The organism is Corynebacterium sp. HMSC068G04, assembly GCF_001814885.1.
Lineage (GTDB): Bacteria > Actinomycetota > Actinomycetes > Mycobacteriales > Mycobacteriaceae > Corynebacterium > Corynebacterium hiratae.
In genome coordinates, this window is sequence record NZ_KV818340.1 from 1 (window position 1) to 46801 (window position 46801).

The window sequence follows — 46801 nt, forward strand, 5'->3', positions numbered from 1 at the left end:
ACGGCTCTCCGCCCAACTTTGCAACAGCACCTATCATATATAGTACATGCCAGCTAAAGGCTTTCATCTTTACACAGCGTTGGATTTGTACTCGCGCAAGGTTGTGGGATGGACTGTCCAACACCGACAGGAAAAGACCATCGCTACACGCCTGATTGAACAAGTCATTGCTGACCAGGAGCTCAACGGTCACAGCGTTGAAGTCGTACACACCGACAACGGCAAAGTCATGACCTCACACATGATGAAGGACATGCTGGATGAACACGGCGTGCAGCTGTCATTAATTCGGCCGAATGTTTCGAATGACAATCCATTTGAAGAGTCATCACATCGCACAATCAAGCATCACCGCTATGCGTTAGAAACCTATGATGATATCCAGCATGCGCAGAAAGTCATCGGCAGGATTATCGACGAATACAATAACCGTGACCGCCACAGCGGGCTGAATGGATACACACCTAGTGAAGTGTATTCAGGCACGTGGCGTGACATCCTTGAACATCGCCGAGCAAAGGAAACCGTCTACTACGCGACGCACCCGCACCGCAGACCCAGACCCCGGAAATCCGTCTACAAGCCACCACCTAAAACGGTAGAAATCAACAACGGCAAACCCCTAGCGCCCGAGACATCGAGCGCGTAAAGTAACAACCACGTCAAACAGGGGGATGTTCACAACTCAAAGGCAGGCGCCGATCGAGGGCAAAGGGACCAAAGTAAGAGGACCAAACTAGAGGGACCATCAAGCGAGCCTCTCCACATCCCCGGTTGGCGGGTTACTTATACGCCGAGAAGCCCGTAATCTTCTTGCCCATGATGAGGGATTGCACGGTATCGGTGCCCTCGTAGGTGTGCATGGCCTCGATGTCGGCGAAGTGGCGCGCGATGTCGTTTTCCAGCAGGATGCCAACTCCGCCGAGCATGTCGCGAGCATCGGCAGCAATGCGGCGAGCCGCACGCGTGTTGTGGAGCTTTGCCGCCGAGGCCTGCTCTGGGGCCAAGGTGCCCGCGGTTTCTCGCTGAGAAACCTCACGGCACGTCAGCATCATCTGACTAAGATCCAAGACCATGTTGGCCAAGCGCTGCTGAATAATCTGAGCCTTGGCCAGCTCACGGCCAAACTGGACACGCTCCAGCACATAAGAACGAGCAATCTCGTAGCAGGCCACCGCCGAACCGAGTGCCATCCAGGACACGCCAATGCGCGTCGCGGTGAGCACGCGGGAGACGTCCTTGAAGCTGCGGCAGCCCGGAAGCTGGTTGGCGGCAGGAATGCGGCAATCGGTCAACGTGATGTGTGCCTGGTGAATCGCACGCAGAGAGAGCTTGCCCTCGATGACGGTGGCGGAGTAGCCGGGGGTTTCCTGCGGGACGATGAAGCCGCTAACGTTACCGTCTTCCATACGGGCGTAGATGATGGTGATGCCGCCAGAGGCGCCATTGCCAATCCACTTCTTTTCGCCGTTGAGGACCCACTCGTCACCATCGCGAACCGCGGTAGTTTCCAAAGCGATGGAGTCCGATCCGTGTGCGGGCTCGGTCAGGCCGAATGCGCCAAGCAGCGAGCAGCTAGCCATCTGTGGCAAGTACGAAGCCTTCTGTTCCTCCGAGCCCAACATGGCAATGGAGCGCATAGCCAACCCCGCCTGGACCGCAATAACGGTACCCATCGAGGCATCCGCGCGCGTGATTTCCATGAGCGTAAGGCCAGCACCAAGCGTGGACATCTGCTCGTGACCTTCCACAGCCAGGCCATCAGTCATCACATCCAAGGAACCCAAACGCTCCACCAAGTCCAGCGGATACTCAGATGCCTGCCAGTGCTTGTTGATCACCGGGTCGGAGTACTCGCGGAACTGAGCGGCACGTTTCCAGCCAGCAGCATCGGCCTCAGAGAGGTCGTCGAAGACGCCGAGGAAGTCAGTGGTGCGCTCAAAGAGATTGTGGGACATGGTTGCTTCTCCAGGTAATACGAATGACGATTAGCCACAATTGTGACGTGTATCTCGACACCTGTCAAGCAGTTGCCCTGTACACTAACCACCATTAGCTAGAACAGGAGGACGCCCCACCGTGGCCAACCAGAAACGTCGCGACCAAATCGCCGCCGCCGCACTCGACCTCTTTGACCAACGCGGCTATCACGCCACCGGCATGGAGGACATCGCCAAAGCCGTCGGCATGCGCGCCTCCAGCCTGTACAACCACTACTCCTCCAAACAAGAGCTTCTCGCCGAAGTCACCATCACCGCCATGGAGGACCTCCTGCGCGCCAACGCCGCCTGCCTCGCCGGGCTGAGCGATCCCCGCGACAAGCTCGTCGCCACCATGAAAGCCCACGTCATCTACCACGCCACCCACGCCCGGCGCGTCCGCGTGGTCAACAACGAGCTCACCAACCTCGAAGAGCCTCACAAATCCGTCGTCCTGCAACTGCGCCGCGACTATGTCGCACGGTGGATGGCCGTGGTCAACGAGGGAGACTTTCACGCGGAGAACCTCAAAATCGCCTGCTGGGCGCTCATCGATATGGGCATCGGCGTGGCCCAATGGTTCAGCCCCGACGGGGATTACACCGCCGAGGCTTTAGGTGACATGTACGGCCAGTTCGCCCTGCGCCAACTTACCTAGGGTGCACAACCAATCTGCTGCTCTTCCTCACGCCCATCCGGGTACTGCACGCGCACGCGGGAGTAGACCTCGGCGTGGTAGCCGCAGGCCACGCGCTTATCGACGACCACCTTGACCCGATCCTCGCTAAACTCGCCCTCCGCGCAGTTGGGATCACAGTTGTTCTCGATAGCCACGCCGTCTGCCTCCGCGGCATCCGCACCCCAGTGCTGCCATTCAAGCTGGTTGACCAAGTAGTTATTATCCGCACAGGCCAGCGAGATGCGGTCCGGGCCCTCCAGGCCCGTGACGGAGACACAGTCCAAAATGGCCGTGGCATCGATGGTGGTTTCCACGTCTGGGCCTACGAGTCCAACCACGCGCACCAACTGGCCGGTGGCGGGCAGGACGGAGAAGGAGACGCGGTCGGAATCGCGAATCACGGTGACCAGCTGGTCCTCGCCTTCGCCCTCAACGGTGCCGACCTCATTGCCATCCGCCTCCGCCAGCATGTCATAGGCAATCTTCTGCTGCTCGCTACTCAGTCCCGGCTGGAGCAGCAGCTCCAGCGCGCCTAGCGCGCGATTCGGGGCGGAATCCGCCAGCTTCTCCAGCCCGGCGCGGTCGGTAGCAACGACGAGCTCCTCCGGGTTGATGGAGGGCTGCGGGTCGAAGCCCGGCACCTCGCCTTGCGAGGAGACCTCCACGGCACCGCCAGCATCCACCGCATATTCGGTGATTGCCGTGGCATCGCCGAGGGTATCGACACGCTTCATGTATTCCTTCGCGGTCACGCCCTTATCCACGGCATCGGGCTGGGTTGCGGCTGCCTCGCCGGCCTGGGTCAGAATCTCTGCCGCCGAGGCCACCGGCTCCGAATAATTGAGCAGCGGGAAGGCACCGCCGATGAGCGCGAGCACCGCGACGGACGCCGCCGCAATGGTCCACGTGGGGCGGCCCTTCGTGATCTTTGCGAGGGTGTCTTCGGAGCGGGTGAGGGAGGCGTCGTCAAGCGCAGTGTCGGGAACGGGGTTGGCGGCGCGGAGTTTGTCGAGAGAGTTAGACATCGGTTTCTCCTGTGAGTTCGGAAAGGTGGGTGCGTGCGCGGTGCAGGCGAACGCGCACGTTGTTGCGGGAAATGCCGAGGACCTCGGCGATATCGGGATGGTCGAGCCCCTCCCAGGCATGGAGAGTGAGAATTTCGCGCTCGGCGTGCGAGAGCTGCATCAGCGCGCGCGTGATGTCGAGGTTGGCATCGACTGCGTCATAGCCGGCGTAGGACTCCAGCTCGTGATCATCGAGGTTCTCCGTCTCCCGGCGGGTGCGGTAGAACTCGCGCATCACGTTGCGGGCGATGCCATACAGCCACGGCAGCGGCGTGCCGCGCAACGAGTCGAAGCCGGCCCACGCCCGCTCGAAAACGTCGGCCGCCAGCTCTTCGGCATGGCTCGGTGGGACGCGGCGGCGCAGGTAGGCCAGCACCGCCGGATAATGCTCGCGGAACAGGCGGGAGAACTCCCGCTTGCGCGAACCAGGCAAGGTAAGGACAGACACTAATTAACTCCAGATTCCTATTGGGCTCACTGAGTATGTTGCACCAGACGCCCAAGCGTTACAGCGGACTGATCAAATGGTTTACTAAAGGGGATGGAACCTCTCGAGCTCTCCGCCCTGACGGGCACGCAGTCGCGCACCTACGGCACGCGCAAGATCACTAAACACATGATCTCAGCACCTGTGCACGTGGCCATTGCACTGTGGGACGAGCGCTGGGATTCTGCGCAGGACGGGACTATCGACGGCTGGGTCATTGCCGTCAACACCACGAAGACGCGCTTTGTGCGCAAGGGCCAGATCATAAAGGGCGACATCGTTGAGGTGGCCGTCCGCGAGTTGGAGAAGGCCACGAAGAATATTCGGGGGCGCAAGTGGATCGTCACCGGCCGCCGGCAGGCGGCGCTGCGGGCTGCGTTGGAGGAGCGCGGTTACACCGTGACGGGGAGTTTTGCGGAGGAGAATAGGGCGTCGAAAAGCGCCAGCTCCGTGCGGCGCAAGCAGGCCGGCATCACCGCGCGCCGCGCGAAGAAGGAGGGCGAGGCGCCGCGCAAGAAGCAGGTCGTAAAGGTAGAAACGCCGAAAGCGCACTGGTGGCCGAACTTCTCGACGGCCTCCTCCTGGCCGGAGGGCGCTACCGTGCGCATCGCTACGGATGCCTCCTCGGACACGGTATTCAAGGGCTCCATGTGCTTCGTGGCCAGCAATGGCGACTACCGGTTGCGCACGCGCAAGACGACGGCGAGCACCGATGAGCTTGAGCTCGAATCCTTGACGCTCGCACTGAAGTACCTGCTCAAGGTTGGCGCAACCAAGGCGATCATCGAGTCGGACTCCGTCGCCGCCTTGGAGGCGGTGGAGCAGATTCGGACGAAGGGCTCAAAGGCGGTGCGCTCCCGCGGCATGTGGCGGGGGCTATCCTCGGGCTCGCGCTCGCGCTTCCAGCAGGCATGGCACGACGTGGAGGGGATCTGCGAGGTAACCATCCGTCGGGTGATGGGGCATGCGGGTGACCCGCTGAACCGGGCGGCGGACCAGATTGCGTACATGGGCCTGCGCGCAATTGCGCATCCGATGAAGCAATCGCGGGCGACGCTGAAAGAGGGCATCGCGAAGACGCTGGCTAAGCTCTAATTCGGGGTTCGGCGCACTGGTGGCCTAGGGTAAATCGCATGAGCAATCCCTTTGACTCCAATCCTTTTGAGGAGCCGGCCAAGCCTTTCAGCGGCCGTGGAGCGAACCCCTTCGCGGAGCCCGCGCGTGAGGCGTATGCGGCGCCTTCTGCGACTCCGCCTGTGACGCCTTTCGCGGATCCTTTTGCTGAGCCTTTTGCCGAGTCTGAGCACGCATACGCCCCGGCCCCGCTGCAGGACTATTCCCTCGAGCAGCACTCAACGGGCGGCAAGATTCACCGCTTTTCCGTCTTCAAGGGCCTGCTCAGCCTGTTCTCATTCTTGGTCGGCTTCACCGCGATTACCGATGGCGACGTAGCCTTCGGCCTCGGCTTCGCTTTGCCCGGCGCGTGGTACTTCATCAAAACGCTGCAGCAGAAAGCCAACCCGACCACGCCGCAGAAGCGCCACTGGTTTGTCATCTGGTTGGTTGCCCTCGTGCTCATCTTCTTCGGCGCCTAGCAACCACCCGCCTCCACACGATGCGCAGCAGCGAATGCGGAGTCGCCACCACCTCGCGCAGGTAGTTCCACGGGCGGTCTTTCCGCGGGGTGCCAACGCCGTGCATGCGGACCCGAATCCCTAGGTGCCAGGCCCACAGGCGGGTGCGCAGCACGTGGAAGTCATTGGTCACAACGCGAAAATAGCTATAGTCCGGGCACAGCGCATGCGCGCGCTCGAGGTTCTCGTTGGTGCTCGTAGCGAGTGGTTCGAGGCGAATCCGCTCCGGATTAACGCCCCGCTCGATGAGGTAGCGCGCCATCGGCTCCGCTTCCCCGTAACCGGATACGATGATCGGCTCCTCCGGCAGCACGCGCGCCATCACCACCGCGCGGTCCAAGCGGCTGCGCAGCAGCGAGCCCGGCTCGCCGCCCTCCACGCGCGCGCCCAACACCAGAAGCGGAAACTGCATGCCCGCTAGCTTAGCGTGCATACTGGTCAGCATGAGTATGTGCGTAGTCGGCTCTTAAGATCAATCTCCCCGGTCGACTTCCCGCTTTATTCGCCGAGGAGCTGGGAACGCAGGTTCTCGTCCTTCTTCTCTACCTCGGCGGCCATGTTCTCCTGGTAGGCCGCCATCTTCTCCACGAGGGCTGGGTCGCCCGCGGAGAGGATGCGCACGGCGAGCAAGCCGGCGTTCTTGGCACCACCGATGGATACGGTGGCCACCGGAACGCCACCCGGCATCTGCACGATGGAAAGCAGCGAATCGAGACCATCGAGATCCTTCAGCGCGCGCGGGATGCCGATGACCGGCAGCGGCGTGGCTGCGGCAACCATGCCCGGCAGGTGGGCCGCACCACCGGCACAAGCGATGATGGCTTTGAGCCCGCGTTCGTGGGCGGACTTGGCATAAGCCAGCATCTTTTCTGGGGTGCGGTGCGCACTGACGACGCCCACCTCAAAGGGCACGCCGAACTCGGCGAGCACCTCTGCGGCGGGCTTGACGGTGGGCCAATCGGAATCAGAGCCCATGATCAGGCCGACTAGTGGTTCCATAAAAACTCTCCTTATTAAATAGGTTTCAAGCTCGCTGCGGGCTTAAGTCCACTGCGCGTGGACGAGGAAGTGGGCGGCATCGTGGGCGATGCCGCGGGTTTCCTCCACGTCCTCACCAACGACGTTGACATGGCCGATCTTGCGGCCCGGCTGGTGGTCCTTGCCGTAGAGGTGGATCTTCGCCTCTGGGTAGCGCTCCATCACTTCGCGGACGCGCTGCGACATGGGCATCTGCGGATCTTCTTCGGCACCCAGCACATTGGCCATCACCGTGACCGGGGCCAGGGCTGCGGTAGAGCCCAGCGGCAGGTCCAGCACGGCGCGCAGGTGCTGCTCGAACTGCGAGGTCACGCAACCATCCTGGGTCCAGTGGCCGGTATTGTGCGGGCGCATGGCCAGCTCGTTGACGGCGATATCCTCCTCAACAACCGCACCCGGCGCACCGGAGGCGGAAGCAATGATGGAGCCGGCGTCTTGCTGCGTGGCGAAGGCAAAGAGCTCCACTGCAAGCACGCCAGTCACGCCGAGCTCGGTAGCTACCTTGATGCCTACCTGAATGGCGCGCTCTGCCAACTCCGGGGACAGGTTCGGGGCGGGTGCGAACGCTTCGGCGCAAATGCCATCGCGCTGCACGGACTCGGTGACCGGCCAAGCCTTCACTTCGCCGGAGGGGCGGCGGGCGACGAGCACGGACAGCTCGCGGGTAAGGGCCACTTTTTCCTCAGCCATCAGCGGGGTGCCTGCCGCGAGAAGTTCTTCTACCAGCGGCTCCAGCTCCTCCGCAGAGGGGAACCACACGCCATGGCCGTCGTAGCCGCCGCGGCGGGCTTTGAGACACACGTGACCGTCGACAAGCGCGGCAAAATCCCGCGCATCCTCCACCGAGTCGATAGCAGCAAAGCGTGGCACCGGGGCGCCCAGCTCGGCCAGCTTCTGGCGCATGAGCAGCTTGTCCTGCGCGTAGAGGAGGGCGGAAGGCTGGGGCTGAACGTTGAGACCGTCGGCGATGAGCGCCTGGACGTGCTCCGTGGGGACGTGCTCGTGCTCAAAAGTAATTGCGTCCGCGCCTTCCGAAGCGGCGGTGAGCACGTCGAGATCGTGGTAGTCGCCCAAAACGACGTCCGGGATCACCTGGGCGGCGGACTTGTCTGGCGCGGAGGCCAGCACGCGCAGGTGGATGTCGAGCTCAGCCGCGGCCGGCTGCATCATGCGCGCAAGCTGGCCATCTCCAAAAACAGTAACGGTTGGTTTGTGTTGTTCACTCACTCCTTCAATACTAGCCTTGGGGCCATGATCGTCCGGCATACCATCTTTCAGAACTCCCTCATGACCGCCCTGTTGGACGGTATTTACGACGGCGAAATGACCATTGGTGAGCTTTTGGGTAAGGGCAATTTCGGCATCGGCACCTTCGATGCGCTGGACGGGGAGATGATCATCCTCGACGGCATCTGCTACCAGCTGCGCGGTGATGGCACCGCAACCGTCGCCGACCTTGACCAGGGCACCCCTTTCGCCGTTGCGACGAATTTCGTACCCCGCATTAAGGTGGCCGCGCCCAAGGGGCTCAAGCGCGAGGAGCTGTCGGCCTTCATCGATGAGGTGGAGCCTTCCGCCAACTACATGTACGCGGTGCGTATCACTGGGCGCTTCAGCAACGTGGTTACCCGCACGGTGGTCAAACAGAGCAAGCCTTATCCGCCGATGGCTCAGGCAGTAGGCGGCGATAAGGAGCTGTGCTTTAACGACGTTGAAGGCGTCATCGGCGGTTTCCGCACACCGGTGTTTGAGAAGGGTATTTCAGTCCCCGGATGCCACGTACACTTTATCGACGCCGAGCGCACCTCCGGCGGACATGTACTGGACTACACGGTAGATGAGGCCACCATTGAGCTCTGCCCTGGCACGGACCTCGACCTGCGCCTGCCACTGACCCACGAATTCCGCTCCGCCAACCTGGCACCTGATGACTTAGACCAGCAGCTGCACACGACGGAGATTAAGGACTAGCCCCAGACTGGTTGCTCGTTGAGGATGTCTTCGACTCGTTTGGCTTTGGGGATGGATGGGAAATACATCGGCTTCTCATAGCCGTGGAGTGCCAGCGAAATCCCGCCGCGGCGGCGACGCGCGCCGCGGATATCGGTGAGCGGGATCGAATCAACGCGCTTGCCCTCGCGGGCGATGACACGCAGATTGGTCACGATGAAGCGCTTGCGGCGGGCCTTGACAAGGGGCACGATGAAGCGCCAGGCAGCAAGCATGGCCCATATAGCTACTAAACCATTGCGAATCGACAGGTCAATACCGTTATAGTCACACCAGCCGATGGCAATCCAGCACACACCCGTGACGACGACGAGCTCTAAAAAAGGAAAGAGCAGTGTCCGAAACGGGGCGGTCATGTCCGCGCGCACAACCTCGCCGCGGCCCATCTGCATGAGGTTCATGGGGCACATGGTACCTACATTCCCACTCGTTCCACGGTCTTCCCCCGCTACCCGAGCGTGAGGGGTGACAGCCTCCTAGTCTCGGCAGTCCGGCGGCCCGGCGATCCGGCGCGGCATCGCACATGGCTTTTCCTAAAAGGCATCAGTCGAAGGGCGTCTTTGCCCCTGAAAACACCATCTGTCGGCCTACAAAAGGCGTCTTTGGGAGTAAAGACGCCTTTTGACTAATGCCTTCTGACAGACGCCTTGCGAAAAGCGCCATACGGGAATCTCGATATCGGGCCTGCCACCACGTCAGACGCGGAAATTTCTAGACCTCACGACTAGTGCACGACACAAAACCCTTGACAGCGGGAAAGGCCGGCAGTAGGTTGAGAAACACCTGTGCAATCGATTGCACTAGATGCCACAGGAGGGAGGATTTCATGCCTGGAGCCACATTAAAAGATATTGCCGCTGCGGCCGGGGTTTCAGTTTCCACCGCCTCGCGTTCCCTTGCCGGAAATCCTGCTATCTCCGAGAAAACACGGGCGAAGGTAATGAGCATTGCGCAACAGCTCAATTATTTGCCCAACGCTCAGGCACGAGCCTTGAGAAACTCTCGGTCCGACGCCATAGGGCTCATCATCCCTAACTTGGACAATGCCTATTTTGCTGCCATGGCCGCTGCAGTGGAAGAAGAAGCGAACAAGCGCAAACTCTCGACCATAATTACCAGTTGCGGAGAAGACCCAGAGCGCCTCATCAAAGCTCTCGACACCCTCTCCCAACGCCAGGTAGACGGAATCATCAGTGTCCCGCTCGAAGGTGCAGAAGATGCACTGCAGCGCGCGGCGGAATCTCGCCCACTGATACTCATCGATCGTTCTCTTAAAAACCTCCCAGCCGTGGTCTCAAACCCAATTACCGGGATACATGCGGCCGTGGCCCAGCTCAAGAGCAAGGGACATACGTCAATTGGGTATCTCTCTGGCCCCCAAGAAACGTCCACCGGACGCGAGCGCCTCAACGCATTCAAGGATGCAACAACCGGAATGGATATCCACATCCATCACGGCAGCTTCCGCCACCGATCTGGATACAAGGGCGCCATCGCGCTTCTTCAAGAAGGCGTCACAGCCATAGTCGCAGGCGATTCCATGATGACCGCAGGCGCGCTAGAAGCTTGCCATAACGCTGGCAAAAGAATTGGTGAAGAAATCGCACTAGTTGGCTTCGATGACTTCATCTTTTTACGTTTCCAACCAGCGCCAATCTCTGTCATAGACCAGAACGTTACGCGCATGGGAGAGGAAGCTACCGCTCGCTTGGTTGACGCAATTGATAACAAGCGGCAGCCCGAATCGACGGTCATCGATACCCGCTATATCCCACGAATGTCCACCGCCTACCGATTCCCTGGAGAACTCACATGAGTGAAACCGTCCTAAAACTTGAAGGCGTAACCAAGTCCTTCGGCCCCGTTGATGTCATTAAAGGGGTCGACCTCAGCGTTCGGAGAGGCCAAGTTCAAGCCCTTTTGGGCGAAAACGGCGCCGGTAAGTCCACGCTCATCAAAATGATTGCGGGCGTACACGAACCGGACTCTGGCCGCATACTAGTAGATGACAAAGAAGTTAGAATCCCCGATACTAAGGCCTCCGAGGCCCTCGGTATCGCCACTATTCACCAAGAACTCAACTTGGTGCCGACGATGTCAGTGGCTGAAAACATTGTGCTCGGTCGCACTCCGCAACGCTACGGACTTGTCAACCGCAAGCATCTCAAGGCTCAAGCGCAAGCAGCCCTACACCTCATCGGACTTGATGTTGACTTGGATACTCCGGTGGGTGAGTTGGGCGTCGCCAAGCAGCAGCTGGTTGAGATCGCCAAAGCCCTTTCCATGAATGCGCGCATCCTTATCTTGGATGAACCCACAGCCGCGTTGACCGGCAAAGAAGTCGATGCACTCTTCACAGTTCTCGAAGGACTCAAAGCAAAAGGCGTGGCGATGGTGTTTATCAGCCACCACCTGGATGAACTGGCACGGATCGCGGAGACCATTTGCGTACTGCGCGATGGTGCCTTCATCGCCGAGGTCCCTTCCGATACAGATGAGGATGAACTGGTCCGGCTGATGGTCGGTCGCAGTATCGAAAACCAGTACCCGCGCGACACTCCGCCCGAGCGCGGCGGGGTCTTGCTTGAAGTTGCAGGCCTGACTACACAAGGTTCGTTTCAGGACATCTCCTTCGAGGTCCACTCCGGCGAAGTTGTCGGTCTCGCCGGACTTGTCGGCGCTGGCCGCACGGAGATCATTCGTGCCATTGCTGGCGCAGACACCTACGATTCAGGATCCATTCGTGTGAATGGCCAAGAACTTCGAGGTGGCGACATCGGCGCCGCAATTCGCGCCGGAGTGGGACATATCCCCGAGGACCGGAAAGCACAGGCGCTAGTCCTGGATGCTTCGGTAGCAGACAATCTCGGTTTCGCGACGCTCTACCCCACCGCTAGAGCTGGGATTGCGGACCGTTCTGGCCAACATCGGCGTGCGGGCGAAGTGGCAGAAAAACTTCGTATACGTATGTCCGGGCTTGACCAGGCTATCCGCAATCTCTCCGGCGGAAACCAGCAAAAGGCAGTCTTCGGCCGGTGGGTCCTCGCCAACTCAAAAGTTCTCTTACTCGATGAGCCAACCCGCGGCGTCGACGTAGGCGCCAAGGTCGAAATCTACAACATCATTAACGAGGTTACGGCTGCCGGCGGCGCGGTCCTCATGGCTTCCTCTGATCTACCAGAGGTACTTGGAATGTCTGACCGGATCCTCGTCATGTCGGGGGGCCAACTTGCCGGGCAACTGCCAAAAGACTCCACTCAAGACGAGGTCATGACCCTCGCCGTAGCCAACGTAACTTCAGCAACTTCCGCTGCCGCTACTAACTCCGCTAGCCACGACCCCAAGGATTAATTATGACCAAGAATCGTGTAACCAACTGGGCTCTGAACAATGGCGCTCTCGTCGGCCTCATCGCGCTGTGCATAGCGCTTTTCATCGCCACCCCGTATTTTTTAACCGTAACGAATCTACTTAATGTAGGCATCCAGGCAGCTACCGTGGCCATCCTGGCTTTCGGCATGACCTTCGTCATTGTTACCGCGGGAATCGACCTTTCTGTCGGTTCTGTAGCCGCTCTTGGCGCTATGGTGTCGGCCTATATGTTCTCCACTGCTGGGCTTCCGGGCTGGCTGACTCTCCTCATTGGTCTCGGTGTGGGTGCCTTGGCGGGCGCTATCTGTGGAATGGCCACTGCGTGGGGAAAGATTCCCTCCTTCATTGCAACACTGGCAATGATGTCTATTGCGCGTGGCCTAACCCTCGTCATCTCGCAAGGCTCTCCCATTGAGACCGCGCCTTCGGTCAACTTCTTTGGCAGCGACGTAGCCGGCCTCCCAGTGCCCATCATCATGATGGTGATTGCCGGGCTCCTCTGCTGGTTCATCCTCGAGCGCACTGTGCTCGGCCGTTCCATGTACGCGATCGGAGGAAATCTCGAAGCAGCTCGCCTCTCCGGTCTCCCAGTCAAGCGCATCCAGATCGCAGTTTTCGCGCTTTCTGGGTTCTTCGCAGCGTGGGCGGGCATGGTTATGGCGGGCCGACTCGAATCTGCACAACCGCAAGCAGGCACCGGTTATGAGCTGGATGCCATCGCCGCAGTCGTCATCGGTGGTGCCTCGCTGTCTGGTGGACAAGGCAAAGCAACGGGAACTCTGGTTGGCGCTATTTTGCTGGCGGTCATCCGAAACGGCCTCAACCTCCTCAATGTTTCCTCCTTCTGGCAGCAGATTGTCATCGGTTTAGTCATCGCGTTGGCCGTGGGCTTCGACGTCTTCCGCAATAAGACGGCTAACTAAAAGGAGTGCCTCATGAAAAAGATCATTTCTGCAGTTCTCGTTGCCGTTCTTGCTTTGGGTTTGGTCTCATGCAACCGCTCTGAGGAAGACCGTCAGCGCATAACTCTTGCGCTATCAACCCAGACAAACCCCTTCTTCGTTGAGCTACGCCATGGCGCACAGGACAAGGCCAAAGAACTCGGAGTCCCCCTCGATATCCAAGACGCCTCGGATGATCCTGCTCAGCAAGTCAATCAACTCGGCAACGCTACGTCGATGGGCGCGAAAGTGGTGGTTGTTAACCCCACAGACTCCGATGCTGTAGCTCCAGCAGTACGCGGAATCAAGAACAATGGTGTCCCTGTGGTCGGTGTAGACCGCGACGTTAACGGCGTAGATTTGGATTCCATGGTTGCCTCCGACAATGTCGCCGGCGGTGCCCAAGCAGCAGATCAACTGGCCAAATCCATCGGCGAAGAAGGTGACATCCTCATCCTGCAGGGCACCGCAGGTACGTCGGCCTCGCGCGAACGTGGCAAGGGCTTCGAGTCACAGATTGCCAAGTACCCGGGCATCAAGGTGGTTGCTAAACAGTCAGCAAATTTTGATCGTACAGAGGGACTCAATGTAGCCACCAACCTTTTGCAAGCCAACCCGAACATCAAGGCCATCTTTGCGGAGAACGATGAAATGGCCCTTGGCGCCGTCGAAGCCCTGGGATCGCGCGCTGGTTCCGAGGTCAAGATCGTGGCCTTTGACGGTACTTTCGACGGACTTAAGGCTGTCAAGGACGGCAAGCTGGAAGCTACTATCGCTCAGCAACCAGCCGAGCTCGGTGCCCGCGCCATCGAGCAAGCCGCACAACTCCTGCATGGTGAAAAGGCACAGAAATCTGTCCCCGTAGAAGTCATCACCGTTACCCGCGACAACGTAGAGGAATTCCAATGAGCAAGTTAACTGTCGTCGGTTCTATCAATGCCGATCTCATCGTCCACGCAGAGCGCCACCCTCAGCCCGGTGAGACCCTGCTGGGTTCTGGCGGTGAAATCCTAGCCGGGGGCAAGGGCGCAAACCAGGCAGTGGCCGCGGCCCAACTTGGTGCGCATGTCGCTTTCGTTGGCGCCGTAGGGTCTGATCCCTATGCGGAACCCGCTATGCATTACATGCGGACCTCGGGTATCGATCTCAGTGCAGTAGAGCAGGTAGACACCAATACCGGCCTCGCTGTCATCACTGTTTCCGCCGACGGCGAGAACACCATCGTCATTTCCCCCGGCGCTAACGCTCAAGTCGACTCAGATTTTGTCGCCGCTCGCGCCTCCACCATCGCCGATGCCGACATTGTTCTCCTACAAGGTGAAATCCCTGCTTCCGGTTTTCAAGCCGCAGTAGAACACAGCAATGGACGCGTCGTGGTTAACCTCGCCCCTGTTGTCCAAGTCGACCGTGAAAGCCTGCTGCAAGCCAATCCGCTTCTTGCCAATGAGCACGAGGCTGGTCTCATTTTAGAGCAGCTCGGTCTTCCCTCCGATGGCACCCCTCACGAGCTTGCTCACCGACTTATTGAGGCTGGCTTCCGCTCCGTAGTCTTAACCCTTGGCGCGCGTGGAGCGTACGTAGCCACCCCAGAAGGCGGCACGGATATACCTACCCCACGCGTGACCACCATAGATACCACCGGTGCTGGCGACGCCTTCGCCGGCGCGTTGTGCTCCCGACTCTTGCAGGGCGACTCACTCATCGATGCGGCATCATTCGCCGCCCGCGTCGGAGCATTCGCTACAACCGGCAATGGAGCACAACCTTCTTACCCAACTACTTCCTCACGCTTACCGGAGGTGGACAATGCGTAAGTCTGGAATCCTCAACCCAGCCCTCGCCAGCGCCGTCGCTCGTCTTGGGCACACCGATACCTTCGTCATCGCGGATTGCGGGCTTCCCATACCGCAGGATGTGACAGTTATTGATTTGACGTTGACCTTTGGCATCCCATCCTTCGGCGATACGCTTTCTGCGCTACTCACCGAAGTGGTAGTCGAAGCAGCCACCATTGCGGACGCCACTCCGCCAGAGGTTCGGACGCTGCTCCCCAGCATCCCGCTGACGGAAGTCGCACACGAGGAACTCAAACGTCAAGTTGCCAACGCCTCTTTCGTGGTGCGTACTGGGTCAACGACGCCGTTTTCCAACGTCATCTTCCGTTCCGGCGTGCCCTTCTAAAAGACCTTGTGATTCTTGCCCAAAAGCAGGCGATCCCAACTCGCTACTGGCCAGCGGGGCGCAGGTGGATGACATCGCCGGCGGAGTAGTACTCGCCGCCGACGTTAATGCGTCCGTCATCTGCCACACCCTCGACGGTGCCGATGACGTCGCCGGTCGGAGCTTCGAGCCGAACCTCCTGCCCAATCGAAGAACACACCTTGCGGTAATCAGTCATGAGCTGCGGATCCTGCTGCTCCCACTGCGTGATGCGGTGGCGCAGGTTCTTCAGCACGGTGATGGCCAGCTCGGTACGGTCGGTCTCAAGGCCTTCGAGCGCGAGCGATGTCGCGGCCTCGATGGGCAGTTCCTCCCTCGTCAACGTCACGTTGATGCCCATGCCCACGACCACGCGGGCTGAGGGCGGATTAGCGGCCTCGGTCTTCGGGGCGATTTCGGCCTTATTCACTTCAGCCTTGTTGATTTCAGCCTTGTTAATCTCCGCTTTGTTGATTTCAGCCTTATTGATCTCTGCCTTGTTGACTTCTGCCTTGGAGACCTCCGTCTTCGGGGCAGACTTGAAGGCCTCACCCACCGGACCGGCCTCCGCGAGGATGCCGCAGAGCTTCTTGCCGTCGATCTGCACGTCATTCGGCCACTTGAGTACCGCTCCCTCGACGGTATCCGTCACGGCCAAACCTGCGGCTAGAGGCAGGGTGCCCAAGTGATCGAGCGAATCCGGAAGGATGAGCACGGAGAAAATGAGCTGGGATCCAGCCGGGCTCACCCACTGACGGCCCAATCGGCCTTTGCCGGACACCTGCTCGTTGGCGAGCAGCACGGTGCCATCGGCAACCTTCTCCGCCTCCATGAGATCGGTATTGGTCGAGCCAGTGGACTCGGTGTAATCGATGACGGAAAAATCACCGTCGAGAGCTTCGCGGATGCGGTCAAGATTTAGAGCTGTCATACTGCCACCCCTACCCGCCGTTAGTACTCGACCACGCGCACTGTGTCCGCAGCGGGTGCTAGTGTATGTGCATGGCAAAGGTCACTTTTGAGAACGTCGGCATCACCTATCCCCGCGCCGAGAACCCCACGGTCAAAGACCTCAATCTCGAGATCGCGGATGGCGAGTTTCTAGTCCTCGTCGGCCCGTCCGGCTGCGGTAAGTCCACCACCCTGCGTGCCCTCGCAGGACTTGAGCCGGTCTCCAGCGGCCGCATCCTCATCGATGGTAAAGACGTCACGGGGCTCGAGCCCGGCGAGCGCGATATCGCCATGGTCTTCCAGAACTACGCCCTCTACCCGCACCTCACCGTGGCCCAGAACATGGGCTTCGCCCTCAAGCTGGCCAAGATGCCCAAGGCTGAAATCAAAGCCAAGGTAGAGGAAGCCGCGAAGACTCTAGGGTTAACGGAGTACCTGGAGCGTAAGCCGAAGGATCTATCCGGTGGCCAGCGCCAGCGCGTCGCCATGGGCCGCGCCATCGTGCGCGAGCCCAAGGCATTCCTCATGGATGAGCCGCTATCTAACCTGGATGCCAAGCTGCGCGTGCAAACCCGTGCGGAGCTGGCCAGCCTCCAGCAGCGCCTCGGCACCACCACCGTCTACGTCACCCACGACCAGGTGGAGGCCATGACCATGGGAGACCGCGTCGCCGTGCTCAAGGACGGTGTCCTGCAGCAGGTTGCACCGCCGCGCGAGCTGTACGACTCCCCCGCTAACGAATTCGTCGCCGGCTTCATCGGCTCCCCCGCGATGAACATCTTTGACTACAACGGTGGCCGCGTTGGCGTTCGCCCAGAGAAGATGTTCATCAACAAGGGACCGGTGGGCTTCCAAGGCACCGTGGAATTCGTAGAAGAGCTAGGCTCCGAGTCCTTCGTCTACGTCATGGTGGGTGAGCAGCGCTTCGTTGCCCGCGCGAGCGATAACGTTCCACAGCGCGGGGACAACGTCGTCCTCACCTTCAACCCCCGGGAGGCGCACCGCTTCGATCCTGAAACCGGACAGCGCATCGAGGTTTAAGAAGAATCAGGGGTAGTTTTACCCCCATTTTGAGTGAATTAAACGTCAAAACCACGTGCATTGTGGGGGTGATCCCCTATTTTGAAGTCACCAGAAGTTTTCCGAAAGGTGAATACTCCATGAAGAAGCCGTTTCTCCCTAGCTCGCTGCGCTCTGTCCGCCGCGGCGTAGTCGTTACCACCGCTGCCCTTGCTCTGACCTTGGCGGGTTGCTCGTCGAGCGACGAGGGATCGTCGTCAAGCACTGGCTCCGATGCCGCCTCGACGGATGGTGACGGCCGCGGCCCCATCACCTTTGCCATGGGCAAGAACGATACCGACAAGATCACGCCCATCATCGAGGCATGGAACGCCGAGCACCCAGATGAGAAGGTCGAGCTCAAGGAGCTCGCCGGCGAGGCCGACGCACAGCGCGAGACCCTCGTGCAGTCCCTGCAGGCGGGCAACTCTGACTACGATGTCATGGCGCTGGACGTGGTCTGGACCGCGGACTTCGCCGCTAACCAGTGGCTGGCACCGTTGACCGGTGACCTCGAGGTGGATACCTCCGGACTGCTGGAGCCCACCGTGGAATCCGCCACCTACAACGACACCCTCTACGCGCTGCCGCAGAACACCAACGGCCAGCTGCTCTTCCGCAACACCGAGTTGGCGGACAAGGCTCCGGAGAAGTTCGACGACATCGCTTCTGCTTGTGAGGCCATCAAGGATGATGCTTCCTGCCTGACCACCCAGCTCAAGCAGTACGAGGGTCTCACCGTGAACACCGCCGGCTTCATCGAGGGCTGGGGCGGCTCCATCCTGGATGACGAGGGCAACGTCGCCGTTGACTCGGACGAGGCGAAGGAAGGCCTGCAGGCGCTTGTCGACGCCTACGAGGACGGCACCATCTCCAAGGACTCCACCGCCACAACGGAGGAGGAGACCAACCTTGCTTTCACTGAGGGCAAGACCGCTTTTGCCATCAACTGGCCGTACATGTACACCAACGCCGAAGAGGCTGGCGTGAAGTTTGAGGTCCAGCCGCTGGTGGGCAAGGACGGCGTCGGGGTGTCTACCCTCGGTGGCTACAACAACGGCATCAATATCAACTCCGAGCACAAGGCTACGGCCCTGGACTTCATGAAGTTCATCATCAACGAGGAGAACCAGAAGTCCTTCGCCGAGGCTTCCTTCCCGCCGGTGCTGGCTTCCATCTACGACGATGACTCCCTCGTCGAAGAGTTCCCGTACCTGCCGGCTCTGAAGGAATCCCTGGAGAACGCCGCACCGCGTCCGGTCTCCCCGTTCTACACCGCCATCTCCAAGGCGGTTCAGGATAACGCCTACGCGGCGCTCACCGCAGGCAAGTCCGTCGATGACGCCACGAAGGATATGAAGGCAGCCATCGAAGCCGCTTCGCAGGGTTAATTTCCCAGCGTGCATGGGGGCGCGAGTAAGTCCACGTGACTTGCCCGCGCCTCCTTCTGCGATCCGGGCTCTTTTCGCCCAGAGGAAGTCCGGGCTACCCGCTATGATTTCCCCAACCCCCGTTAAACCCCTTCTCCCCCTATGAGTTAGAAAGGCAGGCACCGCATGGCTGGAGCACCGCCTACCGTGCAGCCCCGCAGACAGTACCTGCGTGTGGCCGCACTCATCGCACCGGCACTGATAGCGCTGGCTGTGGTCATCGGCTACCCCATTGTGCGCGCTGTGATGTTGTCCTTCCAGGGCAACAAACGGCTTAACCCCACCACGGGAGTGTTCGAGGAAGGCTCCTTCGCCGGTCTTGAAAACTACCTGTACTGGATTACCAATCGCTGCATGTCTGCCACTGGCCAGGCCACCGCGTGCCCTGATGGTGTCATTGCCACCGATTTCTGGCCGGCTGTGAAGATCACTCTCTTTTTCACCGTGGTCACGGTTGCCCTGGAGACCATCCTGGGCATGTTCATGGCGCTGGTGATGAACGGCGAGTACCGCGGTCGCGGCCTCGTGCGCGCGGCGGTGCTTGTCCCCTGGGCCATTCCCACCGCAGTCACTGCGAAGCTGTGGCAGTTCATGTTCGCCCCGGATGGCATCGTCAACGCGCTCGTCGGCACGCGCATCGCGTGGACCACAGACCCGTTTTATGCCCGTCTCGCGGTGATTATCGCCGATGTGTGGAAGACCGCCCCCTTCATGGCGTTGCTCGTTTTGGCTGGTTTGCAGATGATTCCGCGCGATGTCTACGACGCCGCCCGCGTCGACGGCGCATCGCGCATCCAAACCTTCTTCACCATCACCCTGCCGCTGGTACGCCCGGCGCTCATGGTGGCGATCCTCTTCCGCACGCTGGATGCACTACGCATGTACGACCTGCCGGTCATCATGATCTCTGCTTCCTCTAACTCCCCGACGGCAACCATTTCCCAGCTCGTCGTGGAGGACATGCGCCAGGGGCATTTCAACTCGGCCTCCGCACTGTCCACGCTCATCTTCCTGCTTATCTTCACCGTCGCGTTCATCTTGGTGCGCTTCCTCGGCGCTGATGTCTCCGGTACTGCCCGCCAGAAGAAGGAGAAGAAGTCATGAAAAAGATCGGCCATTACCTAGGCATCCTCTTCATCATGTTCTGGGGGCTCGCACCCTTCTATTGGATGGTCGTCACCGCCCTGCGGCACAAGTCCCATACCTTCGACACCACCCCGTGGCCCACGCACGTAACCCTGGATAACTTCCGGGACGCCCTAGCCACGGACAAGGGCAATGACTTCCTCAATGCGCTGGGGAACTCTTTGATCATTTCCTTGGTCACGACCGCGGTGGCGGTCCTCATCGGCGTGTTTACCGCCTATGCCTTGGCGCGCTATGACTTCCCGGGCAAGGGCATTGTCACCGGCATCATTCTGGCCGCCTCGATGTTCCCGGCCATCGCGCTGGTAACCCCGCTATTCCAGCTATTCGGCAACCTCGAATGGATCGGTACCTACCGCGCGATGATCATCCCGAATATCTCCTTCGCGCTGCCCCTGACGGTCTACACGCTGCTGAGCTTCTTCCGCCAGCTGCCCTGGGAATTGGAGGAGGCCGCTCGCGTGGACGGTGCCTCCCGCGGTCAGGCCTTCCGCCTCGTACTTTTGCCCTTGGCTGCACCGGCACTGTTTACCACGGCCATCATCGCCTTCATCACGACGTGGAACGAGTTCATGCTGGCTAAGCAGCTCTCCACCACCGCTACCGAGCCGGTGACCGTGGCCATCGCGCGCTTCTCCGGCCCCTCAGCCTTCGAGTACCCCTACGCCGCCACCATGGCTGCGGGCGCGCTGGTGACGGTTCCGCTGATCATCATGGTGCTCATCTTCCAGCACCGCATCGTCGCCGGCCTCACCGCCGGAGGTGTTAAGGCCTAATGCGCCGCGCACTGCTGTGGGACACCGCGCTGGGATTCGTTGGCTTCTTCGCCTTCCTGGCGCTGGTGCAGGCAGTTCTGAATCTTTTTCACCCCTCCCCCGCCATCTGGCCGGGGCTCCTCGCGGGCGCACTATGCCTGACGGAGTATCTGCTGTGGCGGGCTAAACGGAAGGATCTCCGATGAGCTGGCACGACAACGCCATTTTCTACCAGGCCCTCGTGGGCTCGTACAAGGACACCACCGGCGAAGGCGTGGGCACGCTGCGCGGGGTTATTGAGAAGCTCGACTACCTCAAGTGGCTCGGCGTCGACTGCCTGTGGCTTTCCCCGTTCTATGCTTCCCCGCTGCGCGATGACGGCTATGACATCGCCGATTACTACTCCATCCACCCTGACTACGGCACGATGGAGGACTTCGACGAGCTCGTCGCCGAGCTCCACGCGCGCGGCATGCGCCTCATGACGGATCTCGCGTTTAACCACACCTCTACCGATCACCCGTGGTTCCAAGCCTCCCGAACCGATCCGGAAGGGCCCTATGGGGACTATTATGTGTGGGGCGATGATCCCCTGCGCTACCCCGAGATCCGCATCATCTTCACCGATACGGAGACCTCGAATTGGGCCTGGGACCCAGAGCGCAAGCAGTTTTACTTCCACCGCTTCTACTCCCACCAGCCGGACCTGAACTACGACAACCCGAAAGTCCACGAGGAAATTTTCAAGATCCTCTCCTTCTGGTTGGACAAGGGGGTGGATGGCTTCCGCCTCGATGCCATCGCCTACCTCTACGAACGCGATGGACTGGGCGGCGAGTCTCTGCCGGAGACGGTCGAATTTGTGGAGAAGGTCCGCGCCTTCATCAACGAGAACTACCCCGAGGCCATCATGATCGCGGAGGCCAACCAGCCACCGGTGGAAACCATGGAGTTCTACGGCACGGGCAACCGCTTCCACATGGTCTTCAACTTCCCAGTGATGCCGCGGCTTTACCAGGCGCTGGCGCTGGGTGATGCCACACCGGTCTACGACATCATGGCGGAGCTTCCGGAACTGCCCGAAGGCTGCCAGTGGGGAACCTTCCTGCGCAACCACGACGAGCTGACCCTAGAGATGGTCAACGCGGACCAGCGCGCGATCATGTACGAGCACTACCTGCCCGATGATCAGATGCGCGCCCACGTGGGCATCGCGCGGCGCCTTGCCCCGCTGCTGGGCAATGATTACCGCAAGATTGAGCTTTTTTATTCACTACTCATGACCCTGCCGGGCGCTCCCTTTCTGTACTACGGCGATGAGATTGGGATGAACGATGCCCCCGAGCTGCCTGACCGCGATGCTGTGCGCACGCCCATGCAGTGGGAGCCGGGCGAGGGTGCAGGCTTCACTACGTCCGCCCACCCGCGCCGGCCCATCGTCGGCGGCGTAGGGGTTTCGGTAGAGGAGCAGCTTGCCGACGATGACTCGCTCCTCCACCGCCTGCGCGGGCTGATCCAGCAGCGTAAGGCACATCCGGAGCTCGGTACCGCGCCCTTTGAGGCCGTAGAGACCGGCTATGCGGGCGTGCTGGGATTCCAGCGCGGTGAGTTGTTGTGCCTGCACAACTTCACGGATCAGACCGTCGACTTAGGCCCTGTGGAGCTGGGCCCCTATGGCTACGCTTGGCTGCCTGTAGAGGCCTAAAAGACACTTCGTAACTCACCTCACATTTCCCGCTAGGTTAACTAAAAGTTAACTCGCCGTGAACGAAAGCTAGCTTTTGGAGGATTTTACCTATATAGTTGGTTCAACCCCATGATGCGGACAGCCGCATCATTACGACAAGAAATAGAGAGGTGAGCCAAATGAATACCCTGACCGGATTCCTTTCCGCCATCACTAACGAATTCAAGAGTGCCACCGGAATCAACCTTGACACGGTGCACCCGGCGCCACTGGTGTCGCACATCGCTGAAGATCTGCTCAAGCACGGTCTCATCCCAGCCACCCACACGGACATCGAAGAGTCCTACGCCACACTTACGGGCACCTTCCCCAAGGAAGAGGATCTCGTAGATGCCGAACTCTTCCTCTACAGCCTCGGTTGGCTGGCAGACACCCCCGAATAAAACCACATAACCTAAGCCTCGCCCCCTTTTACGGGGCGAGGCTTTTTCATTGAGTCACCTTTCGACGCCCCTCACTACACACCCACTACACTGACCCACATGCACCCGACGCGCCGTATGCGAGGATTCCCTCACCTTTTACACCACCATTCACCTGCACAAACGTGAACTGTGAGAGAAATCACCCGCGTGCCGCTATACATTCCTATACAAAACTTCTCTACACTGTCGAAACATGACTATTTCCTCACATTTGTCGGAGCTTGACTCCCTGAGCGCCGACACCACCGCAGGCAAGATCGCTGAACTGAAGAGGCGTCGCGAAGCAGCGGCGCAGCCCATGGGCGAACAGGCCCACGAAAAGGTCCGCGCCCAGGGCCGCCTCACCGCCCGGGATCGCTTGGACTACCTCCTCGATGAAGGTTCCTTCGTCGAGACTGACATGCTCGCCGTGCACCGCACCACGGACTTCGGTATGGGCAAGAAGCGCCCGGTCACTGACGGCATCGTCACCGGCTGGGGCACCATCGACGGCCGCGAGGTCTGCATCTTCTCCCAGGACGGAACCGTCTTCGGAGGCGCCCTCGGCGAGGTCTACGGCGAGAAGATGATCAAGATCATGGAGCTGTCCATCACTACCGGTCGTCCACTCATCGGCCTGTACGAAGGTGCCGGCGCCCGAATCCAGGACGGTGCCGTCTCCCTGGACTGGATTGCCAAGACCTTCTACCAAAACGTCAAGGCCTCCGGCGTCGTCCCGCAGATCTCCGTCATCATGGGCGCCTGCGCCGGCGGCAACGCCTACTCCCCTGCGCTGACCGACTTCGTCGTGATGGTGGATGAGAAGTCCAAGATGTTCGTCACCGGGCCCGACGTCATCAAGACCGTCACCGGCGAGGAGATCTCCCAAGAGGAACTCGGCGGCGCCGGAGTCCACATGCACAAGTCGGGCACCTCGCACTACACCGCTTCTAGCGACGAGGAAGCACTGGATTGGGTCCACGACCTGCTGACCTACCTGCCTTCCAATAACCGCCAGCTGACACCGGCTGAGCCCTACGAGGAGCTGGGCGAAGAGACTGCCAATGACCTCCTGCTGGATGAAATCATCCCGGACTCCCCGAACCAGCCCTATGACGTCAAGGAAGTCATCGAAACCCTCACCGATGACGGCGATTACCTGGAGATCCAGGCTGATCGCGCCGATAACGTGGTGACCGCCTTCGGCCGCATCGAGGGCCAGACCGTGGGCTTTGTGGCCAACCAACCGCAGGTTTTCGCCGGCTGCCTCGACATTGATTCCTCCGAGAAGGCCGCCCGCTTCGTGCGCACCTGCGATGCCTTTAACATCCCGATCATCATGCTGGTCGACGTTCCCGGCTTCCTCCCCGGCGCCGATCAGGAACACGATGGCATCCTGCGCCGCGGCGCCAAGCTTCTCTACGCCTACGCCGAGGCCACGGTTCCGAAGATCACCGTCACCCTGCGCAAGGCCTACGGTGGTGCCTACTGCGTGATGGGTTCCAAGGGCCTCGGCGCGGACGTCAACCTGGCGTGGCCCACCGCCCAGATCGCCGTCATGGGCGCAGCCGGCGCCGTCGGCTTCATCTACCGCAAGGAGATCAAGGCAGCCCACGAAAAGGGCCTCGACGTGGCTGAGCTGACCAAGTCCTTCGAGCGCGAGTATGAAGACCACATGCTCAACCCGTATAAGGCAGCGGAGCGCGGGCTTATCGACGCCGTCATTCTCCCCTCCGAAACCCGCAGTGCAATTGCCAAAAACTTGCGCTTCTTCGCCGACAAGAACGTCGCGCGCCCGGCGCGTAAGCACGGCAACATCCCACTCTAACGCGCACTCGGATCGGCACAGATTAGTACAGAAGACGCACTGTATTACACTAGTGTCCCATGACTGACTTGAAGACGACCGCTGGCAAGATCGAGGACCTCAGCGCCAAGCTCACCGAGTCCCGTGCGCCGCAGGGAGAGGTCCCTGCGGCTCGCAGCGCCATCGAGGCGCTCTTCGATGCCGGATCCTTCGTAGAGACCGACGCGCTTGCTCGCCACCGCTCCACCGAGTTCGGCCGCGAGCACGTCCGGCCCTACACCGACGGTGTCGTCACCGGTTTCGGCACCGTGGACGGCCGCAAGGTCTGCGCTTATGCGCAGGACGCCTCGCTGTTCGACGGCACCATGGGCGAGGTCTACGGCGAAAAGGTCACCAAGCTCTACGACCTCGCCATTAAGACCGGCGTGCCCATCGTCGCACTCGTCGCCAGCGACAAGCCCCGCGCCCAGGAAGGCATTGTCTCCTCCGCCATGCAGGCCCGCATCCTTGCCCGCGCCACCACCGCTTCCGGCCTCATCCCGCAGGTCACAGCGGTCTACGCGGACTCGAAGGAGGCCTCGCTCGTGGCTGCGTTGTCCGATGTCGTTATCGCTCCGGACGGTGACCTGCAGGCGGATGGGGAGCACGAGGTGAGCGTCGCCAAGCGCGTGCTCTCCTACCTGCCCTCGAATAACCGTGCCGCCGCTCCCCGCACCGAGGCCACCATCGTTGCGGGCTCTGTGGAGGAGAACATCACCGACGCCGACCATGTCCTCGATACCCTCGTGGGCGATGACGGCGCCGTCGATCTCGCCGACGTGGTCACCGCCACCTGTGAGGATGTCTTTGAACTCGGCGCCCAGGTGCGCGGTGTCTTCACTGGTTTCGGTCGCGTCGAGGGACGCACGGTGGGCATCATCGCCAACCGCGACACCCTCGATGCGGAAGCTGCCGCTAAGGCCGCGCGTTTCATCCGACTGTGCGATGCCTTCAATACTCCCATCATCGAGTTCGTCGATACTCCGGCACTGGACGTGGAGAAGGCGGCGCTGGCCAAGCTGGTGCACGCCTACTCCGCGGCGAGCGTGGGCAAGATCAGCGTCATCGTCCGCCGCGCGCACGGTACCGGATACATCGCCTTCGGCTCCAAGGAGCTCGGCGCGGATCTGTCCTATGCGTGGCCGACGGCCGAGATCGCCGTGGCCGATGCCCCCGCACTGGCCTCCGAGCTAGAGCTGAGCGAGGAGGAGGCCGCCGCCTACCTGACCCCGTACCAGGCCGCTGAGCGCGGTCTCGTCGATTCCGTTATTACCCCGGCAGCCACGCGTGGCTCCCTCATTGAGGGCCTGCGCCTGCTGGATCGCAAGATTATTCCGACCCTGCCGAAGAAGCACGGCAATATCGTTTTGTAGAGGTGTCCAATGACCGCTTCCCTGTTTACCGTTCTGCGCGGCAACCCCACCGACGCTGAGGTGGCGGCCCTATCCACGGTGCTCAGCCAGCTCGACTCTGAGGCGCGCGCCAAGGCCGCCGATACCCGCTCTGAGCGCGACCTGTGGGGACAGCCGGGTGACGTATTCAACCCGTCCGCCTTCCGCAACGTCCGCTACTACTAAGCGCATGCGCCTGGTTCTGGCCTCCCAGTCCCCCTCCCGCCTGTCCATCCTGCGGGGTGCGGGCGTGGAACCCGTCATCGCCCCGGCTCACGTGGACGAGCGCGCCATCGAGGAGCGCCTGGCGGGTGCTGAGCCCGCCGAGATCGTCTGCGCCTTGGCTGCTGCGAAGGCGGAGGCCATTGCTGCCGACTATCCCGAGGACGTCGTGGTGGGTGGGGATTCCATGCTGCTTCTCGACGGCTCCCTCCAAGGCAAACCCCACACCCCCGAGGCCACCGTGGAGCGCTGGCACGCGCAGGCCGGCCGCGCTGCGGAGCTCATCACCGGTCACTGCGTGCTCTACGGCGAGGAGCGCTTCGTTGAAGCCTCGCGCACGACGGTGCACTTTGCCCAGGCCTCGGACGCCGATATCGAGGCCTACGCCCGCACCGGCGAGCCGCTGGAATGCGCCGGCGCCTTTACCTTGGAAGCCCTCGGCGGCTGGTTCATCGACCGCATTGAGGGCGATCCTTCCTCCGTCATCGGGCTTTCGCTGCCGGTGCTGCGCCGCGCGCTGTATTCCTTTGGGCTCAACGTTTCCGGCTTCTGGGTTTAATCAAACCTATTGACTGGATTTTTAATCACCGATATTATGTGATTCACATTTCACTGCATGCGAGAGAAGGCGGAATTAGATCCTGCAATCTACAGGTTTTAAATCGCTTCAGGAACTCGCACAGAGCTTAAGTAAGGAATTTGGAGTACACCATGTCCTCATTGCTGCATCAGTAATTTCTATTTGACACACCGCTGCTTTCGACGGGTCAATATTTCACCGCCGAGAGAATTGTCTACCTCGAAAACCCGACGCTGGGTTCATGCTGCGCGCATGAGTTTCCAGTCGCGGTTGTCAAAACATAGAGAGAACCGATGCAAGATCACAATACTACTGGTGGAAATTTTTGGACTATTGTACGCAAGAGTCATCCCGATTACTTACGGTGGTTCTTCGCCGACACAACAAGCGCTTTGGGTTCATCCCTCATTGCCATCCCTGTTTCACTTGCGAGCTTCCACCTCACTGGAAGTCTAAGCCAAGCAGGTCTCATCGGAGCAGCAAGCTCAGCTGGCTCCTTGATCATGACCATCCCAGCCGGAATGATCATTGATCGCTTCGATAAGAAGAATCTGCTTCTCCTTTACGGCCTGAGTCAGATTGCTATCTGGTCTTCCTTTTCCCTCCTCCTCTGCCTGGGTAAATTCACCTTCATCTCCTTATTCTTCTTCAGCTTATTTGCTGGGATGATTACAGGCACCTTCGGAGGGCTAACCAATGCCATTCTGAGATTCATCATCCCAGAGAATCTACTTGTCCAAGCACAAGGCCGTAACCAAACTCGAGACAACATTATCTGGATGGTGGGATTACCCTTGGGAGGCCTCCTTTACGGACTGGCGCCGGTTATTCCTTTTATAACGCAAGCCCTGTCAGGGCTTGGTCCCGTATATGCTTCAAGGAGCATCAATGCAAACCTAGGTGAAACAATCAGTGACCAGAAGTATTCATTTACAGAGTTCTGGTCCGATAGCAAATATTCTTTGGCTTGGATTTGGAAATATCCGGTGCTCCGGGCAATTTTCAGCATCGATTTATGCTCGAATTTTGCCAATTTTTTCCTCATCGCGTCCATAGATCTATGGTTGGCCTATCTTAAAGTTGATGGCTGGATAATCGGCTTAACTTCAACCATGTTTACCCTAGGCATGATTGTTGGAGGATTTTTTCAGGACCACCTCATCAAGCGATTACCTGGAAGAAACATAATCCGAGCAACCATGCTCTGGGAATTAATGTGGTACATATTTCTTCTCGTGTTTTCCCATTATTGGCTGCTGATCGCAATCGCAGCATTTTTCATCGTCATTCCCTCGATCGCATGTAACTCGTACTCTGGTGGACTACTTGCGTTATCTGCACCCCCTGAAAAGATAGGTAAGTGCTCGGCGGGAGCACGCCTGATGATGGGATTACTACCAATTATCGCCTCCGCCAGCGCAGGCGTTCTTCTTTCTGCAATTGGTTTTCAGGCAAGCATGGCACTATGTGTTATGTGCTCGGTTATCTCTTGCTTGATAGTGGCGGGTTCAGTCTTACGCGCACTACCTAAAGCAGCCGAGTTCAATTCCCTCCCAGTTCTCGAGTAACCCTTATGACGTATACGAACGCTTCAAAGCCTTCGCGGCGCCAGTCGGACCTCAGCCTTAGCCTCGACTAGTCGTATCCAAGCTCGCCCCCTCTGGTGGCCTCACTGCCACATGGCTAGAGTGGGGCGGCATGGAAATGAAAGACATGCTCGCTCCCCCACCCATCAATCTGCCCGCCGATCCGGGTGCTGACAGCACCGCTGATCTCACCGCGGGAATTGTCGCCCACCCAGATTCCCCGCTGCTCTGGGCGCTGCTGGCGGAGCAAGAACTAGACAAGAACAAGGGCGCTGAGCCCACCGCATTCATCACCGCCTACGCCTATGCGCGCACCGGCTACCACCGCAGCCTCGACCGCCTGCGCGGCAATGGGTGGAAGGGCTGGGGCCCAGTCCCCTTCTCCCATGAGCCCAACCAAGGCGTACTGCGCGCGATTGCCGCACTGGGCCATGCTGCGAAGGCCATCGGTGAGGACGCAGAATATGACCGCATCCGCCAGATGCTCTCCGATGCCGACCCCGAGTGCGTCGCTACGCTACTGGATTAAGCACATGGTTCTAGTCACCTGGTTCTACTCAAAAGGTTTAGTTGGAGGCAAGTAAACCACCTAGGAGGCCACAGATGGTTTGTTTGGGGGCACATGAACCATCTGACCTGAACCATATGACTGAAACCAACTGTGGTGGCTACCGGAATTCTCAGACAGGCAGCCCCTCCTCCATGTAAAAATCCCGCGGACCTCACATTTGAGGCCGCGGGATTAGCGTGTCTGCGAAAAGCGCAGCTCGTGAGACTACCTATTCCTTATCGCTATCGCTATCCGCCTGAGAGACAAGGTCTCCGGTGTTCTGCGCGGTGCGGATGTTCGCCACGAAGAACTCCAAGATCAAGCGGAACTGAATGACGTAGAAAAGGAACGCGATTCCGCCACCGATGACAGCGCCAAGGAACGTCAAGAATCCGATGAGAAAGCTGTCAGCGAAAGCAAAGAAGGAGAAGAGGATCATTCCCGCCCATGCTGCCCCTGCCACGATGACGAGCAGCAGGTAGATGAAGGAGGAGAACTTCAGGGTGACGAAGTCATTGAAGGAGAAGTCAAACAACGCCTTGAAGAAGCCAGCGCCCTTGGAGGGGCTGCCGCCCTGTGAATTCTGCTGTGGGTAGTCCTGCTGCGGGGAGGCGGCAAAGGGCGAGTTGTTTTGCTGACCAAAGCCCTGCTGATCCTGCGTGCCGAAAACCTGCTGCTCTTGGGCGCCGAAACCTTGCTGGCCCTGTGCCCCAAAGCCTTGGTTCTGTTGGGGGTAACCACCAAAGCCGGAGTTGGAGTGGGAAGCCGGGGTTCCAAAGCCCTCTCCCGACTGCTGCCCAAAGCCATGGTCTTGGTGCGACTCCGACGGGGTGCCATAGCCATAACCCTGGTTAGAAAACCCCTGACTGCCATAACCTTGGTTGTCGCCATACCCTTGGTTGTCGTAGCCCTGATTACCGTAGTTCTGGCCGCCATAGCTCTGGTTCGAGTTCACGGAGTCCGCAGAGTGATCAGCGCCAGCGTTGTGATCAGCGCCAGCGTTGTGATCGGCCCCAGAGTTATGCTCGGCGCTCGAGTTCTGCGCCGCACCCGCGTCGCTGTCGGCATTGTAGGAGCCGTAGGAAGCGCCAAAGGTACCGTGAGAGGCTTGGGAATCCTGCCCACCGAAGGTTTCGGAAGCAGGGACAGAGGAACCAGAAGCGTGCTCGGTGCCAGACTCCGTGCTGTTCTTCGCCGAATCGTACGCCGAGTCCGCGGCGGAATCGGAGGACGCATTAAAGCCCGAACCGGACGCGTCAAAGACGCGATTCTCAGCATCCGGCTGCGCACCCTGGGGAGCGGAATAACCGAATCCAGACGAGTCGGCGGAGCCCTCGGAGTAGTCGCCGTATCCTGCCTGGCCACCCCAGCCGAAACCGGAGTTCGATGCCTGGCTACCCCACGCGGACGCAGCGTCATCGTTGCCTGACTGGGAGTTATCGTAACCGCCGAAGCTGCCGTAACCGTTGTTCCCGGCGTTCTCACCGCTGGAACCGTTGACGTGGTTATCGCTGTTGTCGCCGTTCTCACCAAACTGGTTGGGGTTCGTCATTTTTCGTTAGACCTTTCGGAGAATCATCGAAATTCGCAGCGCGCTACAGCACTACACTGGCGTAATTTTTACCCCTCCGAACGTACCTGAGATCTCGCTCACCGGCAGCGCGGCTTGGGGAACACGCCCCAGAAAACGACAGTTCCCCCGCCGCAGGCGGGGGAACAATCACAAGCTTGTGCTCAAAGACTAGTGCGCAGCAACGCGCTTAGGCGTGCTTGGCCTCCACGCGCTTGATGGCCTCAGCAGCCACCTTCTCCTGGATGCCCATGTCCAGCTCAGAGGTGAAGCCCACGCAGGAGCAGTTGATTTCACCAAGGACGTAGGTGTCCTCGCCGTTCTCGCCGTCAGCCAGCATGAAGTCCGCGGTCCAGATCAGCGGGATATTGTCGCCACCGAGCTTCTCAGCGATGACCGGGCGGACCTCAGCGAACATGTCGACGAGCTCCTGCCACTCCTCCGGCTTCTGGTAGGTGTACTTGGCACCGGAGAACAGGGTGGCGGAGAAGGCGTCGCCGCCCTCAGCCGGCTTCTTGTGCACCACGAAGACCGGGTCCGGGCCCACCAGAAGAATGCGGATCTCGCCCTCAACAATGCGCGGCATGAAGCGCATGTCCACGAGCATGCCGTTGTCACCCACGATGTACTGGTCGCAGAAGTCCATGAACTCGCCGAGCTCGCGCTCCTCAGTGTGGTTGTCCACAGCCTCGGTGCACTTGATCTTGGTGTCGAGCGGCAGTGCGGTGCCCGGCTCGACGGACTCGGCCAGTTTCTCGTCGGCAAGGCGCACGCGCCAGATGCCGGAGCCGGTGGAGCCACGGTTCTGCTTGAGCACGCGCTCGCCGTAGGACAGCGAGGTCGGGAAGGTCTTGTGGAAGGACTCGACGTCGTAGTAAGCGGCGGTGTCAGCCGGAACCAGGTCCGTGTCATTGAGCTTGACCAGGGCGTCCTTGGCACCATAGGCCATCATCTCGTACGGGGTGGACATGCCGACCAGTCCGGCCTCGGACAGCTTGGTGAGCAGATCGAAGTAGCCCTTCTCACCGCCCGGGATGTTGCCCGGGTTCACGCGGGAGATGTAGGCATCGAAGTTCTCCGATACGTACTCGAAGAGCTTCTCGGACCACTCAGGGCGGTAGAACACGACCTCTGCGTGCCAGCCTGCATCCTTGATGCAGTCGACGATCGGCATGGTGTCTTTACGGTGTCCGTTGATCTGCTTATCGGATCCGCCCTCAACCTCGAAGACGACGATTGCTTTGTGCACAGTGATTCCCTTCCACTAGGGGGTTAGTGAGTGTCACTTCTTAAAATAGCCCAGGTTGGACCCTCGCGCTCACCTAGAAAAGCACCCCCGAAAAGGCATAAAAAGCAAGCGTACCGCACTTTTTGGCCGCTGACCTGCACACTTGTTATAACCAGTGAACGTGCAGCAGCGCTAACTGCAGAAGAAATGTATCCAACACCACAAATACGCCTCCCCCGTGACCACATGTCCGCCCAGCACGCTAGAGTTGAACCGAACGTTCCCCCTCAACGAGAAAGGCAGGTGGACCGTGGCCGAATTCGACCCGAATCCCCCTTTCCAGGAATACGCGCACCCTGAGCGCCTCGTGTCCGCACCGTGGCTGTCCGCGCGACTGGGCATCAACGGCCTCCACGTCATCGAGGTTGATGAGGACTCACTCCTCTACGACATCGGCCACATCCCCACCGCGATCCGCATCAACGTCCAAACTGAGCTGCTCGACAGCACAGCGAGGGACATTATCAGCGCAGAGGACTTCACCGCACTCCTCCGCTCCAAGGGTATTGAGCGCGACGATACCGTCGTCCTCTACGGCGACAAGTCCAACTGGTGGGCCGCTTTCGCGCTGTGGGTCTTCGAGCTCTACGGTCACGAGGACGTGCGGCTTCTCGACGGTGGACGGGACGCCTGGATGTCCGAAGAACGCGACACCTCCTTCATGGTCCCCGAGCCTTCTGCTTCCTCCTATCCGGAGGTTTCCCGCGAGGAATCCTCGCGCATTTTCGTCGACGAGCTGCGTGACTCCTCCGCCACGGTGGTTGACACCCGCAGCCCAGAGGAGTTCTGTGGCGAGGCCGCCCACAAGACCGGGGCCGGTGAGTCCGCCTACGGCACCACAATGACCCACGGCCACATTCCCGGCGCCATCAACCTCGAGTGGGACCGCGCGATTTACCCGAACGGCTGCTTCCGCGCGCTGAGCGAGTTGAAGGTCAACTACGGCGAGCTCGAGCCAGCAACGGAGACCGTCCTTTACTCCCACGTCGGAGCCCAGGCTGCGCACACCTGGTTCGTCCTCAAGTACCTGCTCGGATTCGAGGCACCCCGTGTCTACGACGGCTCGTGGGCAGAATGGGGCAACATGGTTCGCATGCCCGTTGAGCGCTAGCAACACGCCGATATAAGCCCGCATCCGCGCTGGTGCGGGTTTATTTTTTGACACGAAACCAAGATGTGAAGGTATCCTCATGTTTTGGTGTGCAAGAATAGTACGCAGTCCTATCACAAATCATGGAGGAGGGTTCCTGCCGTGGCAGTTGAAACCAAGAACATCACCAAGGTCCTCGTGGCCAACCGCGGTGAGATTGCGGTCCGTGTTATCCGCGCGGCTCGCGACGCCAACATTGCATCCGTAGCGGTCTACGCCGAGCCCGATGCCGATGCCCCATTCGTCACGCTTGCCGACGAAGCCTTTGCACTCGGCGGCCAGACTTCCGCGGAGTCATACCTCGACTTCGGCAAGATTCTCGACGCCGCCTCCAAATCCGGCGCCGACGCTATCCACCCCGGCTACGGCTTCCTCTCCGAGAACGCCGAGTTTGCTCAGGCCGTCATCGACGCCGGCCTGATCTGGATCGGCCCATCCCCGGAATCCATCGCGGAACTGGGTGACAAGGTCACCGCCCGCCACATCGCCGAGCGCGCTGACGCTCCTATGGCACCGGGCACCAAGGATCCCGTCGCCAGCGCAGAAGAAGTCGAAGCCTTCGCCGATGAGCACGGCCTCCCCGTTGCCATCAAGGCCGCCTTCGGCGGCGGTGGCCGCGGCATGAAGGTCGCGCACACCCGCGAGGAGATCAAGGACCTCTTCGAATCCGCCACCCGCGAGGCCGTTACCGCTTTCGGCCGCGGAGAGTGCTTCGTCGAGCGCTACCTGGATAAGGCCCGCCACGTCGAGGCCCAGGTCCTCGCCGACCAGCACGGCAACGTCGTCGTCATGGGCACCCGTGACTGCTCCCTGCAGCGCCGCTTCCAGAAGCTCGTCGAGGAGGCCCCTGCCCCCTTCCTTACCGATGAGCAGCGCGCCTCCATCCACGAGTCGGCCAAGCGCATCTGCCGCGAGGCCGGCTACTACGGTGCCGGCACCGTGGAATACCTCGTCGGTTCTGACGGACTCATCTCCTTCCTCGAGGTCAACACCCGCCTCCAGGTGGAGCACCCCGTTACCGAGGAGACCACCGGCTTCGACCTGGTGCGCGAGCAGTTCCGCATTGCTGAGGGGCGTGAGCTCTCCATCTCCGAGGATCCCGCCCCGCGCGGCCACGCCATCGAGTTCCGCATCAACGGCGAGGACGCCGCCGCGGGCTTCATGCCGGCTCCTGGAACCGTCGTCACCTACTCCGAGCCTTCCGGTCCGGGTGTGCGCATGGACTCCGGCGTGCGCGAAGGTTCCGTTATTGGCGGCCAGTTCGACTCTATGCTGGCCAAGCTCATCGTCTGGGGTCCGGATCGTGCCACCGCCATCGCGCGCGCACGCCGCGCCCTGGCCGAGTACCGCATCGAGGGCTTGCCGACGGTTATCCCCTTCCACCAGGCCATCCTCACCGATCCCGCCTTCACCGCCGAGGACGGCAACTTCACGGTCTACACCAAGTGGATCGAGGAAGAGTGGGTTAACGAGCTCCCCGCATACGTCGACCCCGCCGAAGCGCCCGAGGACGAAGAGCAGGAGGCGGCCCAGAAGTTCGTCGTCGAGGTGGGCGGCCGCCGTATCGAGGTGGCCCTGCCGGGCAACCTGCTCTTGGGCGGTGGTAGCAAGCGCAAGAAGTCGAAGAAGCGTCGTGGCAAGGGGGCGTCGGCAAGCGTGTCCGGTGACACCGTGACCGCACCGATGCAGGGCAGCGTCATCAAGGTCGCCGTCGAGGAAGGCCAGGAAGTGGAAGAGGGCGAGGTCGTCGTCGTCCTCGAGGCCATGAAGATGGAAAACCCCGTCAAGGCCCACAAGTCCGGCACCGTGACCGACCTCAAGGTATCCACCGGCACGCAGATCAACAAGGGCGAGCCGATTCTGGAGATCAAGTAGTTCGCTAACGCTTCCCTGCCGACAGAGAGCAGTACAAAACTGCTAGAAACCTTGCCTCGATTAGCACAGTTAATTACTCTATGACGTGATACCCCGGTGGAGCTCTGCTCTGGGTCACTGACCTGCTGAGTACTACTTACCGGGGTGCTGACTTGTCGCTCCGGGGGGATGCAGCAGTGGCGCATCAGGATAGCCAGTGGATTACGCAATGGCTCTCAACACCGCGCTGGGAGCCATTTCTTCATGCTGCTCATCAAGACGGCGAAGCCGCATTAGCACTATATGAATGGAACATCAGCGTCGCGATGGCATTTCTCCACGACGCCTCACACGCCGAAGTTCTGCTCAGAAACTCTTATAACACTGTTTTGGAACGGTGGTGGCTGGGGGACCAGCATTGGCTTATAGATCCCAAGTCACCAGTGAATGCACCTCTCCACCGAATGCGCGACGGAGTACAAATAGATTCGAACGATAAGAACCGGCAATCAATAGCGGAAGCTCTGCGACGCAATCATACGAAGCATGTCAGTCCAGGAGCTTTAGTCGCCGAGCTCCCCTTTGGATTCTGGCGCCACTTAACAGACGCAGCTCATGAGCAATTGTTGTGGATTCCTGCGCTGCACAAGGCATTTGAGCCGCACACACGCCGCAAGGAAGTCGAACAACATCTAGCGCGAATCAATCGCGTCAGAAACCGCGCGGCCCACAATGAGCCATTCATAAGCTCACGACGTCGCAGGGAGGCTATTCACGCCTTCCGCTCGATCTTGAAAGTCGAGGAGTTACTGAACCCGCGAGTTACACGCCACACCACCGCCACGAGTACTCTTCTCTGGACCATAGAGAATCCACCAACGCCCCTCGAGCCACTCTGTGAGTAGCTAAATTCAGAGATCAAGTAGCCTCGAAAGGCATGAGCGTTAACGATTCCGAGTTCGGCGTACGGTTGGCCAAGGAGCACGACCGTACCTACCTCTCCCGTCTCCTTTTCCTCGCCGATGTCCTCGGTGACGAGGACGCCCATATCGGGGATTTCCACACACCTGACGTGGGAATGTACGTCGATGAATGGTCCCCGCACGTCGACGGCGGCGTCATCGCAGTCTCCAGCCACCGCGTTCCCGTCGGTGGTGCGTGGCTGCGCTACTACACCACCGAAGCGAAGGGCGCAGCCTACACCGGCAACCCCGAGGCCGATCCTTTCGATGAGTCCCAATGGGCCACCGACCTCGACCCGGAGGATATCCCCGAGCTCTTCATTGCTGTGGAGTCCCGCTACAGGGGCCTCGGCGCTGGGCGACGTCTCCTGCGCAACGCCTGCGACCTCGCCGAGGCGCAGCAAGCCCCGGCGATTTCGCTGTGGATTGAGCCGGAGAACACCGGCGCCCGCAAGCTGTATGAATCCGAGGGCTTTGTCGACATCGACGTCCCGGGCCGCCCGGATGCTCACGTGATGCTCAAGCGCTTCTAGCACCGCAAGCCAACAAAAGGTGTCAACTATACTCGACACCTTCGTCGGCGCGCCGACGGCAGCGCCAAGAGCGACGTTGCTCACCCGCCTATAACCTAGGTCGGGTCACAACGACCGTTTCCGTAGAACGCTGCACGTATCTTCGCGAAACGGATTACCTTCTTCGCACCCCTCGCAACGCACAACGTCTGCATGCCTCCATCGACGTGCTGGAGACATCTGCCAAAAGGCGTCTGGTAAAAGGCATCTGCCAAAAGGCGTTTTCACGGTTAAAAACGCCTTTCACTCAGGGCAGATGGCGTTTTTAGACCCAAAGATGCCTTCTACCAGATGCCTTTTGCGAGACACTCTCCTGACTTAGGCCAATGCAGTGCGGAAAAATCCCACCCCACCGCAGAAACCACCGGTGAGCAGCGCCAAGAATGACGCTGCTCACCCATCCACGACCTAAGTCGACTTTTAGTTGATAACGGCGATGAGGTCGCCGCCCTCCACCTTAGTGGCGGCGCCGATGGCGACGCGCTCGATGGTGCCATCCTTGGTGGCGGAGATGGAGGCTTCCATCTTCATGGCCTCGATGACGGCGATCTGGTCGCCGGCCTTGACCTCGTCACCCGGCTTGGCCGTCGGGTTCACCACGCCGGCAAACGGCGCGGCCACGTGGCCATCGTTGGATGGGTCGGCCTTCTCCACGGTGGCAACGGTGGACTCCACGTTGTTGTCGCGCACCTTGAGCGGGCGGATCTGGCCGTTGACATTGAGCACGACGTTGCGGATGCCCTTCTCGTCCGGCTCGCCCATCGCGTCAAGACGCAAGGTAATGGGCTTGAGATCTGCACGGTCGTTGGAGCCCTCCGGGAAGTGGTGAACAATGTAGTCCTTACCTTCTTCCAGACCGTAGAAGAAGACGGTGTCCGTCAGCGCCTCGGTGTTGCCGTAGGTGCGGCGGAACTCGTTGAACTCCTCGAACTGCTTCGGGAAGAGCAGGCGGTTGAGGGAAGCACGGCGCTCAGTGGAATCATCCGAACTCAGGTGCTTCTTCTCCTCTTCGGGGACGGGCTTGACGGTGACGTCGCCAGGCGCGCGGCCTTCCAGGACCTTGTCGCGCAGCGGCGGCCAACCACCCGGAGGCGTACCGAGCTCACCGCGCAGGAAGGCGATGACGGAATCCGGGATGTCGTACTTGGTGGGGTTGGCCTCGAAGTCAGCCGGGTCTACGCCAGCGCCCACAAGGTGCAGGGCGAGGTCACCGACCACCTTGGAGGACGGGGTCACCTTGGTCGGGCGGCCGAGCATCTCATTCACCGCAGCGTAGGTGTCCTCGATGATCTCGAAGCGGTCCTCCAAGCCCAGAGCGGTAGCCTGCGCGCGAAGGTTGGACAGCTGGCCACCTGGAATCTCGTGGCGGTAGACGCGGCCGGTCGGTCCAGGAATACCCTTCTCGAAGGGCTGGTAGAGCTGGCGGACGGCCTCCCAGTACGGCTCAAGGTCGGAGACGGCCTTGAGGGAGATGCCGGTATCACGAGAGGAGTTCGAGAACGCCGCGATGATGGCGGACAGCGAAGGCTGGGAGGTGGTGCCCGCCAGCGGTGCGGAAGCACCGTCGACGATGTCGGCACCAGAAAGCGCTGCCGCGTAGTAGGTAGCCAACTGGCCACCGGCGGTGTCGTGCGTGTGCACGTGAACCGGCAGGTCGAACTCCTTGCGCAGAGCCATAACCAGCTTCGATGCGGACTCCGGACGCAGCAGGCCCGCCATGTCCTTAATGGCCAGGACGTGGGCGCCGGTGTTGACGATCTCTTCGGCCAGCTTGAGGTAGTAATCCAGCGTGTAGAGCTTCTCATCCGGGGAGCACATATCACCGGAGTAAGCCATGGCGACCTCGGCCACGGTGGTGTTGGTCTCCAGGACAGCGTCGATAGCCGGGCGCATCTGGCTGACGTCGTTCAGCGCATCAAAGATGCGGAAGACATCCACGCCCGACTTGGCAGCCTCCTGCACGAAGCCGGTGCACACATCGTTGGAGTACGGCGAGTAGCCCACGGTGTTACGGCCGCGCAGCAGCATCTGGATGTTCTGGTTCGGCATAGCCTCGCGCAGCAGGTCCAGGCGGACCCACGGGTCCTCCTTGAGGAAGCGCATGGCCACGTCGTAGGTGGCGCCACCCCATGCCTCCACGGAGTAGAGTTCCGGGGTCATGCGGGCCACGGCTTCCGCCGCGGTGACCAGAGCGGTACCGCGCACGCGGGTGGCCAGCAGGGACTGGTGAGCATCGCGGAAGGTGGTATCGGTGACCGCCAGAGCATCCTGCTTGCGGATCTTCTCCGCCCACTTCTTCGGGCCCAGCTCCAGCAAGTCGTCACGGGAACCGCGCGGCAGCTCGGAGTTAAAGTCCAGATCCGGCAGCTTATCGAAGGGGCGCAGGGTGGTCGGGCGCTCGCCGTTCGGTTTGTTGACGGTCACGTCCGCGATGTAGTCGATGATGCGGCCAGATTCGTCCACGGCCGGCGGGGCCTTCAGCAGGTCCGGGTGCTCCGGAATGAAGCTGGTGTCCACGCGGGTGTTGACGAAGTCCGGCTCACGCAGCAGAGCGCGCAGGAAGCCGATGTTGGTGGCCACGCCGGCCACGGTGAACTCGTTGAGCGCGCGCTGCGCACGTGCCACGGCTTGTTCAAAGTTGACACCGCGGCAGGTCATCTTCACCAGCAGGGAGTCGAAGTTCGGCGAGATCTCCGCACCGACGGCCGTTGCACCGTCGAGACGCACGCCCGCGCCGCCCGGCGAGCGGTACTGGGTCAGCGTGCCGGTATCCGGGCGGAAGCCGTTGGAGGGGTCCTCAGTGGTGATACGGCACTGCAGCGCCGCGCCGGTGATGTGGATATCCTCCTGCTTGAGGCCCAGCTCCTCCAGGGAGAGGCCCGCGGCAATCTGCATCTGGGACTTCACGATGTCAACGCCCGTGACCTCCTCAGTCACGGTGTGCTCGACCTGCACGCGCGGATTCATCTCGATGAAGACGTGGTTGCCCTTCTCATCGACGAGGAACTCGACGGTACCGGCGCCTTCGTAGTTGATATGCTCGCAGAACTTCACGGCGTCCGCGCAGATGCGGTCACGCAGCTCCGGGTCCAGCATCGGTGCCGGGGCAATCTCCACGACCTTCTGGTGGCGGCGCTGCACGGAGCAGTCGCGCTCATACAGGTGCATGACGTTGCCCTGGGAGTCAGCCAGAATCTGCACCTCGATGTGCTGCGGGCGAATCACCGCGGTCTCAAGGTAGACGTGGCCATCACCGAAGGCGGCCTCTGCCTCGCGGGATGCCTCCGCGCACTTGGTCTTCAGCTCAGCCTCGTTCTCGATGAAGCGCATGCCGCGGCCACCGCCGCCGGCCACGGCCTTCACGAAGACTGGGAACTCAAAGTCCTTGGCGTATTCCGCCAGTTCGTCGACGTCCGTCGAGGGCTTCGAGTCCTTCAAAGTCGGCAGCCCTGCTTCCTCGGCCGCAGCCACTGCGGCGGCCTTATCACCGGTCAGGTCCAAGGTCTCCGCGGTGGGACCGATGAATTTAATGCCGTTATCACGGCACGCGCGGGCCAAATCAGCACGCTCCGAAAGGAAGCCATAACCCGGGTAAATGGCATCCGCACCGGACTTCTTGGCGGCGCGAATAACCTCATCGATATCGAGATAAGCCTTAACCGGCTGACCCTCAGTACCAATACGCACGGCCTCGTCCGCGAAGGCACGGTGGAAGGAGTTGCGGTCTTCCTTGGGATAAACTGCAACGGTCTTGGAACCGACCTCAAAGGCGGCGCGGAAGGCACGCACGGCAATCTCACCGCGGTTGGCCACCAAGATCTTAGAGAAGGACTTGTGGGCGGTATCAGACACTAGGAGTGATCCTTTCAGATAGGAACAATACGAAGACAAGGATAGTGTCCGAGGCGACAACGCGGGCGAGAATCGACATATAGGTCAACAGATTTCAATTAGGTTCTCGCCAGAATTCTAGGCACACCCCTAGATGGCTCGCCCCCCTTCATGCGCAGCTACCCTTCCCCCTTTAAACATGCAGCGGCCAAATAGGAAAGGATTTACTTCGCTTTTAAAAAAATATAAACCTATTGACATGTTCCACCCCCTGTTTCTATCCTTCAATCAGGTTCATAACAACCAACTTCATCTTTCATCCCAAAGGCCTCACGGTGAAGATAGAAACGAGCACATGAACTCAGTCACCATATCTAGGGTCCACAAGTATTTGGGCGAGGGCGCCCAGCGCACGCATGTTCTCAAAGGCACAAGCCTAGAGGTTGATGAAGGTGAGTTTCTCGGGATTTCAGGAAAGAGCGGCTCCGGTAAAACCACTCTCCTGCGCGCGATCGCGGGGCTTCTCCCCACTGATGAGGGCTCAATCTCGGTCTTCGATACCTGTGTATCCACCGCTGATCCCAAGGAACTACTTGCCTTGCGCCGCAACACAATCGGCTTCGTCCACCAAGACGACCTATTAATGAATGAACTCACCGCGCTCGAAAATGTCATGCTTGTGCTTGCCGCAGCGGGTGTCGATGAGACGACGGCGCACGATAAGGCTTCCGAGGCATTAGCCCAAGTAGGACTTGCAGGACTCGCTCAACGATTTCCCGCAGAGATGTCGCGCGGCCAGTGCCAAAGAGTAGGAATCGCCCGAGCGCTCTCCGGGAACCGACGAATTCTCTTGGCTGATGAGCCGTCCGCTGCGCTCGATTCCGAGAACTCCCATAGCATTTTTCAACTATTCAAAAAGCTCGCATCAACCGGCACAACCGTGATAGCGACCAGCCACGATCCCATCATGCTGGACTATTGCGGCACGGCCTACACGCTGATCGACGGCCAGCTTGGGAAAGCAGCCCCGCATGCTCAATGAACTAATCACGAAAGTCGTGCATTCATCGAAACGGTATCGTTTCGGCGCAGCAGCAATCGCAGTGTGCTTAGGACTTTTCGCATTTGCTGTCTCGGCCGATCTCTTCATGACGTTGTCCCCGCAGCAAAAGGCGCAGTCAGAATTGGGAAACAACGCCGTGCGGGTGGACGTGCCTGTGTACACGCGGGCGGGCGTGGTTGAACAGACGCTGCCGCAACTTGATTCCCCCGAGAGGGGCTTTACTACCCAACTCGAGACTTACGATCTCTATGTCGATAGCAATCCTTCCACTTCCCTTGTCTACAAGGAGTCTCACTGGGAAGAGCAAGCTCCCGATTTTGGGTTGGCATTGGTTCAGGGCCAGTGGCCTAGTGATCCTGGCGAGGTAGTAGTCACCGAAGACGTGAACCTCAACGTCGGAGAGCACACAACTGCATTCAACGGCACTCTACCGCTCCGCATCGTTGGCGTTGTATCGAATTCCTTCCACAGCCAGGAGAAAGCGGTGTACGGCGCATCGGGAACATGGAACACCATCGACGCCGACGCTTATTCCATGACCTCCGCTTCGGTCCGGCCGATTGTTTTCGGTTCCGAAGGAAAGACTCCTGCAGCCCTCACCGAGTTCATTAGGAGTCAGATCGGGGATGCAGACCTCGTCGATCACGCCGCGCTTGACGACGCTTTCTCGACCTCGCTCCTCACCCGAGAAAGCTTGCTCGCAACGCCGCCTTCAGGATTCGCCGATAGCTATTCCTTCTTCTTCGGCCTGTTTGCCGTTGTCATACCGTGTGCTTTGATCTTCTTTTTGTGGCGAGTCACGTACCTAGTTCTTCACCCGTTGAACCGGCGGTTCTTCGAGCTAGGAATCTCCCCCTTCCTGTTGTGGAAGTCCAGCACATCCACCCTGCTTCGTTCAGCCCTGATGTACTCCGTCTTAGGCCTCGTTGTAGGTGCAGGCCTGGCGCAATGTGCGCGCCCTTTCATTTCTGGACTTGCAGGGTTGCCTGATCCTGGAGTCCTCATTCCGTGGAAATGGTTAGTGCTTCTTCTCGCTAGCTCGCTAGCAGCACTCCTGATTGGCGGTATTGCCACCGCGCCGTCGACCCAGCCGCATCCGTTCTGGAAAGATATCCCGCTGCCGGCCCTATCGGCATCATTCTTGCGTTGGAGTGCTATTGCTATAGTCCTTGTGGCCGCACTCTTTACGGTCGCTTCAGCACTGCTGGGGCCAGACGTGTTCGAAACCTGGGCGCCATTGCCAACCGTGGCATTGTGCATCGTCTTTTCTCTTTTTCTCGCCCGCTGTCCGCGAACCAGCCGGCCCTACACTCCAACAGGCGTGGCCCTGAGATTTGCAGAGAAGCACCGGCAGCTTATTGGCACGGGTCTGACGTTGTTGGTCCTGTGCATGGGAACCGCCGTGTTTAGCAGTTCGATGTCAGCCAGCTTCACAGCCAGTGAGAATGACAGTTTGACGTCAACGATCGCCCCAAACCAGGCACACATTTTAGAGAAGACAGATAGCGGGCTTTCCACGCGTGCCGAATCCGTCCAGCACGTAGCCACTGTGTTGGGGGTGCCCGCCCCAGTTCGTGTTTCTTATGTCCAAGCCACACTGGACATGCCCACGGAGATGTCGGGGACCTTTGGCGTACTGAGCGTCGAATCCGTTCATGACGTAGAGCAACTCTTAGACCGAGAGCTTACTGCCTCAGAAAAAGAAGTCCTTAAGACTGGGGCATTAGTCCGCGATCACAGATTCATCGACCAAGACCACGTTTCAATCAGCACAAGCAAGAATTCAGGCCACTCATCACTTTCAGCACTGAGTATGGACTTCGGGCCACACTGGGAGAAGCTAGCTGGAGGATTTATCCTCGCATCCACGGCGCAAAAACTAGATGCACCGGCAGGTAGTACACAATGGGTCTTTACGGGTCTCCAGGAAGACCAAGAAAAGCGCTTTCTTGATAGCGCTGCACAAGCCCATATCCCCCACGAGCTCGTACTACTGCCGCTGATTCAAACCTCTTCGACACCGCGGGCATTCTATATCAGTTTGGCAGCCGCGCTGCTCAGCGCGTTAGCCGTAACCTTTGTTTTCTCGCGGCAACTTGCTCGCGCTACCGAAGCAATCGAGACCACCTTCAAAGTACTAGGCCTCGATTCTTCCTGGCACCTAAGAATCGTTGTACTCACGACGGCCACACTGACATGTGTTGCGATCATTTCTGGCTGTCTCGCTGGAATCCTCCCACTCGCCGGAATGGTTTACGCAATGGGAGATGGCCTCACATTCGCCATCGATTGGAAGGCTCTTCTTGTTGCCGCAGGCGCAATAACACTGGGCGCTGCAAGCGGCGTTGGCATGACATGCCTTCGCTACGTGCAGCGCCCAGCGTCAAGCGCAACCGCTAATTAAATCTGCTTCGGCGGAACGGAGCGCTGCTCCTTGCCGTTGTAGGCAGACAGCGGGCGGATGAGGGAGTTGTTCTCGTTCTGCTCCACGATGTGTGCGGTCCAGCCGGTGATGCGGGCCATCACGAAGATCGGGGTGAAGAACTCGATGTCGAAGCCCAGGATGTGGTACGCGGGACCAGCCGGGAAGTCCAGGTTCGGCTGAATCTTAATGGAGGTGTTCTCGTACATGGTCTTCGCCATGTTCTCGTACATCTCCACCCACTGCTCCTGACCGTGGTCCTTGGCCAGCTCGCGGAAGGCAGCCTCCATGGTCGGAACACGGGAGTCACCGTTCTTGTACACACGGTGACCGAAGCCCATGACGAGCTCCTTGTTCTTGAGCTTGTTGAGCGTCCACTCCTCCGCCTTGGCCGGGTCACCAACCTCGAGGAAGTTCTTCATCACGGCCTCGTTAGCGCCACCGTGCAGCGGGCCCTTCAGGGCGCCGATGGCGGCGGTAACAGCGGAGTAGGTATCGGACATCGTCGAGGTCACCACGCGGGCCGCGAAGGTGGAAGCGTTGAAGGAGTGCTCCGCGTAGAGGATGAGGGACTTATCAAAGGCCTCGATATCGGAGCGCGACAGGGCCGGCGAGCCGTCCTCTTCGCCAAAGACCATCCACAGGAAGTTCTCCGCAAAGCCCTTCTTGCGGGAAGGCTCAATGTAGCCCTCACCGCGGCGACGGCGGATATCGAGCGCGACGATGGTCGGCAGCTTCGCCATGAGCTCCAGGGCGGTGCGGCGGATGTGCTCGGAATCCTTGGTGTACTCCTCCGGGTCCTGGGAGCCGATGAAGGAGACCGCGGTGCGCAGAACGTCCATCGGGTGGCAGGACTTCGGCATGGAGGTGATCAGGTCGATGAGGTGGCGGTCCAGGTGGCGCAGCGCCTTCTCACGAGCGGAGAAGCGGACCAGCTCATCCTGGGTCGGCAGCTCGCCGTTCCACAGCAGGTAAGCAACCTCCTCGAAGGAGCAGTAGCGGGCCAGCTCCTGCACCGGGTAGCCACGGTAGGTCAGGGAGTTGGTCTCCGGGACAACCTTGGACACGGCGGTCTCGTCGACGACAACGCCGTACAGGCCCTTGCGGATCTCTGGGGTTTCAGACATGGTGTTTTTCTCCTTTTATAGGGGTCTAGATTGAGTTCTAGGCCGTGGGGTTTAGTCAAAGGTGGGCTTGTAGCTGTCCTTGGAGTAGGTGAACACGCTCTGGTCAAAGGCGTTGTACTCGTCGTAGCGCACCAGCTCATACAGGCGGGAGCGGTGCTGCATGCGGTCGAGCCATTCCTCGGATTGCAGGCCGGTTTCCTGCATGTCGCGGAGGAATTCTTCGGTAGCACCCATGGCCACGCGCAGGGTGGATACCGGCCAGATGACGGCGTTATAGCCCAAGCCTTCGATGCGCTTGGCGGAAAGCAGCTCGGTCTTGCCGAACTCCGTCATGTTGGCCAGCAGCGGGGTGTCCACGGCGGCGCGGAACTTTTCGAAGTCCTCCGGCGAGTACAGGGCCTCGGTGAAGATGAGGTCCGCGCCGGCGTCGGCGTAGGCCTTGGCGCGCTCGATGGCCTCATCGATGCCGTGGATGCCGGCGGCATCGGTACGCGCACAGATGATGAAATTCTCATCGCGGCGCTCGTTGACGGCAGCGGTGATGCGGCGAACCATGAGATCCGTCGGCACCACTTCCTTGCCATCGAGGTGTCCGCAGCGCTTCGGGTTGACCTGGTCTTCCAGGTGGCAGCCAGCCAAGCCGGCGTCCTCCAGCGCGGCGACGGTACGGGCGGCGGACATGGGTTCGCCGAAGCCTGTGTCGGCGTCGACAAGCACAGGCAGGTCCGTGGCGCGGGCGATGTGCCCGGCGCGCTGCGCCACCTCAGTGAGGGTGGTGAGACCAATGTCCGGCAGACCCAGATCATTAGCCAGCACCGCGCCGGAGACGTAGACGCCGCCGAAGCCGCCGATGTCCTGGATGAGCCGCGCGGTCAATGGGTTGAAGGCGCCCGGCAGCGTGGTGATTCCCGGTGCGTTCAGCGCCTCGCGGAAGCTCTTGCGCTTGTCTGCGTTGCTGATAGTGGAGCCAAATAGGCCAGCCATTTAGAACAGTCCCTTCGGGGTCTCGGGTGCGGTGGCGATGGCCTCGTCGGTGAGGCGAACGTTGAGCTCGCTCAGGTCGGTGAGGTTTTCCAGGTTCTGGGCGGCAGCGAGGAAGCGCTCCTGCTCCTCCTCCGACACCTTGCCGGCGGCGAGCTTCTTGAACTTGTTGATGTACTCCTCGCGGCCGAAGGGGCGGGCGCCGAGCGGGTGGGCGTCGGCCACCGCGCGCTCGTCCTCGATCACGGTGCCATCCTTGAAGGTGATGACGGCCTTGCCACCGAAGGCCTTCTCGCTGAGGTCGTTGGAGTGGTAGCGGCGGGTCCACTCGGGGTCCTCGACGGTGGAAATCTTGTGCCACAGGTCGATGGTGTCCTGGCGGTGCTTGCGCTCGTCGGAGTAGGAGGTCTCGTAGTCCCACTCGCCGTCCTGCAGTGCCACGGCGAAGATGTACATGATGGAGTGATCCAGGGTCTCGCGGGAGGCGTTCGGGTCCATCTTCTGCGGGTCGTTGGCGCCGGTACCGATGACGTAGTGGGTGTGGTGCGAGGTGTGCAGGACGATGGACTCGATGTCCTCGGTCTTCAGTCCCTTCTCCGCGAGCGTCTTCTTAAGTGCAAAGGCCATATCGATCGGGGCCTGTGCCTGGTACTCCGCGGAGTGCTCCTTGGTGTAGGTGTCCAGGATGGCGCGCTTTTCCTCACCCTCCGCCGGCAGCGGGACGGTGTAGGTGCGCTCCGGGGAGTGCAGCATCCACGCAATGAAGCCGTCCTCACCTTCCCAAATCGGGGCCGGGGCGCCCTCGCCGCGCATGGAGCGATCCACTGCCTCGATGCCCATCTTGCCGGCAAAGGCCGGTGCATAAGCCTTCCAGGAGGAGATGAGGCCCTTGCGGGACTGGCGGGTAGCGG

Annotated in this window: 43 protein-coding genes; 29 read left to right on the forward strand and 14 right to left on the reverse strand. The window is 60.1% G+C overall.

Features of this window, described 5'->3' with window-relative positions:
- Window positions 1–46: 46 nt before the first annotated feature.
- Window positions 47–649, forward strand: coding sequence for a DDE-type integrase/transposase/recombinase (locus tag HMPREF2993_RS09425; protein WP_070523112.1), 603 nt, complete (start codon window positions 47–49; stop codon window positions 647–649).
- 133 nt (window positions 650–782) lie between these two features.
- Here HMPREF2993_RS09425 and HMPREF2993_RS09430 read toward each other — a convergent pair whose 3' ends face one another.
- Window positions 783–1958: an acyl-CoA dehydrogenase family protein gene (locus tag HMPREF2993_RS09430; RefSeq protein WP_070515979.1), complete on the reverse strand. Its 1176-nt coding sequence runs from the start codon at window positions 1956–1958 to the stop codon at window positions 783–785.
- A gap of 121 nt (window positions 1959–2079) precedes the next feature.
- On the opposite strand from HMPREF2993_RS09430, the gene HMPREF2993_RS09435 reads away from it, so the two are divergent.
- Window positions 2080–2637, forward strand: coding sequence for a TetR/AcrR family transcriptional regulator (locus HMPREF2993_RS09435; protein WP_070515980.1), 558 nt, complete (start codon window positions 2080–2082; stop codon window positions 2635–2637).
- Here HMPREF2993_RS09435 and HMPREF2993_RS09440 read toward each other — a convergent pair.
- A complete protein-coding gene (locus HMPREF2993_RS09440; RefSeq protein ID WP_070515981.1) occupies window positions 2634–3683 on the reverse strand; it encodes a hypothetical protein in 1050 nt (349 codons plus the stop codon). The two genes, HMPREF2993_RS09435 and HMPREF2993_RS09440, sit on opposite strands and share 4 nt — an antisense overlap.
- Window positions 3676–4170, reverse strand: a complete 495-nt coding sequence (locus tag HMPREF2993_RS09445) for an RNA polymerase sigma factor (protein ID WP_046647003.1) — start codon at window positions 4168–4170, stop codon at window positions 3676–3678. The genes HMPREF2993_RS09440 and HMPREF2993_RS09445 overlap by 8 nt, the downstream gene beginning before the upstream one ends.
- Window positions 4171–4263: 93 nt before the next feature.
- Between HMPREF2993_RS09445 and HMPREF2993_RS09450 the strand changes: the two genes are divergently transcribed.
- Both HMPREF2993_RS09450 and HMPREF2993_RS09455 read left to right on the forward strand, forming a co-directional pair.
- Entirely contained in the window at window positions 4264–5304 is a 1041-nt protein-coding gene (locus HMPREF2993_RS09450; protein WP_070702094.1) for a ribonuclease HI, read from the forward strand.
- Between the two features lie 38 nt (window positions 5305–5342).
- A complete protein-coding gene (locus HMPREF2993_RS09455; RefSeq protein WP_070702096.1) occupies window positions 5343–5804 on the forward strand; it encodes a hypothetical protein in 462 nt (153 codons plus the stop codon).
- On the opposite strand, the gene HMPREF2993_RS09460 is transcribed toward HMPREF2993_RS09455, so the two are convergent.
- The 3 genes from HMPREF2993_RS09460 to HMPREF2993_RS09470 form a co-directional block, all read right to left on the reverse strand.
- Window positions 5785–6255, reverse strand: coding sequence for a YdcF family protein (locus HMPREF2993_RS09460; protein WP_070509553.1), 471 nt, complete (start codon window positions 6253–6255; stop codon window positions 5785–5787). The two genes, HMPREF2993_RS09455 and HMPREF2993_RS09460, sit on opposite strands and share 20 nt — an antisense overlap.
- Before the next feature lie 86 nt (window positions 6256–6341).
- Window positions 6342–6842 (reverse strand): 5-(carboxyamino)imidazole ribonucleotide mutase, encoded by a 501-nt coding sequence (gene purE / locus HMPREF2993_RS09465; RefSeq protein ID WP_046647007.1) that lies wholly within the window; start codon window positions 6840–6842, stop codon window positions 6342–6344.
- A 42-nt stretch (window positions 6843–6884) separates the two neighbouring features.
- The gene (locus HMPREF2993_RS09470; RefSeq protein ID WP_070702098.1) at window positions 6885–8147 is read right to left on the reverse strand and encodes a 5-(carboxyamino)imidazole ribonucleotide synthase; all 1263 of its coding nucleotides are present in this window, start codon (window positions 8145–8147) and stop codon (window positions 6885–6887) included.
- Here HMPREF2993_RS09470 and budA point away from each other — a divergent pair.
- On the forward strand, window positions 8133–8852 hold the full coding sequence (gene budA, locus HMPREF2993_RS09475) for an acetolactate decarboxylase (protein WP_070702100.1): 720 nt from the start codon (window positions 8133–8135) through the stop codon (window positions 8850–8852). The genes HMPREF2993_RS09470 and budA overlap by 15 nt on opposite strands.
- On the opposite strand, the gene HMPREF2993_RS09480 is transcribed toward budA, so the two are convergent.
- The gene (locus tag HMPREF2993_RS09480) at window positions 8849–9292 is read right to left on the reverse strand and encodes a hypothetical protein (protein WP_070702102.1); all 444 of its coding nucleotides are present in this window, start codon (window positions 9290–9292) and stop codon (window positions 8849–8851) included. The genes budA and HMPREF2993_RS09480 overlap by 4 nt on opposite strands.
- A gap of 425 nt (window positions 9293–9717) precedes the next feature.
- Between HMPREF2993_RS09480 and HMPREF2993_RS09485 the strand changes: the two genes are divergently transcribed.
- From HMPREF2993_RS09485 to rbsD, 6 genes are read left to right on the forward strand one after another with little or no spacing between them, the layout of a single operon-like run.
- The gene (locus HMPREF2993_RS09485) at window positions 9718–10707 is read left to right on the forward strand and encodes a LacI family DNA-binding transcriptional regulator (RefSeq protein ID WP_070702104.1); all 990 of its coding nucleotides are present in this window, start codon (window positions 9718–9720) and stop codon (window positions 10705–10707) included.
- Window positions 10704–12242, forward strand: coding sequence for a sugar ABC transporter ATP-binding protein (locus tag HMPREF2993_RS09490; RefSeq protein ID WP_070702106.1), 1539 nt, complete (start codon window positions 10704–10706; stop codon window positions 12240–12242). The genes HMPREF2993_RS09485 and HMPREF2993_RS09490 overlap by 4 nt, the downstream gene beginning before the upstream one ends.
- Before the next feature lie 2 nt (window positions 12243–12244).
- The gene (locus HMPREF2993_RS09495) at window positions 12245–13186 is read left to right on the forward strand and encodes an ABC transporter permease (RefSeq protein WP_046647012.1); all 942 of its coding nucleotides are present in this window, start codon (window positions 12245–12247) and stop codon (window positions 13184–13186) included.
- 12 nt (window positions 13187–13198) lie between these two features.
- Window positions 13199–14113, forward strand: coding sequence for a D-ribose ABC transporter substrate-binding protein (locus HMPREF2993_RS09500; RefSeq protein WP_046647013.1), 915 nt, complete (start codon window positions 13199–13201; stop codon window positions 14111–14113).
- Window positions 14110–15018: a ribokinase gene (locus HMPREF2993_RS09505; RefSeq protein WP_049156354.1), complete on the forward strand. Its 909-nt coding sequence runs from the start codon at window positions 14110–14112 to the stop codon at window positions 15016–15018. The genes HMPREF2993_RS09500 and HMPREF2993_RS09505 overlap by 4 nt, the downstream gene beginning before the upstream one ends.
- Window positions 15011–15385 (forward strand): D-ribose pyranase, encoded by a 375-nt coding sequence (rbsD, locus tag HMPREF2993_RS09510; RefSeq protein WP_070702107.1) that lies wholly within the window; start codon window positions 15011–15013, stop codon window positions 15383–15385. Before HMPREF2993_RS09505 ends, rbsD begins: the two co-directional genes overlap by 8 nt.
- Before the next feature lie 43 nt (window positions 15386–15428).
- On the opposite strand, the gene HMPREF2993_RS09515 is transcribed toward rbsD, so the two are convergent.
- The gene (locus HMPREF2993_RS09515) at window positions 15429–16334 is read right to left on the reverse strand and encodes a biotin--[acetyl-CoA-carboxylase] ligase (RefSeq protein ID WP_070702108.1); all 906 of its coding nucleotides are present in this window, start codon (window positions 16332–16334) and stop codon (window positions 15429–15431) included.
- 71 nt (window positions 16335–16405) lie between these two features.
- Between HMPREF2993_RS09515 and HMPREF2993_RS09520 the strand changes: the two genes are divergently transcribed.
- From HMPREF2993_RS09520 to HMPREF2993_RS09580, 13 genes are all read left to right on the forward strand, one after another.
- Window positions 16406–17395 carry an ABC transporter ATP-binding protein gene (locus tag HMPREF2993_RS09520; protein ID WP_070515993.1) on the forward strand — a complete coding sequence of 330 codons (990 nt, stop codon included), beginning with the start codon at window positions 16406–16408 and terminating at the stop codon, window positions 17393–17395.
- A gap of 119 nt (window positions 17396–17514) precedes the next feature.
- Window positions 17515–18804 carry an ABC transporter substrate-binding protein gene (locus HMPREF2993_RS09525; RefSeq protein WP_046647016.1) on the forward strand — a complete coding sequence of 430 codons (1290 nt, stop codon included), beginning with the start codon at window positions 17515–17517 and terminating at the stop codon, window positions 18802–18804.
- Window positions 18805–18969: 165 nt separating this feature from the next.
- Entirely contained in the window at window positions 18970–19947 is a 978-nt protein-coding gene (locus HMPREF2993_RS09530) for a carbohydrate ABC transporter permease (RefSeq protein ID WP_046647017.1), read from the forward strand.
- Window positions 19944–20765: a carbohydrate ABC transporter permease gene (locus HMPREF2993_RS09535; protein ID WP_046647018.1), complete on the forward strand. Its 822-nt coding sequence runs from the start codon at window positions 19944–19946 to the stop codon at window positions 20763–20765. Before HMPREF2993_RS09530 ends, HMPREF2993_RS09535 begins: the two co-directional genes overlap by 4 nt.
- Window positions 20765–20950: a hypothetical protein gene (locus HMPREF2993_RS09540; protein WP_046647019.1), complete on the forward strand. Its 186-nt coding sequence runs from the start codon at window positions 20765–20767 to the stop codon at window positions 20948–20950. The genes HMPREF2993_RS09535 and HMPREF2993_RS09540 overlap by 1 nt, the downstream gene beginning before the upstream one ends.
- Window positions 20947–22449 (forward strand): alpha-amylase family protein, encoded by a 1503-nt coding sequence (locus HMPREF2993_RS09545; protein ID WP_070515996.1) that lies wholly within the window; start codon window positions 20947–20949, stop codon window positions 22447–22449. Before HMPREF2993_RS09540 ends, HMPREF2993_RS09545 begins: the two co-directional genes overlap by 4 nt.
- Window positions 22450–22610: 161 nt before the next feature.
- On the forward strand, window positions 22611–22874 hold the full coding sequence (locus tag HMPREF2993_RS09550) for a hypothetical protein (RefSeq protein ID WP_046647021.1): 264 nt from the start codon (window positions 22611–22613) through the stop codon (window positions 22872–22874).
- 235 nt (window positions 22875–23109) lie between these two features.
- Window positions 23110–24723 carry an acyl-CoA carboxylase subunit beta gene (locus tag HMPREF2993_RS09555; protein WP_046647022.1) on the forward strand — a complete coding sequence of 538 codons (1614 nt, stop codon included), beginning with the start codon at window positions 23110–23112 and terminating at the stop codon, window positions 24721–24723.
- Between the two features lie 59 nt (window positions 24724–24782).
- Complete coding sequence (locus HMPREF2993_RS09560) at window positions 24783–26114, forward strand: carboxyl transferase domain-containing protein (RefSeq protein ID WP_046647023.1); 1332 nt, start codon at window positions 24783–24785, stop codon at window positions 26112–26114.
- Window positions 26115–26123: 9 nt separating this feature from the next.
- Window positions 26124–26318, forward strand: a complete 195-nt coding sequence (locus HMPREF2993_RS09565; protein WP_046647024.1) for an acyl-CoA carboxylase subunit epsilon — start codon at window positions 26124–26126, stop codon at window positions 26316–26318.
- A gap of 4 nt (window positions 26319–26322) precedes the next feature.
- Window positions 26323–26913 carry a Maf family protein gene (locus tag HMPREF2993_RS09570; protein WP_046647025.1) on the forward strand — a complete coding sequence of 197 codons (591 nt, stop codon included), beginning with the start codon at window positions 26323–26325 and terminating at the stop codon, window positions 26911–26913.
- Between the two features lie 314 nt (window positions 26914–27227).
- Window positions 27228–28502: an MFS transporter gene (locus HMPREF2993_RS09575; RefSeq protein WP_070702110.1), complete on the forward strand. Its 1275-nt coding sequence runs from the start codon at window positions 27228–27230 to the stop codon at window positions 28500–28502.
- 130 nt (window positions 28503–28632) lie between these two features.
- Entirely contained in the window at window positions 28633–29049 is a 417-nt protein-coding gene (locus HMPREF2993_RS09580) for a DUF3151 domain-containing protein (protein WP_070511468.1), read from the forward strand.
- Between the two features lie 250 nt (window positions 29050–29299).
- On the opposite strand, the gene HMPREF2993_RS09585 is transcribed toward HMPREF2993_RS09580, so the two are convergent.
- Both HMPREF2993_RS09585 and HMPREF2993_RS09590 read right to left on the reverse strand, forming a co-directional pair.
- Complete coding sequence (locus HMPREF2993_RS09585) at window positions 29300–30622, reverse strand: DUF4282 domain-containing protein (protein WP_070702112.1); 1323 nt, start codon at window positions 30620–30622, stop codon at window positions 29300–29302.
- Window positions 30623–30830: 208 nt separating this feature from the next.
- Window positions 30831–31889 (reverse strand): Cj0069 family protein, encoded by a 1059-nt coding sequence (locus HMPREF2993_RS09590; protein WP_049154356.1) that lies wholly within the window; start codon window positions 31887–31889, stop codon window positions 30831–30833.
- A gap of 289 nt (window positions 31890–32178) precedes the next feature.
- On the opposite strand from HMPREF2993_RS09590, the gene HMPREF2993_RS09595 reads away from it, so the two are divergent.
- From HMPREF2993_RS09595 to HMPREF2993_RS09605, 3 genes are all read left to right on the forward strand, one after another.
- Window positions 32179–33039, forward strand: coding sequence for a sulfurtransferase (locus HMPREF2993_RS09595; protein WP_070680428.1), 861 nt, complete (start codon window positions 32179–32181; stop codon window positions 33037–33039).
- Between the two features lie 141 nt (window positions 33040–33180).
- Window positions 33181–34953 (forward strand): ATP-binding protein, encoded by a 1773-nt coding sequence (locus tag HMPREF2993_RS09600; protein WP_046648353.1) that lies wholly within the window; start codon window positions 33181–33183, stop codon window positions 34951–34953.
- 916 nt (window positions 34954–35869) lie between these two features.
- Window positions 35870–36427, forward strand: coding sequence for a GNAT family N-acetyltransferase (locus HMPREF2993_RS09605; RefSeq protein ID WP_046648354.1), 558 nt, complete (start codon window positions 35870–35872; stop codon window positions 36425–36427).
- Between the two features lie 459 nt (window positions 36428–36886).
- Here the strand turns inward: HMPREF2993_RS09605 and HMPREF2993_RS09610 are convergent, their stop codons facing one another.
- On the reverse strand, window positions 36887–40318 hold the full coding sequence (locus tag HMPREF2993_RS09610) for a pyruvate carboxylase (RefSeq protein ID WP_070702114.1): 3432 nt from the start codon (window positions 40316–40318) through the stop codon (window positions 36887–36889).
- A gap of 334 nt (window positions 40319–40652) precedes the next feature.
- Between HMPREF2993_RS09610 and HMPREF2993_RS09615 the strand changes: the two genes are divergently transcribed.
- Together HMPREF2993_RS09615 and HMPREF2993_RS09620 are read left to right on the forward strand one after the other, a co-directional pair.
- Window positions 40653–41339 (forward strand): ABC transporter ATP-binding protein, encoded by a 687-nt coding sequence (locus HMPREF2993_RS09615; protein WP_070516005.1) that lies wholly within the window; start codon window positions 40653–40655, stop codon window positions 41337–41339.
- Window positions 41329–43764 (forward strand): hypothetical protein, encoded by a 2436-nt coding sequence (locus HMPREF2993_RS09620; protein WP_070516008.1) that lies wholly within the window; start codon window positions 41329–41331, stop codon window positions 43762–43764. The genes HMPREF2993_RS09615 and HMPREF2993_RS09620 overlap by 11 nt, the downstream gene beginning before the upstream one ends.
- Here HMPREF2993_RS09620 and HMPREF2993_RS09625 read toward each other — a convergent pair.
- The 3 genes from HMPREF2993_RS09625 to HMPREF2993_RS09635 form a co-directional block, all read right to left on the reverse strand.
- A complete protein-coding gene (locus tag HMPREF2993_RS09625; RefSeq protein WP_070516010.1) occupies window positions 43761–44909 on the reverse strand; it encodes a bifunctional 2-methylcitrate synthase/citrate synthase in 1149 nt (382 codons plus the stop codon). The two genes, HMPREF2993_RS09620 and HMPREF2993_RS09625, sit on opposite strands and share 4 nt — an antisense overlap.
- Before the next feature lie 51 nt (window positions 44910–44960).
- Window positions 44961–45893 (reverse strand): methylisocitrate lyase, encoded by a 933-nt coding sequence (gene prpB, locus HMPREF2993_RS09630; RefSeq protein WP_070702116.1) that lies wholly within the window; start codon window positions 45891–45893, stop codon window positions 44961–44963.
- On the reverse strand, window positions 45894–46801 hold a 908-nt coding region (locus tag HMPREF2993_RS09635), incomplete at its 5' end, for an MmgE/PrpD family protein (RefSeq protein WP_141758289.1).

Bases quoted from the DNA above. Each gene is read 5' to 3' on its own strand.
- HMPREF2993_RS09425 (WP_070523112.1), top strand. From the start codon at position 47: ATGCCAGCTAAAGGCTTTCATCTTTACACAGCGTTGGATTTGTACTCG.
- HMPREF2993_RS09430 (WP_070515979.1), bottom strand. From the start codon at position 1,958: ATGTCCCACAATCTCTTTGAGCGCACCACTGACTTCCTCGGCGTCTTC.
- HMPREF2993_RS09440 (WP_070515981.1), bottom strand. From the start codon at position 3,683: ATGTCTAACTCTCTCGACAAACTCCGCGCCGCCAACCCCGTTCCCGAC.
- HMPREF2993_RS09450 (WP_070702094.1), top strand. From the start codon at position 4,264: ATGGAACCTCTCGAGCTCTCCGCCCTGACGGGCACGCAGTCGCGCACC.
- HMPREF2993_RS09455 (WP_070702096.1), top strand. From the start codon at position 5,343: ATGAGCAATCCCTTTGACTCCAATCCTTTTGAGGAGCCGGCCAAGCCT.
- HMPREF2993_RS09460 (WP_070509553.1), bottom strand. From the start codon at position 6,255: ATGCAGTTTCCGCTTCTGGTGTTGGGCGCGCGCGTGGAGGGCGGCGAG.
- purE (WP_046647007.1), bottom strand. From the start codon at position 6,842: ATGGAACCACTAGTCGGCCTGATCATGGGCTCTGATTCCGATTGGCCC.
- budA (WP_070702100.1), top strand. From the start codon at position 8,133: ATGATCGTCCGGCATACCATCTTTCAGAACTCCCTCATGACCGCCCTG.
- HMPREF2993_RS09470 (WP_070702098.1), bottom strand. From the start codon at position 8,147: ATGCCGGACGATCATGGCCCCAAGGCTAGTATTGAAGGAGTGAGTGAA.
- HMPREF2993_RS09480 (WP_070702102.1), bottom strand. From the start codon at position 9,292: ATGAACCTCATGCAGATGGGCCGCGGCGAGGTTGTGCGCGCGGACATG.
- HMPREF2993_RS09485 (WP_070702104.1), top strand. From the start codon at position 9,718: ATGCCTGGAGCCACATTAAAAGATATTGCCGCTGCGGCCGGGGTTTCA.
- HMPREF2993_RS09490 (WP_070702106.1), top strand. From the start codon at position 10,704: ATGAGTGAAACCGTCCTAAAACTTGAAGGCGTAACCAAGTCCTTCGGC.
- HMPREF2993_RS09495 (WP_046647012.1), top strand. From the start codon at position 12,245: ATGACCAAGAATCGTGTAACCAACTGGGCTCTGAACAATGGCGCTCTC.
- HMPREF2993_RS09500 (WP_046647013.1), top strand. From the start codon at position 13,199: ATGAAAAAGATCATTTCTGCAGTTCTCGTTGCCGTTCTTGCTTTGGGT.
- HMPREF2993_RS09505 (WP_049156354.1), top strand. From the start codon at position 14,110: ATGAGCAAGTTAACTGTCGTCGGTTCTATCAATGCCGATCTCATCGTC.
- rbsD (WP_070702107.1), top strand. From the start codon at position 15,011: ATGCGTAAGTCTGGAATCCTCAACCCAGCCCTCGCCAGCGCCGTCGCT.
- HMPREF2993_RS09515 (WP_070702108.1), bottom strand. From the start codon at position 16,334: ATGACAGCTCTAAATCTTGACCGCATCCGCGAAGCTCTCGACGGTGAT.
- HMPREF2993_RS09520 (WP_070515993.1), top strand. From the start codon at position 16,406: ATGGCAAAGGTCACTTTTGAGAACGTCGGCATCACCTATCCCCGCGCC.
- HMPREF2993_RS09525 (WP_046647016.1), top strand. From the start codon at position 17,515: ATGAAGAAGCCGTTTCTCCCTAGCTCGCTGCGCTCTGTCCGCCGCGGC.
- HMPREF2993_RS09530 (WP_046647017.1), top strand. From the start codon at position 18,970: ATGGCTGGAGCACCGCCTACCGTGCAGCCCCGCAGACAGTACCTGCGT.
- HMPREF2993_RS09535 (WP_046647018.1), top strand. From the start codon at position 19,944: ATGAAAAAGATCGGCCATTACCTAGGCATCCTCTTCATCATGTTCTGG.
- HMPREF2993_RS09540 (WP_046647019.1), top strand. From the start codon at position 20,765: ATGCGCCGCGCACTGCTGTGGGACACCGCGCTGGGATTCGTTGGCTTC.
- HMPREF2993_RS09545 (WP_070515996.1), top strand. From the start codon at position 20,947: ATGAGCTGGCACGACAACGCCATTTTCTACCAGGCCCTCGTGGGCTCG.
- HMPREF2993_RS09550 (WP_046647021.1), top strand. From the start codon at position 22,611: ATGAATACCCTGACCGGATTCCTTTCCGCCATCACTAACGAATTCAAG.
- HMPREF2993_RS09555 (WP_046647022.1), top strand. From the start codon at position 23,110: ATGACTATTTCCTCACATTTGTCGGAGCTTGACTCCCTGAGCGCCGAC.
- HMPREF2993_RS09560 (WP_046647023.1), top strand. From the start codon at position 24,783: ATGACTGACTTGAAGACGACCGCTGGCAAGATCGAGGACCTCAGCGCC.
- HMPREF2993_RS09565 (WP_046647024.1), top strand. From the start codon at position 26,124: ATGACCGCTTCCCTGTTTACCGTTCTGCGCGGCAACCCCACCGACGCT.
- HMPREF2993_RS09570 (WP_046647025.1), top strand. From the start codon at position 26,323: ATGCGCCTGGTTCTGGCCTCCCAGTCCCCCTCCCGCCTGTCCATCCTG.
- HMPREF2993_RS09575 (WP_070702110.1), top strand. From the start codon at position 27,228: ATGCAAGATCACAATACTACTGGTGGAAATTTTTGGACTATTGTACGC.
- HMPREF2993_RS09580 (WP_070511468.1), top strand. From the start codon at position 28,633: ATGGAAATGAAAGACATGCTCGCTCCCCCACCCATCAATCTGCCCGCC.
- HMPREF2993_RS09585 (WP_070702112.1), bottom strand. From the start codon at position 30,622: ATGACGAACCCCAACCAGTTTGGTGAGAACGGCGACAACAGCGATAAC.
- HMPREF2993_RS09605 (WP_046648354.1), top strand. From the start codon at position 35,870: ATGAGCGTTAACGATTCCGAGTTCGGCGTACGGTTGGCCAAGGAGCAC.
- HMPREF2993_RS09615 (WP_070516005.1), top strand. From the start codon at position 40,653: ATGAACTCAGTCACCATATCTAGGGTCCACAAGTATTTGGGCGAGGGC.
- HMPREF2993_RS09620 (WP_070516008.1), top strand. From the start codon at position 41,329: ATGCTCAATGAACTAATCACGAAAGTCGTGCATTCATCGAAACGGTAT.
- HMPREF2993_RS09625 (WP_070516010.1), bottom strand. From the start codon at position 44,909: ATGTCTGAAACCCCAGAGATCCGCAAGGGCCTGTACGGCGTTGTCGTC.
- prpB (WP_070702116.1), bottom strand. From the start codon at position 45,893: ATGGCTGGCCTATTTGGCTCCACTATCAGCAACGCAGACAAGCGCAAG.